Source organism: Sphingobacteriales bacterium, assembly GCA_016711285.1.
GTDB lineage: Bacteria > Bacteroidota > Bacteroidia > Chitinophagales > UBA2359 > JADJTG01.
Genome location: JADJTG010000002.1, coordinates 749,731 through 807,401, shown reverse-complemented (window position 1 = coordinate 807,401; position 57,671 = coordinate 749,731). Strand labels below are relative to the sequence as shown.

The 57,671-nt window shown below is 42.3% G+C and carries 39 protein-coding genes, 5 pseudogenes and 1 CRISPR repeat array (2 of these 45 only partly in view); of the genes and pseudogenes, 23 read left to right on the top strand and 21 right to left on the bottom strand.

All coding sequences use genetic code 11. The features are described from left to right. Nucleotides 1–29 carry the 3' end of an inositol monophosphatase gene (locus tag IPL35_03690; protein MBK8442557.1) on the top strand. Its footprint begins 787 nt before the window's first position, so 29 of the gene's 816 nt are visible here — the last part of the coding sequence; its start codon lies beyond the left edge, outside the window; its stop codon occupies nucleotides 27–29. A gap of 85 nt (nucleotides 30–114) precedes the next feature. After that, nucleotides 115–474: a hypothetical protein gene (locus IPL35_03685; GenBank protein MBK8442556.1), complete on the top strand. Its 360-nt coding sequence runs from the start codon at nucleotides 115–117 to the stop codon at nucleotides 472–474. 57 nt (nucleotides 475–531) lie between these two features. Here IPL35_03685 and IPL35_03680 read toward each other — a convergent pair. The 3 genes and pseudogenes from IPL35_03680 to IPL35_03670 all read right to left on the bottom strand — a co-directional run bounded on the left by IPL35_03680 (nucleotide 532) and on the right by IPL35_03670 (nucleotide 3,540). Continuing rightward, nucleotides 532–1,924: pseudogene (locus tag IPL35_03680) on the bottom strand (arginine decarboxylase). Between the two features lie 185 nt (nucleotides 1,925–2,109). Then, on the bottom strand, nucleotides 2,110–2,406 hold the full coding sequence (locus IPL35_03675; protein ID MBK8442555.1) for an isoamylase early set domain-containing protein: 297 nt from the start codon (nucleotides 2,404–2,406) through the stop codon (nucleotides 2,110–2,112). A 207-nt stretch (nucleotides 2,407–2,613) separates the two neighbouring features. Beyond that, on the bottom strand, nucleotides 2,614–3,540 hold the full coding sequence (locus tag IPL35_03670; protein ID MBK8442554.1) for a 1,4-dihydroxy-2-naphthoate polyprenyltransferase: 927 nt from the start codon (nucleotides 3,538–3,540) through the stop codon (nucleotides 2,614–2,616). A gap of 76 nt (nucleotides 3,541–3,616) precedes the next feature. Here IPL35_03670 and rodA point away from each other — a divergent pair, with 76 nt between their 5' ends. Continuing rightward, entirely contained in the window at nucleotides 3,617–5,050 is a 1,434-nt protein-coding gene (gene rodA, locus IPL35_03665; protein ID MBK8442553.1) for a rod shape-determining protein RodA, read from the top strand. Nucleotides 5,051–5,073: 23 nt separating this feature from the next. Here the strand turns inward: rodA and IPL35_03660 are convergent, their stop codons facing one another. The 3 genes from IPL35_03660 to IPL35_03650 form a co-directional block, all read right to left on the bottom strand. Further along, nucleotides 5,074–5,562, bottom strand: a complete 489-nt coding sequence (locus tag IPL35_03660; GenBank protein ID MBK8442552.1) for a TlpA family protein disulfide reductase — start codon at nucleotides 5,560–5,562, stop codon at nucleotides 5,074–5,076. A 247-nt stretch (nucleotides 5,563–5,809) separates the two neighbouring features. Next, nucleotides 5,810–7,120, bottom strand: a complete 1,311-nt coding sequence (locus IPL35_03655) for a hypothetical protein (protein MBK8442551.1) — start codon at nucleotides 7,118–7,120, stop codon at nucleotides 5,810–5,812. 16 nt (nucleotides 7,121–7,136) lie between these two features. Beyond that, complete coding sequence (locus IPL35_03650) at nucleotides 7,137–7,886, bottom strand: type III pantothenate kinase (protein ID MBK8442550.1); 750 nt, start codon at nucleotides 7,884–7,886, stop codon at nucleotides 7,137–7,139. Nucleotides 7,887–8,635: 749 nt separating this feature from the next. Here IPL35_03650 and IPL35_03645 point away from each other — a divergent pair. The 7 genes and pseudogenes from IPL35_03645 (at nucleotide 8,636) to IPL35_03615 (ending at nucleotide 20,196) form a co-directional block, all read left to right on the top strand. Beyond that, a complete protein-coding gene (locus IPL35_03645) occupies nucleotides 8,636–11,791 on the top strand; it encodes a hypothetical protein (GenBank protein ID MBK8442549.1) in 3,156 nt (1,051 codons plus the stop codon). 96 nt (nucleotides 11,792–11,887) lie between these two features. Continuing rightward, complete coding sequence (locus tag IPL35_03640) at nucleotides 11,888–13,966, top strand: hypothetical protein (protein MBK8442548.1); 2,079 nt, start codon at nucleotides 11,888–11,890, stop codon at nucleotides 13,964–13,966. Nucleotides 13,967–13,972: 6 nt separating this feature from the next. After that, entirely contained in the window at nucleotides 13,973–14,443 is a 471-nt protein-coding gene (locus IPL35_03635; protein ID MBK8442547.1) for a hypothetical protein, read from the top strand. A gap of 435 nt (nucleotides 14,444–14,878) precedes the next feature. Continuing rightward, nucleotides 14,879–16,102: a c-type cytochrome gene (locus IPL35_03630; protein MBK8442546.1), complete on the top strand. Its 1,224-nt coding sequence runs from the start codon at nucleotides 14,879–14,881 to the stop codon at nucleotides 16,100–16,102. 74 nt (nucleotides 16,103–16,176) lie between these two features. Then, nucleotides 16,177–19,386 (top strand): TAT-variant-translocated molybdopterin oxidoreductase, encoded by a 3,210-nt coding sequence (locus tag IPL35_03625; protein ID MBK8442545.1) that lies wholly within the window; start codon nucleotides 16,177–16,179, stop codon nucleotides 19,384–19,386. 215 nt (nucleotides 19,387–19,601) lie between these two features. After that, complete coding sequence (locus IPL35_03620; protein ID MBK8442544.1) at nucleotides 19,602–19,949, top strand: type II toxin-antitoxin system RelE/ParE family toxin; 348 nt, start codon at nucleotides 19,602–19,604, stop codon at nucleotides 19,947–19,949. Beyond that, a pseudogene (locus tag IPL35_03615) lies at nucleotides 19,933–20,196 on the top strand (helix-turn-helix transcriptional regulator). The gene IPL35_03620 and the pseudogene IPL35_03615 overlap by 17 nt, the downstream one beginning before the upstream one ends. 30 nt (nucleotides 20,197–20,226) lie before the next feature. Next, nucleotides 20,227–21,051: direct repeats of the CRISPR family, unit length 36 nt; unit sequence GTTGTAGTTTGATTTCAAAAAAGGTGTAACGATATG. 923 nt (nucleotides 21,052–21,974) lie between these two features. On the opposite strand, the gene IPL35_03610 reads toward IPL35_03615, so the two are convergent. Next, nucleotides 21,975–24,452, bottom strand: coding sequence for a bifunctional UDP-N-acetylmuramoyl-tripeptide:D-alanyl-D-alanine ligase/alanine racemase (locus tag IPL35_03610; GenBank protein ID MBK8442543.1), 2,478 nt, complete (start codon nucleotides 24,450–24,452; stop codon nucleotides 21,975–21,977). Nucleotides 24,453–24,578: 126 nt separating this feature from the next. On the opposite strand from IPL35_03610, the gene IPL35_03605 reads away from it, so the two are divergent. Further along, nucleotides 24,579–26,822, top strand: coding sequence for a hypothetical protein (locus tag IPL35_03605; protein ID MBK8442542.1), 2,244 nt, complete (start codon nucleotides 24,579–24,581; stop codon nucleotides 26,820–26,822). A 25-nt stretch (nucleotides 26,823–26,847) separates the two neighbouring features. On the opposite strand, the gene IPL35_03600 is transcribed toward IPL35_03605, so the two are convergent. The 3 genes and pseudogenes from IPL35_03600 to IPL35_03590 all read right to left on the bottom strand — a co-directional run bounded on the left by IPL35_03600 (nucleotide 26,848) and on the right by IPL35_03590 (nucleotide 30,025). Beyond that, nucleotides 26,848–27,165 carry a hypothetical protein gene (locus tag IPL35_03600; GenBank protein MBK8442541.1) on the bottom strand — a complete coding sequence of 106 codons (318 nt, stop codon included), beginning with the start codon at nucleotides 27,163–27,165 and terminating at the stop codon, nucleotides 26,848–26,850. Between the two features lie 168 nt (nucleotides 27,166–27,333). Continuing rightward, nucleotides 27,334–28,830, bottom strand: coding sequence for a histidine ammonia-lyase (gene hutH / locus IPL35_03595; GenBank protein ID MBK8442540.1), 1,497 nt, complete (start codon nucleotides 28,828–28,830; stop codon nucleotides 27,334–27,336). A 169-nt stretch (nucleotides 28,831–28,999) separates the two neighbouring features. Then, nucleotides 29,000–30,025 (bottom strand): annotated as a pseudogene (locus IPL35_03590) (rod shape-determining protein). Between the two features lie 335 nt (nucleotides 30,026–30,360). Here IPL35_03590 and IPL35_03585 point away from each other — a divergent pair. The 4 genes and pseudogenes from IPL35_03585 to ychF all read left to right on the top strand — a co-directional run bounded on the left by IPL35_03585 (nucleotide 30,361) and on the right by ychF (nucleotide 33,854). Then, a complete protein-coding gene (locus IPL35_03585; protein MBK8442539.1) occupies nucleotides 30,361–31,353 on the top strand; it encodes a GSCFA domain-containing protein in 993 nt (330 codons plus the stop codon). Between the two features lie 262 nt (nucleotides 31,354–31,615). Continuing rightward, nucleotides 31,616–32,128, top strand: coding sequence for a hypothetical protein (locus IPL35_03580; protein ID MBK8442538.1), 513 nt, complete (start codon nucleotides 31,616–31,618; stop codon nucleotides 32,126–32,128). A 110-nt stretch (nucleotides 32,129–32,238) separates the two neighbouring features. Then, nucleotides 32,239–32,571, top strand: a complete 333-nt coding sequence (locus tag IPL35_03575) for a DUF3276 family protein (protein ID MBK8442537.1) — start codon at nucleotides 32,239–32,241, stop codon at nucleotides 32,569–32,571. Nucleotides 32,572–32,757: 186 nt separating this feature from the next. Continuing rightward, nucleotides 32,758–33,854: pseudogene (ychF, locus tag IPL35_03570) on the top strand (redox-regulated ATPase YchF). Nucleotides 33,855–33,962: 108 nt separating this feature from the next. On the opposite strand, the gene IPL35_03565 reads toward ychF, so the two are convergent. From IPL35_03565 to IPL35_03545, 5 genes are all read right to left on the bottom strand, one after another. Next, complete coding sequence (locus tag IPL35_03565; GenBank protein ID MBK8442536.1) at nucleotides 33,963–35,378, bottom strand: restriction endonuclease subunit S; 1,416 nt, start codon at nucleotides 35,376–35,378, stop codon at nucleotides 33,963–33,965. A 150-nt stretch (nucleotides 35,379–35,528) separates the two neighbouring features. Continuing rightward, complete coding sequence (locus IPL35_03560) at nucleotides 35,529–36,668, bottom strand: Fic family protein (GenBank protein MBK8442535.1); 1,140 nt, start codon at nucleotides 36,666–36,668, stop codon at nucleotides 35,529–35,531. 6 nt (nucleotides 36,669–36,674) lie between these two features. Beyond that, nucleotides 36,675–38,828, bottom strand: coding sequence for a restriction endonuclease subunit M (locus IPL35_03555; GenBank protein ID MBK8442534.1), 2,154 nt, complete (start codon nucleotides 38,826–38,828; stop codon nucleotides 36,675–36,677). A 194-nt stretch (nucleotides 38,829–39,022) separates the two neighbouring features. Beyond that, nucleotides 39,023–40,201: a hypothetical protein gene (locus IPL35_03550; GenBank protein ID MBK8442533.1), complete on the bottom strand. Its 1,179-nt coding sequence runs from the start codon at nucleotides 40,199–40,201 to the stop codon at nucleotides 39,023–39,025. 336 nt (nucleotides 40,202–40,537) lie between these two features. Continuing rightward, nucleotides 40,538–41,881 carry an SWIM zinc finger family protein gene (locus IPL35_03545; GenBank protein MBK8442532.1) on the bottom strand — a complete coding sequence of 448 codons (1,344 nt, stop codon included), beginning with the start codon at nucleotides 41,879–41,881 and terminating at the stop codon, nucleotides 40,538–40,540. Between the two features lie 182 nt (nucleotides 41,882–42,063). On the opposite strand from IPL35_03545, the pseudogene IPL35_03540 reads away from it, so the two are divergent. Next, a pseudogene (locus IPL35_03540) lies at nucleotides 42,064–42,625 on the top strand (YqgE/AlgH family protein). 30 nt (nucleotides 42,626–42,655) lie between these two features. Here the strand turns inward: IPL35_03540 and IPL35_03535 are convergent. Beyond that, a complete protein-coding gene (locus tag IPL35_03535) occupies nucleotides 42,656–43,429 on the bottom strand; it encodes a class I SAM-dependent methyltransferase (protein MBK8442531.1) in 774 nt (257 codons plus the stop codon). A 63-nt stretch (nucleotides 43,430–43,492) separates the two neighbouring features. Then, a complete protein-coding gene (locus IPL35_03530) occupies nucleotides 43,493–44,206 on the bottom strand; it encodes a hypothetical protein (GenBank protein ID MBK8442530.1) in 714 nt (237 codons plus the stop codon). 134 nt (nucleotides 44,207–44,340) lie between these two features. Between IPL35_03530 and IPL35_03525 the strand changes: the two genes are divergently transcribed. Next, on the top strand, nucleotides 44,341–45,030 hold the full coding sequence (locus IPL35_03525) for an ATP-binding cassette domain-containing protein (protein ID MBK8442529.1): 690 nt from the start codon (nucleotides 44,341–44,343) through the stop codon (nucleotides 45,028–45,030). Between the two features lie 282 nt (nucleotides 45,031–45,312). Further along, on the top strand, nucleotides 45,313–48,252 hold the full coding sequence (locus tag IPL35_03520) for an insulinase family protein (protein ID MBK8442528.1): 2,940 nt from the start codon (nucleotides 45,313–45,315) through the stop codon (nucleotides 48,250–48,252). 244 nt (nucleotides 48,253–48,496) lie between these two features. Here IPL35_03520 and IPL35_03515 read toward each other — a convergent pair whose 3' ends face one another. Then, entirely contained in the window at nucleotides 48,497–49,111 is a 615-nt protein-coding gene (locus IPL35_03515; protein MBK8442527.1) for a hypothetical protein, read from the bottom strand. A gap of 133 nt (nucleotides 49,112–49,244) precedes the next feature. On the opposite strand from IPL35_03515, the gene IPL35_03510 reads away from it, so the two are divergent. Then, entirely contained in the window at nucleotides 49,245–50,072 is an 828-nt protein-coding gene (locus IPL35_03510) for an NTP transferase domain-containing protein (GenBank protein ID MBK8442526.1), read from the top strand. A 57-nt stretch (nucleotides 50,073–50,129) separates the two neighbouring features. Further along, nucleotides 50,130–50,897 carry a TerC family protein gene (locus IPL35_03505; protein ID MBK8442525.1) on the top strand — a complete coding sequence of 256 codons (768 nt, stop codon included), beginning with the start codon at nucleotides 50,130–50,132 and terminating at the stop codon, nucleotides 50,895–50,897. A gap of 105 nt (nucleotides 50,898–51,002) precedes the next feature. On the opposite strand, the gene IPL35_03500 is transcribed toward IPL35_03505, so the two are convergent. After that, nucleotides 51,003–51,332, bottom strand: a complete 330-nt coding sequence (locus IPL35_03500) for a YbjQ family protein (protein ID MBK8442524.1) — start codon at nucleotides 51,330–51,332, stop codon at nucleotides 51,003–51,005. A gap of 133 nt (nucleotides 51,333–51,465) precedes the next feature. Then, nucleotides 51,466–53,730, bottom strand: a complete 2,265-nt coding sequence (locus IPL35_03495) for an aconitate hydratase (protein MBK8442523.1) — start codon at nucleotides 53,728–53,730, stop codon at nucleotides 51,466–51,468. A gap of 457 nt (nucleotides 53,731–54,187) precedes the next feature. On the opposite strand from IPL35_03495, the gene arsS reads away from it, so the two are divergent. Then, a complete protein-coding gene (arsS, locus tag IPL35_03490; protein MBK8442522.1) occupies nucleotides 54,188–55,243 on the top strand; it encodes an arsenosugar biosynthesis radical SAM protein ArsS in 1,056 nt (351 codons plus the stop codon). Between the two features lie 49 nt (nucleotides 55,244–55,292). Continuing rightward, nucleotides 55,293–55,802, top strand: a complete 510-nt coding sequence (locus IPL35_03485; protein MBK8442521.1) for a YiiD C-terminal domain-containing protein — start codon at nucleotides 55,293–55,295, stop codon at nucleotides 55,800–55,802. A gap of 18 nt (nucleotides 55,803–55,820) precedes the next feature. On the opposite strand, the gene IPL35_03480 is transcribed toward IPL35_03485, so the two are convergent. After that, nucleotides 55,821–57,041: an HD domain-containing protein gene (locus IPL35_03480; GenBank protein ID MBK8442520.1), complete on the bottom strand. Its 1,221-nt coding sequence runs from the start codon at nucleotides 57,039–57,041 to the stop codon at nucleotides 55,821–55,823. Between the two features lie 143 nt (nucleotides 57,042–57,184). Here IPL35_03480 and IPL35_03475 point away from each other — a divergent pair, with 143 nt between their 5' ends. Next, nucleotides 57,185–57,671 carry the 5' portion of a hypothetical protein gene (locus IPL35_03475; protein MBK8442519.1) on the top strand. The gene runs 251 nt beyond the window's last position, so the window shows 487 of its 738 coding nt (coding positions 1–487); its start codon is at nucleotides 57,185–57,187; its stop codon lies beyond the right edge, outside the window.

The following is a 57,671-nucleotide window of genomic DNA, read 5'->3' as shown; positions in this document are numbered from 1 at the left end:
TTATTAAAAATGCTTTTAAAAAACAATGAAATATAGGTTATATTTGGAGTAAAGTTCATTGTATTTCTGGTAAATAATTCTTATTTCTAATTCCAAAACATACAAAAAAACGCTATGGTGCAAATAGAATTAGCACAACAAATTGCTAAAGAACTCCAAGATGATGCCTTAGCGCAGCATCCTGTTGATAATTTGGACGCTTTGCGCCTTCATGTAGCCGATGTTGTACAGCAACACATAGAAAACAACATGGAACGCCTCCTACAGATGCTCTACATTATGGACATCAGCGAAGAAAAAATTAAAAAAACGCTTGTAAGTCACAGCGAAGAAGCTACCCCTCTTTTACTCGCCGACCTTATTATTGAGCGAGAAATGCAAAAAATGCAAACCCGTCAAGCTTATCGCCTACAACATCAGCATCTGCAAGAAGAAATTCAAGATGACGAGGAATTGAAAGAAGAACTGTGGTAAAAAAAAGAAGCTGCTATTGTTTTTTATTAAAAATAATAACAGCCTCTTTGTCTTTTTTTAATATCCCAAAATACGCAACATATCTTCCGGCTTTTGCTCCTGCGCAAATACGCGGCTCGTAAAACCGCCGTTTTGTTCGTCATCGTCCACCAATATCAATTTCGGGGAAGGAATGAGGCAGTGCTTCGTGCCACCAAATCCCGACAAAGACTCCTGATAAGCCCCGTATGAAAAACCCCACATACAAAGGCTCTTTGGCATCATATACCGGCAGGTTAATTTGGTTTTGGCTCACTTCACTGTTGTAGTAGTCGCTGCCGTCGCAACTTAGCCCACCGATATTTACTCGCCGATATTCGCGATTCCACCGGTTGATGGGCAATACAATAAATTTTTGTGAAATGCCATAAATATCCGGCATAGTGGTCATCAGCGAATTATCCACCATATACCACAATTCTTTGTCGTTTTGTAGTTTTTCGCCCAACACTTTAAATACTATTACGCCGCTTTCTCCCACCGTAAAATTACCAAATTCAGTGTATAAATCAGGTACGGGTACGTTTTCATCTTGACATTTTTGTTGTATTTGGCGCACCACCTCCTCTATCATATATTCATAATCATAATTAAAATCCAAGGAATACTGAATAGGCAAGCCGCCGCCCAGATTGAGTTTGGTAAGATAGGGATTAATTTGGCGCAATCTGCAATATACCCGCAACACTTTTGCCAACTCGCTCCAATAATATACCGTATCCTGTATGCCTTTGTTGATGAAAAAATGCAACATTGAAAGCTCCAAATTCGGATTAGGCTTTATTTTTTCTAAATACAACTGTTCAATATCGCTGTAGCGGATACCCAAACGCGAAGTATAAAACTCAAAATTAGGTTCTTCGTCGGCGGCAATACGAATACCCAAACTGCACTCCACGCCGGCTTCTATATAAGCGTTGATTTCGTCTAAATTATCCAGCACCGGAATTACATTCTTGAAGCCGTCCCGTATCAAGGCGATAATATTGTCGGTATAGGCTTTGGGTTTGTAGCCATTGCAAATAATAATTTGCTCTTTATTCAGGCTGCCGCGCTCATAGAGTTTGCGCACCAAATCCACATCATACGCACTTGAAAGCTCCAAATGCACCTGATTTTTCAGCACTTCATCTAATACAAAAGAAAAATGAGAGCTTTTGGTACAAAAACAATAAAAATATTGTCCATTGTAGTGGAGTTTTTTGATAGAGTCGTTGAAAATGCGCTTTGCTTTTTGAATTTGTGAACTGATTTTCGGCAAAAAAGAAATGCGCAATGGCGAGCCGTATTCGCGAATCACAGACATTAAATCCAAACCATTGAAAAGCAAAGAGCTGTGGTCGTTTAATGCAAAACCTGTTTGAGGAAAATAATAGGTTTGATTAATGAGGTCGTAATAGGTGTTTTTCAACTTTCCGAGCGTGTATTTAAAAAGGGATAGAGAAAATAAATTAAACTTTTGTTGTTGTGATAATTTTTAGGCTACAAAAATAATCAACTTACAGTATTCTTAATGAAATACGCCAAAAATAAAAAAGGATTGTTTTGACTTGCAAAACAATCCTTTTTACATTGAATAATAATCTCTTGTACTTATCAGATAGTCACTACTGAATTTTCTGCGCCAAACGGAGAAACTACCCATTTATCGGCTTCTTCGTCATTTTCCCAGCGAGTTCCGTCAATCAAATAACGAAATTGATATTCGCTGCCTTTTTCGAGTTCTACTTCAGCTTTGTAGCTGCCGCGCGACAAGCTCATCGGAGTAGCCTTGCTGTCCCAGTTGTTAAAATCGCCCAACAATGCGATATTTTTAGCCTCAATAGTTTTGGGCAATGAAAAAGTCACTTTGCAAGTGCTTTGTTTTTTAGAATAAGATTTTTTAATACTCATTTTTTAAAAATTATGTGTTTGATAAAAAATGAAATACAAAGGAACAATAAAGCAACACAACAGATATGAAAGAAATATCAATAAAAATATTACCTTAAATAATTTGTAACGCTTAATTACTCCTAAATATTTAAATTTTGCCGCAAAGGTACATACTTTTTTTTAATATTAAAAATATTTTATTCTGTCTGAGTTGTTTTCTGTTGTTTATATATTTAAAGAAATACCAGCCAACAGCGAAAAGAAAAAAGTGCCGAGTGCCAGTTGTTTGAGCAGAGGATTGAGAACGGCGGGATCTTGTGTGTGCCATACGGTATTCAAATTGCTGAACAACAAAGGAATAATGAGCAAAAACAGCCAGTGCTGTATTTGGGCAGGTTCGTTGAAATGATACACATACACAGCCATACTCATTAAGGGCAGCAATAGTAAAAATGTGTGGTAAATTTTGGAACGATACGCACCCAAGCGCACCGCCATTGTTATTTTGCCGCTATGGGCATCTTCGGTGCGGTCGCGCATGTTGTTGAGATGCAGCACGCCCACGCTCAAAGCTCCTATCGCCGTAGCGGGTAGCAGCAGTGCCGCCTCCCAATGATGACAAAATAAATAGAAAGTGCCGCATACGCCCACTACGCCAAAAAATATAAATACCGATATATCGCCCAAGCCGATGTAGCCGTAGGGACGTTTGCCCACGGTATATTTGATGGCGGCGGCAATGGCGAGTAATCCCAAACCCAAAAACAGTAGCGACTTTAACAGAGGCAGCCCTGCCGCCGCTATCAGCGCAATACCCGACACCAAACACAACAAAGCGCACACCATGATGGCTCGCAGCATCGCCGCCGCTGCTATTGCCCCACTTTGTACGGCGCGTGCAGGTCCGACACTCCTCCGCGCATCTACACCCGAAACACTATCGCCATAGTCGTTGGCTAAATTGGACAAAATTTGCAGCAACAGCGTAGTCAGCAGTGCCAACAATAGAATTTTATTGCTGAAACACCCTTCTTTTTTTGCCAAAAAACTGCCCAAAAATATGCTTGACAAAGAAAGTGGCAGGGTGCGCAAACGAAAAGCGTGCAGCCAGGGACTAAAAGAAACGGCGGCGGCCGATAAAACAGGACTCATAAATCGGGCAAAAGGTGGTTAATCTTAAAATGCAAAGTATTTTTACTACTTTTGTCCGCAAAAGTAAGCATTCATAATGGCTTATTCAAACCGTCAGCAAGCATTAGAAGCCTCTACCGCCACCGACTGGCTTTTAGTGGGATTATATTTTTTATTGGTGTGTTTCGGCTTGGCAGCTATTCTTACTGCCAACTACGAGCCTATGTCTTGGGATACCTTCAATTTGTCGGAATTTCTGGACTTGCGTATAGGCAGGCAAACTACCTGGGCTTTGGGAAGTGTGATAGTGGCTTTTTTAATTCAACTGTTCGATAATCGTTTCTTTTCGTTGTCGGCTTACCTGATTTATGGCTTGGTGCTGTTGCTGCTCGTTGCTGTATTGTTTTTGGGTAAAGAAATAGCGGGTTCTCATTCGTGGTTTGATTTTGGATTTGGGCGTTTTCAGCCCTCAGAACTGGCAAAAACGGCAACCGCTTTGGCATTGGCTAAATATCTGAGCGGATTAAACGTAAATATCCGCTATTTAGAACCCAAAATTATCAGTGCCATTATCATTATTATCCCTGCGTTTTTAATTATTTTACAAGGCGATATGGGTACTGCCCTCGTATTTAGTGCCTTTCTATTGCCGCTTTATCGCGAAGGGCTGGCTTCTATTTTTTTGATATTGGGTATTATTTTTATCGCTTTATTCTTTGGTACCTTGTTTTTTTCACAAGCCTTAGTTAATCTGTTTGTAGTTGTCGTTATTAATGTATTTGCGGTGTCTGCTTTGTGGTACAAACGCCGCGAATGGATAACCATTGTTGTAGCAAGTGCTATTTTGTTGGTATTATCTTTTGTGGTAGGGCAAGAATGGGAAATTGCCTTATTGGTATTGATGGGTAGTGCTTTGGTAGTGTTTTTTTTGTTGTACCATCAGCTCAATCGTCCTTCTTTCGGTGTTATCAGTTTGTTGCTGGCGACAATGTTGTACGTTCATTCTATCAGTTATATTTATACTTCATTGCTCAAACCACACCAAAAAGGGCGTATAGATGTATTGCTCGGCAAAGTGGACGACATCAAAGGTTTGGGATATAACCTCCACCAATCAAAAATCGCTATCGGGGCGGGTGGCTTGTGGGGAAAAGGTTATTTACAAGGGCTGCAAACCCAAGGAAATTTTGTGCCCGAACTCAGCACTGATTTTATTTTTTGTACCATCGGCGAAGAAATGGGCTTTGCAGGCAGCAGTATTTTTATTCTGCTGTATTTGGCTTTTCTTATCAGAATTATTTTTGTTGCCGAACGACAGAAGTCCAAGTTCAGCCGAATTTACGGCTATGGCGTGGCTTCTATTTTCTTTTTTCATTTTTTGGTCAATATCGGAATGACTATCGGTATTTTACCCATCATTGGTATTCCTTTGCCTTTAATCAGCTACGGCGGTTCTTCGCTGCTCAGTTTTACGATTTTGCTCTTCTTGATGGTGCGCTTAGATGCCCGCCGCCGCGATATGGCGCATTAAAATTCCGTAAAAAATATTTTTCTTTACAAAAAAGCCTTCAAAGCCGCCAGCATTTCGGGGCTGTTCCATTGCTGCCCTCCGCCAAACTTTGCTACTACTTTTCCGTTTTTGATGATATATGTTTGAGGAATATACAAAACGCCGTACATTTTGATGCTTTTGGGCGACTGGCAATACAAAAATCCATAGTCATCGTGGCGTTGCCGATAGTGTTGGAGTGTTTCCGTTTTTTCGTCGGATAATACCACAAATTGATACCCCAAAGGCTCTAACTCGCGGCGTGCTGCCTCCAACAGCGGCTTCTCCTCATTACACGGCGGACACCACGTTGCCCAAAAATTCAATAAAATCGTTTTGTCTTTAAACCGTGCATCGCTCCATTGCACCGCATTGCCCTCCAAATCGCGCATTTCTATATGTTCGGGGTGTATTCTGAAGATGTTACAATGCCACGCACTCAGGCAAAATAACAGAAATAAACCATAAATTTTATACGAAAAATTCCATTTCATAAAATTCAAAGAAAAATATAAAGGATAATAAAAACGGGGAGTAATTGTTTCTTTTTTTCAGGTGATTGAATAATAAAACAACAGCGAGCAGAGCGAAGTAGTTTATTTTATTGTCAATTTTTCTTTTTCTATCTGCCCCTGATACACAAAAAGAGCAGATGTCAGCGTGTTTTTTCTGTCAATCTGCTCTTTTTTTAAAAAAAATAATATTGTGATTTTTTACAAAAATCAGCAATGGTAAGCCGCTTTAATCATATTTGCGTTTAAGAAACCAAATGTCGTTGAGCGTCAAACCTATCGCAAAACGGAAAAAGCTGTCTTGGTATAAATTTTTCTCTGTACTGCCTTTTTGCCCACCTTCAAAAGCCACATTCAACTGAGATACACCGCGCTTGCTGAGGGGCATACCTGCTCCAAATGTAATGCCGTATTCCGGCAAATCCACCCCGCTGATTTGCAAAGCACCCTGATCGTAGTAGCCGCCGAAGCGGTAGGATATGTTTTTGAAAAATGAACTGTTGTTTTTTTCCGGAAAAGTAGAGCCTCCAAAACTGATGCGCCAGTTGTCTTTCCAAACCGCCTCGCCCTGCGTACCAAAAACGTGGTTTAGGCGTTGCTGCGCCTCCAAATGCAAACGCCAGTTTTTTCCCAACAAACCCACACCGCCTTTGTAAGTGGCGGGCAACGATTGCGAAGTGTTGCCATAAGAGCGGTTGTACAATTCGGTATCCCAAGGAGAACCTGCCAAAAATCGCTGCCAATAAGTAGCGCGGCTGATGTGCAAAGAAGACCCCAACTCCGCTGATAAGCCTACTGTTAGATACAAAGGTTTGTCGCCTTCTTTGATTTGCGGTTGCCATTGCAGCCCCACGCCCGCCACCCAGCCTTTGTGCTGGCTGATATCGTTGAAGCGCGTATCAAAAATATATCCTGTGCTGTCAAAATTTTCGCGCAAGCCGATATAATTGGCAGTGATGGATTTGTCGGTAGTGCCAAACAAATACGATACATTTACGCCCGCCGAAAATGTTTTGTAGCGAAAGCCATTGCCCCAAAACACACGATACAAAGTGCCGTCGCCGATGTAGGTGTATTTTACTTCGCCGATGTCGGCTAAACTGTCGTTTTTGAAAATATCGTAAGAAGTGCGGCTGTATGGCATAATGCCGGCGGCACTGCCCCAAAATTTGGTAATCGGAAATGCCAACGCTAAATACCCTACCGACATATCGCCCGATTTATTGGATATGATGCCGTTTTCGGTACTGGTACGATGCCCGCCGATGCCCACTTCGTAAGTAGAAAAAGCAAGGGCTGTATAAGATGCCGGATTATCAAAATTGATATTGTAGGGTGTGCGCAACGAAGCACCTATATTGCCCATAGCGCGGCTGAAAGCAAACTTTGTGTTCGCCATATCTCCCAATCCGTAATAAGAATATACAGAAGTGGGGCGGTCTATGTTGGGGTCTATTTGCTGGGCAACAAGAGCTTGTCCTTTGAGTAAGCAGGCGAGTAAACAGCCAACAGCAAAAATAAAAGAAATGGGTTTCATCAAAAAAATAAAGCGTAAGCTAGGGTTTATCAATAGGTGTGTAATGATATTGTAAAATTTTATGTAAGCCGAACAATACAGCATTCGGCTGCAAAAATAGGGGAATTTTTAATAAAGAAGCCAATAATGGCGCACTGCCGCCTGTGAGCAATACCTGACACTCCCCAAAACGCCGTCGGTAGCGATGTACGGTTTGCTCTATTTCGGCGGTTGTTCCGTACAAAACACCGCTCTGAATAGCGTGTTGGGTGCTGTTGCCGATGAAGTCGGCGGGCGGCGGCGCATCTATAGCCACCAGCGGCAAACGCGCCGTAAAATGGTGCAAAGCCTTGTAGCGCATATTGACACCCGGTGCAATAGCTCCACCCCAAAAACAAGCGGCGGCATCTGTAAAATTGTAGGTGAGACAAGTGCCCCCGTCGATAGCCAGCACATTGCGCTGCGGAAACAAATAATGCGATGCCACCGCCAATGCCATACGGTCGCGCCCCAGTGTTTCGGGCGTGGCGTAGCGGTGCGTCAGTGGCAGGGGAGTGGTGGGCGTAAAAAAAATGAAATTCGGCTGCTGTGCCACCCACGCCGCCAAAGCGGGAGTCGGTTGCGCCACCGATGATACAATGCCGTATTGTACCGGAAACTGCTGCAAATATGCCTCTATTTCGGCAGGAGTGATGATACCGTTGATGATACTTCGGTGCTGCAACACATCGGTAGCGTCAAATACGGCAATTTTGGTGCGGCTATTGCCGATGTCAATACAAATATTCAAAAGCTATGGAACTATGGGTGATTTTTCGTTACAAAAATACAGGATTTCTATTTTCGGCAGACGGCAAAATCCTGTAAAATCCCTTTACCGTACTTAGCTAACGTGAAAAAGGTAGGTTGGCGTTGCGTGGCTGCTGTTATTTTTTGGTATATTTTTGCTAAAAAGCAGTGTATTATTTTTTATAACAGATTGATATACTGTATATTTTTATTGTTGCGTTTTGGGTAGATAGTTGGTTTGATAAAAAAAGTTTTCTTCATAAGATTAAGTTTTACAGAGTTTTTATTATTTTCTATTATTATTATAAATCAATCATTTATGATCATAATACAGCATTAAATACCTCAAAACAAGTTTAATTATTATTGATTTCTTGTACTATCGTACAAAGATTTTTATAAAAAAAACAATATTTTAAAAATAAAAAATAAATCATATCGTTTAATAAATCATTAAACGGAACATACTACTTTTTTGAAATTACCAAATTATTAAAATGATAAATAAAATGTTAAAATCTAAAAAAAACTTTGAAGTATCATAACGTTAGTTTATATTTGTTCGTATAAGCTATCACTGTAAAGAAACATTAACATACGAAAAACTACGCTAAGACTAATTCTTAAATATTAACAAAAAAACATAGAAAATTTACTATTTTCTTGCTAAGATGCCTCATAACATTTTAGACAGGGGAGGACTGTTTTAATTATATTTATTTTATTTATTAAACAAAAAATTGAAAAACTATGGCAACACTATTGAATGCCTCACAGACCAACGAGATTAAACAAACTGTTTTTAAGTTTGTAGTAATTCGCAACGCCAAAAAATTTAGCGTACCTACTGCGAATAAATCCTATAATATAGCAGCAAAAACTGCTTTTTTTGATGCACTCGCTAATTTAGTGGCAGATAAAGTTACGCCTTCTGCCGATTTGTTAGACAGGATTTGTAAACGTATTACAGAGGCATTTAAAAAAGGAGAAATCGTCAGCGAAAAAGAAACAATAAAACGGATTGTTTCACCGGAGTTAATCGCGTTTTCAGATTGGTTAAGTATAAACAGGAGTAGCTTGACACTGGAAAACACAATGGCAAATATGCCGTCAAAAGAAAAATTACTGAGTGTAGAAACAGAAGCTAAACTTTGGGATACATTATTTGCTTTTGTAATACAAGGACACGCCAACGAAATCACCTATTCTATTATTTCTTTATTAAAGGCTCAATATGTAGTAAATAATCTGCTGACAGCTAAAAAAGCAACTATAGAATCATTAAAGAATTGGGCAAAGGCAGAGGTTATATTACCGAAAGAAATATTTCCATTACCAAAAAGATTGTTTGAAATTGTTGCTACGGACAGCACCCCTGTAACATCTACAAAAACTATTGATATAGCAGCTTTGCTGAACCGTATTGATATGTTTACGCTTGCTATAGAGGAATTAGAGGAGGATTATGCTCGTCAGGTGGAGATAAACCGTTTTAATGATACACAGACAGAACCATCAAAAGATGGTGCTACGCGAACGAATCTGAGCCGAGATATAAAGTTATCGGACTTTAAAACTTATAGCGAAACCACGCAAAAGGCATTGGCTGAAGTAAAAGCCGAAATAATTTACAGCTTTGATTTTGTTATCAGTTTGTTGAAAAAACAGAAAAGAAAAGCGATGAATACTCTTTGGAGCCAAGTATCTTTGAAACAACAAATAGTACAAGTAGGAGGTGCTTTATGGGCAAGGGGTAATGAGCTCAATCCTGATATTGTAGATACCACTTTTTCGCACAACAGCGGCGGTAGTAGCACTCCTTGTTGTACTGATATTACTAAAGATAATTCCCAAGACTGTTGTAAACCCCCGCTTTACCGAGTAGGTGATTATATGCGCGTGGAGCAAACCCTGTGTTGCTACAAACCCGGGGAGGTAGCCCATATTGAAAATATATTGCAGGGCGAATACAAAGAGCGCGTAACTCGCCGTTTGTTGCGCAACGAAAGCACCACCACCACCACTAATGAGCGCAGCCGCGAAAGCGAAAAGGATAGCACCAGCACCGACCGAAACGAGTTGCAAAAAGAAACTTCTTTAGCTTTACAACAAAATAAACAGTTTAATGTACATGGAGGACTTGATATTAGCTGGAGCAAGATTCATGTATCTGCAAGTGCCGACTATGCAAGCAGTACAGCTTCGGAGCAAGCTATGCAGCAGGCTACTACATTGGCAAAGGAGGTGACTGAAAGAGCAGTGGAACGCATTACAGAGCGCGTAAGTGAGGAACGGATTTCAAAAATGATAGAGGAATATGAAGAAACCAATAAACACGGCTTGGACAACCGAGGTGAAGGAAGCAAGCATGTAGTAGGTACTTTCAGATGGGTAGATAAAATATATGATGTGCAGGTAATGAACTACGGCAGACGCATGATATTGGAGTTTATGATACCCGAGCCTGCCGCTTTTCATCTGGCTGCTACTTATCAAAATGCCGTACAAAATGGGGATAATCTCATAAAACCCATAGACCCACGTTCAGAAGATATAGAAAATATATTTAATGCTGTTGAAAATTTGAACGGTACTGTTACAGGTCCTTTTACCCATCATTCCTTAATAGATGAATTTAATTATGCTGTTTTAGCTGCACAATATGGAGCTGTAGTATCTCCTCCTCCAAAAGATACTACTATATCCTCTTGTATAGATGCCACTAAAAGGGAGGGACCCTTAGATTTACATGGCTCAGGATTAAGTATAATAAAATCTCACTCTGATATATTGACTATACCGGAAGGTTATGTAGGTGTAAAAGCAGAAATTAGAGTTGATTTTGACTGGTATTTATATAGTAGTACTGATATGTATTCGGCCGTGTCTGTTTTTATTGGTACAGAAAAATTATGGTTTGAAGGAGGAAATGAGGAAGAAGGTAAATACGGAGAAATAATCTTTGATGAAGATAGTAGTCTATACGATATTGTTCCTGTATCATATAGAGTCAGAAATTCTGAGTTTTTCAGGTTAAATATTACGGTACTCTGTAAACCATCAAAGCAAACTTATGAAAAATGGCAATTAGAAACATATAATAAAATTTTAGAATCTTATTATAATGCCTTAAATACCTATGAAACTGCTTTAATGGAGTTGGATAATAGTAATACCTCAACATTTAGTAATACAAATCCTTCATTAAATAGAATTATTGAACTACAAGAGTTAAAAAGAGGAGTAATACAACAACTTTTTACTCTGTATAGTCATAATTTTTATTTAGGCTCAACGGCTGTATCTTATGCACCAAGACCTGGAGCAAATAACCCTTTAATATATGACTGGACGACATTTTCTGTAAGTCGTTGTAGTGCGCCAACAACAAAATATGATTGTATTAACATTTTAGAAAACAACATCGCTCGCTTTTTTGAAACGGCTATTGATTGGAATTTGATGAGCTATGAGTTTTTGCCCTATTATTGGGCTTATAAATGTCGTTGGAAAAAAATATACCAACTCAATAATGACGACCTTCTTTTTCAGAGTTTTTTACAGGCAGGGCAAGCCCACTTGATGGTACCGGTAAAACCGGGTTTTGAACGTGCTTTGATTTTCTTTATCCAAAATGGCTACCTCTACGATGGCACTGCTCAGGAAATTCCTTTGGTGGAAGACGAAACCATCATTGATTTGCTGAAGGATTTGGAAGAAATAAAAGAAAATGAACCAATACCGGGCGAATCGTGGTCTTTGCGTTTGCCCTCCACGCTCACTGTGTTGCAGTGCGAATCGGGTTGTGTGGACGAAAAAGGACTGCCTTGTAATTGTTCGCCGCAAGATGCCGTAGGCACTGTGGGACACCCCCTCACCGGTGCCAGCAACGAGATAAAAGCGTAATGTAGTTCTCTCTTTCGTACCTCGCTACTCGTTTTTTAGTAGTAGCGAGGGCGAAAGAGAATTTTTTAACATTTTAATCACATATCCAACTGTGTTATGACTTTATCCGAACTTTTATATCAACAGCAATTCCCTCAATTTCCCCACATACCCAGCCCTGTAAGTTGGGGGCAGTATAATTTGCACGAATTGGCTGTCAATAAATTTAATAATTTCAGACAGGCTACACTTGGAGCTTTTACCATTTATGTGGGTGGCAACAATACTCAAAGCCCCGAGGAGTTGCAGAACTACATTTATGAATATTGCAACTTAGCGATTGGGAAATTTAACGATGAAGGGGTTTTTGATACCAATTTATATCTTAATTTACGGATATTTATCTCTTATGATGGAGCCTACCTGCTCGAAACCTATCAACTGCTTGAAAAAGACATAGGTAGCAATGATTTGGCGGTATTTATAGAAATCCCCCAAAAAGATATTTTTTCTGATGCAGTACTCTTAATTCGGGCAGGGAGTGATATAAAAAAAGAAGCAGCTGCGGCTATTTTCTCCAACAAATTTTGGGTACAACAACAAAATTTTCCGATTCAGATCACGCAAGAGCAAGTCAATGCTTTACTGAGCTATTTTGGTTCAAACGACGGATTTATTGACACACTTTTTGCCACTGCCTATCATTGGTATGCTCAAGGTACTGATTTTATTTATCAAAATACCCTCGTTTTTCTTACCAAAAAAAGTATTAATATATTATATGATATCGCCGATTTTTATGCAAAAACGCTACACATTGAAGAAAAATACTGGAATAACACCCATCGTGATTATGCACTTGCAGATGTAGCTCAGGCTATTGAATATATAAAAGAGAAATCAAAAACAATAGATGCCTATCTGGCAAAAGATACGTTGCCTGCTTGGCTACAAGAGGGACTTCGTATCTTTCAATCTATAATAGATAGTTTTTTATTTGTATTCGAAAAACTTAATCAGGCTTTTACCGATGTTTGGGCGCTTGTATGTGGTTTTTGGAATGGTTTGATGGATTTCATTAGTGATATATTTTCATTACTTGCCTTATTAGTAGAAACAGTAGAGGTTTTGGATAATCAAGAATATTATAAGGTATTGGTATTAGAACATCTTGATAATATCTTGCAAGCCATTCTCAGAATAGATGTAGAAAACTTTTTCAATAAATTTGAAGAAATATGGGATTTATTGCAAAAAAGATACAATAAATTATGGAATATTAATAGAACTGAAGTGCATTATTATCTGGGATATGCGATATTTGCTATCCTCGATGTTGAAATTGCGGGATTATTGATATTGAGCAACGCCAGAATATCGGAAAAAATAGTAGCAGAAATAGTAGAAGAAATTAACGGATTTGCAAAAAAAAGACCCATACTTCCGAATCCAAATGCCCCAAAAAGCAAAAAAAAATCTGTAAAAAGCATAATTAAACAAGTTCAAAAAACACGACAAGAGTTAGAAGCCGCAGAAAAAAATATAAAAGAAATAGAAAATGCTGTAAAGGATTGGTTGAAATATAAAGATAAAATAATAGCAGATTACAAAAAACTACGTGAAAAATTTAAGTCAAAAAATATTGGTACCCTTTGGAAACGAAAAATAAAAGAAATACATTTAGAATCAGATGAGCTAAAAGCATTATACGGAAAATATATTGTAGATTACCCCGGATTAGCCGAATATTTTAATCAGGCAATTTTTAAAATCACTATTTTTAAATCCGGTAAAAAATTGGACCCAATAACAGAGTATTTTATTTCAGGAAGTTTAAAAAAAATGAAAGAGTATTTTGGCAACCCGCCAAAATTACCTAAGGAGGCAAGTGATATATTGGATGATTTGGATAGTTTTAATAAATTTGTAGAGGGTGCAATAGATAAGGATGGAAGGCGAAGAGGATTTGATACGGAAATTAAATTTATTTTTAATTTTTTAAAAAAACATGCCCATAAGGGCAATCGTTTTGAGATAGAAATAACATCACTCATAAAAGTATGTACTTCTTGCGACCGCGAATTATTAATATTACAAGAATATATGCGCCGACAAGGAAAAACACTTATTTTTATCATAAAACACAATAAAGAATTAAAAAATTTTGAAGCGGTACAAAAAGAATTAAATATATAAAATAAAATGGAAATAAAAATATTAAAACAGATTCCTGCAAACCCTACTTTAGATAATTGGCACAATATAGGAATATCAATGGAGCGCATCAATGCTTTAGAAGCCACCTACAACGGCGGCAAAGCATTTCCTCTTGCGGTGCGTGAGTTCTTATTTTTATGTGGAGAAAAAAATAATCTCGGTTTTGGCACCCACAACAGCATCGAACGGCTTCAGGAACTTACCCGAAAAGAATTAGCTGATTATAATGAAGAAATAACACGCCCCTTCTTCGCTTTTGACCATATAGATAATTGCTCTGAATTTACATTTGTATTTTTAGATGAAGACCAAGAAGATCCCGATGTATATCTGTCTTCGCCCTATACGATGGAGGATTTTGGAGATCCTTTAGTGCGCCGCTACAAAAACTACACGTTTTCGTCTTTGGTCAATGATCATATTTATCGCATAAAAAAAGGCTATTCTTTGGATTAGCGGAAGGTTTTTTTTGTTGTGTAGCGATTTTTAAATGCCCAAGCGTACATCACACACCTGTTGCAGTCGTTCATATTGGCGGCTGCAATGGGTGTTTTTTTTATACAAGAATAGGTATGTCTTTAAATGATATGTACGCTTACATCACCTGTTTTTACAGAAAAAATATCCATAAATACCAAAATATTCTTTATATGTATTATAAGAAAATGTATTGCATCAAGCGGCTTATTCAGGCAGAGCACCCAACTTTATGAATAGTTTGGCAAGAAATATGTAAAATGTTAAAAAAATGTAAAAAGATATTTTTGCCAAACATTCTCTTTTTACATCTTAAATTCCTAAATTTGCGCTTTGAAATAAAAAGCAACTCAATATTATATGAGCTCAACACTTTACAGAAACCATATCAGGGTACTTCTTTTTGTTCTTTTGATGGGATTTTTTTCCGTGTCGGGGCGTGCGCAGGATCGCGCTGCCGCTATTGCTGCTACCAACGGAGCCCACGAAAAGGGACAAACACTCTTCAAATCAAATTGCGCCAGTTGCCATAAAATAAATGAAAAATTGGTGGGTCCGCCTTTGGCAGGAGTAGAGAAGAAATACGAAAAAGAATGGATTTATAAATGGGTGCGCAATTCGCAGGAAATGGTAAAAAGCGGCGATGCCAAAGCTGTTGCCATTTTTAACGAATACAATAAATCGGTGATGACGGCATTCCCTACTTTGAAAAACGAAGATGTAGATGCCATTTTGAGCTATGTGAGCGTTGAGGCGCAATTCCCTGCAACGGCAACCCCTGCCGCCGGAGCAGCAGGCACCGGAGCCGCCGCCACCGAAACCGCCGCGCCTTACGGTATATTTATGGTGTTGCTGGCAATTTTGCTGGCGATTATCGCTTGGCTCTTGGGGCGTGTGGTGCGCACTGCCGCCAATTTGGGGCGTGTAAAAAGAGGTGAGCCGGAATTAGCAGCCACTACCTTCGAAAGTTTCTTCAACCAACGCTGGGTGCGCGTGGTAGCGGGTTTGTTGGTATTTGCGCTGTTCAGCTACACCACCTACGACAATGCTCGCGGCTTGGGTCGTCAAAAAAACTATCAACCCGAACAACCCATTAAATTCTCGCACGCCCTGCATGCCGGAAAATGGAAAGTAGAGTGCCAATATTGCCACTCAGGAGCCGGCAAAGGCAAAAGTGCCGTTATCCCTTCGCCAAGCGTGTGTATGAACTGCCACAAAGCCATTGACAAAGGTCCCGTTTACGGGGAAACCGAAATCAATAAAATATATGCAGCCGTGGGCTGGGACAAAACCAAACACCAGTATATTGAAAATTACGAGCAAAAACCCATCGAATGGGTGCGTATCCACAATTTGCCCGACCACGTTTATTTCAACCACTCCCAACACGTAACCGCCGGTAAAATTGCCTGCCAAAAATGCCACGGTGAAATTCAAACGATGGAAGTTGTAAAACAAGAAAACACCCTCGGTATGGGCTGGTGTGTATCTTGTCACCGCGAAACAGAAGTGCAATTTACCGGAAATGCTTACTACAACGCTTATGAAAAATATCATAAAGCATTGAAAGAAGGCAAAATGGAAAAAGTAACAGTAGAAGACATTGGTGGTTTAGAGTGCCAAAAATGTCACTATTAATCTATTATCAAAACGTGTTTATCCGGTTTTTTAAGTTGAAATTTATCACATTCAAAAAAAATCACTCCTTATAAATGAAACAACCTAAATATTGGCGTAGTTTCGATGAATTAGAAGCATCGGAAGCATTTAATAAGAAAAAACAAGATGAGTTCTTGGAAGAGTTACCCTTGTTGAGCGAAATACAAGATTTAGCAAAAAACACGCGCGCCCCGCGCCGCGATTTCTTAAAAATGCTCGGCTTTAGCCTCACCGCTGCCGTTGCTGCTGCCGGTTGCGAAATACCGGTGCGCAAAGCGATTCCTTATGTTATCAAACCCGAAGAAATAACACCCGGTATTGCCAATTTTTATGCTTCCACCTTTTTTGACGGAAGCGATTATTGCAGCGTACTCGTAAAAACCCGCGAAGGTCGCCCCATTAAAATAGAAGGCAACCCACTTTCGTCTGTTACACAAGGCGGCACCAACGCACGCGCTCAAGCCTCCATTTTGAGCCTCTATGATATGGCGCGTTTGCGTGCCCCGAAAGTGAAAGGTGCTGATGTAGATTGGAAAACCATCGACACCAATATCAAAACAGCATTGGCAGGAGCCAACGGCGATATTGTCCTGCTCACTGCTACCATCGCCAGCCCTTCCACACAACAGGTTATCAACGATTTTAAAGCCAAATATCCGCGCACCCGCGTAGTTACTTACGAAGCTATTTCGCAGGCAGCCATTTTATATGCCAACGAAAAATCATTCGGCAAAAAAGCCATTCCCGCCTATCATTTTGATAAAGCCGAAGTGATTGTAGGCGTGGGTTGCGACTTTTTGGGCACTTGGCTTTCTCCGGTTCAGTTTGCCGCCGATTATATCAAAAACCGCAAAGTAGGCAAAGACAAAACCCAAATGTCGCGCCATTTCCAGTTTGAAGCCAATATGACTCCCACCGGAGCCAAAGCCGACTATCGCAGTTCGGTGAAACCTTCACAATTAGGATTGGTACTCGCCGCTTTGTACAGCGAAATCAGTGGCGGCGGTGCAGCAGGCAACCTGCCCGAACAAGCCCTTGCCAACATCAAAAAAGCTGCCGCCAATTTGAAAGCTGCCGCCGGAAAATCCTTGGTAGTATGCGGTGTAAATGATACCAACGCACAAATCCTTTGCAATGCCATTAATGCCGCTTTGGGCAACTACGGCACTACCATTAACTGGGGCAAAACCAACAACTTACACCAAGCAGACGACAAAGCTGTGGCGGAGTTGGTAGCTGCTATGAATGCAGGCAGCGTATCGGTATTGATGCTCAATGGCGTAAATCCCGCTTACGATTATTTTGATACCGCCGCTTTTACGGCAGCAATGAAAAAAGTACCTACGGTTATTTCTTTCAACGACCGCGAGGACGAAAGTGCCGAATTTGCAGCCTATCTCACACCTTCCAATCATTATTTGGAAAGCTGGAATGATGCCGAACCATTGTCGGGGCATTACAGCTTATCACAACCTTGTATTGCTCCTTTGTTTTCTACCCGCCAAATGCAGGAAAGCCTGATGGCGTGGGCGGATATTCCGGGCAGCTATTACGATTATCTGAGCAACCGTTGGAAAAGCATTTTGGGCGGCGAAGAAGCGTGGCAAAAATTTGTACACGACGGCGTACACGAAACCGCAGGCGGCGAGGCACAGGGTGCTTCTTTTGGCGGCGATGCAGGTGCTGCCATTGCTGCACTTACAGCCAAAGCCGGAAAAAGCTCAGGAATGGAAATTGTGCTGTACGAAAAAGTAGCGATGGGGAATGGTAAATATGCCAATAACCCGTTTTTGCAGGAAATGCCCGACCCTATTTCGCGTGTAACCTGGGATAATTATGCTTTTGTACCGAAGAAAACTGCCGCCGACAACAGTTGGGTAGAAACTTGGAACAAAAACGGTACAGATGTAGTAAAATTTGAAACAGGCGGCAAAGCCATAGAATTGCCCGTAACCATTCAGCCCGGACAATTGGACGGTGTGGTGTCTGTTGCTTTGGGCTACGGACGTACCAAACCCGGACACGAAAAATGCGCAGTAGGTAAAAATGCTTATCCTTTGGTGAGCTTCAACGGCGAAACCTTTGATTATTATGTGAGCAATGTGGCTACTTCAAAAGTAGATGACGGCTACCAGTTGGCTCAAACCCAAACGCATCATACCATTGACGACAGCCGCGAAATCATCAACGAAACTACCTTTGCCGAATACAGCAAAGATAATTGGTCGGGGAATTTTAATACACAACAGAAAAAATTAGACCCGCATTTTGCCGAACATCATTATTTTTCATTGTACCCTGAGCGCGACTACTCGCAAGGTTCGCACTGGGCATTGGTGGCAGATTTGAATGCTTGTATTGGCTGCGGTGCTTGTATAGTAGCTTGTAATTTAGAGAACAACGTTCCGGTAGTAGGAAAAAGAGAAGTGTGGCGTGCCCACGAAATGCACTGGATGCGTATTGACCGCTACTACAAATTTGATAAAGAAAAAGACCCTTACGCCGAAAACCCCTCCGTGGCTTTTCAGCCGATGATGTGTCAGCACTGTACTTATGCCCCTTGCGAAAACGTGTGTCCGGTAAATGCTACCAACCACAGCACAGAGGGCTTGAACCAAATGGCATACAACCGTTGTATCGGTACGCGCTATTGTGCCAACAACTGCCCTTATAAAGTACGCCGTTTCAACTGGTTTGATTTTCAGGGAGCAGACAGTTTCTACAAAGACAGCATCTTATCCAATGACGAAAATATGGTAATGGTAGATGATTTGAGCCGTTTGGTATTAAATCCCGATGTTACGGTACGCTCGCGTGGGGTGATGGAAAAATGTTCTTTCTGTGTTCAGAATTTGCAGGCGGCGAAATTGGAGGCTAAAAAAGAAGGACGTACTTTGAGAGACGGCGATGCAAAAACTGCCTGCCAAACTTCTTGTCCTACCCAAGCCATTACATTTGGTGACGAAAACATCAAAGACAGCCAAATCCGCAAAACACGCGATGATGAGCGTTCTTATACTTTGCTAGATGCTGTGCAGTTGTTGCCGCAAGTATCTTACCAAACAATGGTGCGCAACCAAGATGAACCGATGTATCCGGGGCGCAAACCATATACACCGCCCAAGCACCACGAGCCTGCGCACGGCGGCGATGGTCACGGCGGGCACGATGCGCACGGCGGCGGACATCCAGAAGCCACACATACCGCACCGGCAGCAGAGCACGGCACAGCAGCAGATACTACGTCACATTCAGGGCATTAAGTTGTTGTTGTTGTTGTGTCATTTCGGCAAGCTCAATGACCTGCAGCAGTTGTGTAGTTTGATTTCAAAAAAGGTGTAACGATATGAGGAAGTTCTACCAGAAGTGAGTATAATTGTTGTTGTATGCGATTTTAGAAGACCGCAACGACAGACAACTAAGGGAACTAAAATGACTTTTATGTTTCACTTTAGGAAAACTTTTTTAACTTTGCATCTTGGACAAAAATCAGAAATATAGAAAGATTACGTTTTACAAGAACTACTTTCAAGACTTCTTTTCCAAACAAAACAAGAAAGTAAAAGCAAAAATTGTTTGGACTTTTGACTTGCTTGAAGACTTACAAAGAGTTCCTGAAACGTATTTGAAACGTATAGAGAACACGGACGGACTGTATGAAATTCGAGTTCAATTAGGAAGCGACATCTTTAGAATTTTCTGTTTTTTTGACCAAGGACAGTTGGTCGTTTTAGTAAATGGCTTTCAAAAGAAGGCTCAAAAGACACCAAAGAAAGAAATTGAAATGGCACTTAAAATAAAAGCAGAATATGAAAACGAAGAATAAGAACTTAATGACACTCGAAGAGTTCAAAAAATTGAATTACGGCAAACGTGGGACAAAGGAACGTGACGAGCTTGAAGCAGGCTATGAAGCATTTAGAATAGGTGCTTTGATACACGACACTCGTGTTGAAATGGGAATGACACAGGAACAACTTGCAGAAAAAGTAGGGACAACTAAATCCTACATTTCTAAAATTGAAAACAATTTAAAAGAAGCTCGTATTTCAACACTTCAAAAAATTATAGAACTTGGTTTTGGCGGACGACTTGAACTTAATATTGTAGTTTGATTTCAAAAAAGGTGTAATGATATGTTAATTGTGATTAATAAATTTGATACTGGTTGTAGTTTGATTTCAAAAAAGGTGTAACGATATGGGCGGCGGCGCAATTTTGGCACTACTACCCGTTGTAGTTTGATTTCAAAAAAGGTGTAACGATATGTCAAATAGGTTACATTCATAAACGATTGAGGTTGTAGTTTGATTTCAAAAAAGGTGTAACGATATGTTTGCAGCGCGGACTTGTAAATCTCAATGCGTTGTAGTTTGATTTCAAAAAAGGTGTAACGATATGCATCAAGCTGTGTGACTAAGCTGCGGAGCTGTTGTAGTTTGATTTCAAAAAAGGTGTAACGATATGTTCAACCCCTCCTCAATATATGTCTGCACAGTTGTAGTTTGATTTCAAAAAAGGTGTAACGATATGCAAAAATTCTCCGGAGGTGTCGGCTCCTGCGTTGTAGTTTGATTTCAAAAAAGGTGTAACGATATGCTTATGAGGTATTTGTCGTATTCGCGCCAGTTGTAGTTTGATTTCAAAAAAGGTGTAACGATATGAAAATGATAGGTTGTTGTTTATCCTTTTGAGTTGTAGTTTGATTTCAAAAAAGGTGTAACGATATGATCTGCATTCGCCACTCCTAAATCAATGCTGTTGTAGTTTGATTTCAAAAAAGGTGTTACGATATGTACTCTCGCCGTTAGTAGCTTTACCATTGTGTTGTAGTTTGATTTCAAAAAAGGTGTTACGATATGACGTACAGGCGGTAAGAGATAAGCTTTTGCGTTGTAGTTTGATTTCAAAAAAGGTGTAACGATATGAGTAACCTTATATCGTGTTGGAAATCAGGGCGTTAGCTTCGTTTTTTGCTAAAAAAAATGAGCTTTCTGCCCTGATTTTTTTAAAAAAAACTCAGTTTTTGCCATCCTAATTTGCGCTTTTTCTGCTTTTTGTATGCTTATTCCTGTTTTTTTATCATAAAAAAAAGTCCGGTAGCGTTTTGCGTTATCGGACTTTTTAATGATATGGCAGCAATTTTATACAAAGATGTGTGCAAGACCAATATTTAATAAGAATCCAAAAAATATTATTGCGTCAAGCCCTTATTTGGCGTTCAAAGGTGCATCGTTTACGTCTGCCACCGTAAACGTTTACGCCTTGAACGTGAAATTTGGCGTAAAGAACGTGAAAATATACGCCTGCCACCGTGAAATTTTACGCCCGATACCGTGAAATTTCACGTCAGGAACGTGAAATTTGGCGTAAAGAACGTAAACCATGCACCTCCGAACGTAAACGTTTACGTCTGCCACCGTAAACGTTTACGCCTTGAACGTGAAATTTGGCGTAAAGAACGTGAAAATATACGCCTGCCACCGTGAAATTTTACGCCCGATACCGTGAAATTTCACGTCAGGAACGTGAAATTTGGCGTAAAGAACGTAAACCATGCACCTCCGAACGTAAACGTTTACGTCTGCCACCGTAAACGTTCACGTCAGGAACGTGAAAATTTACGTCTGCCACCGTGAACGTTCACGTCAGGAACGTGAAAATATACGTCTGCCACCGTAAACATTTACGTCAGGAACGTGAAAATATACGTCTGCTACCGTGAACGTTTACGTCAGGAACGTGAAAATATACGTCTGCTACTGTAAATATTTTACACTATTCCAAAAAGTAAAAAAAAACCTTTCGTCTAAAACATGGGTATATTTCATCTGCTTATTATATCCGTTTTTTACTCCTGAAAATACACCCTTCGCACACGCGGCGAAATATGTGTGAGTATTTCGTAGGGAATAGTGCCGCAGGCTGCCGCCAACTGTTGTACGGGTAGCTGCTCGCCAAAAATCAGCACCTCATCATCTTCGCGCACATCTGCCACATCGCTCACATCAAGCATGGTCATATCCATACACACACGCCCAATGGTAGGCACTAATTGTCCGCGCACCATCATTTTTGCTGCACCGTTGCCCGCATTTCTAAACAAACCGTCTGCATAACCGATATTTATGGTGGCAATGAGCGAATCGCGCTGTACTATATCGCTGGCATTATAGCCCACCGACTGACCTTTGCGCAGGTGGTGTAATTGTGTGAGGCGCACTTTGAGGCTACTCACCGCTTGCAGTTGCGCCTGAATGTGGTCGCTGCCATCGATACCGTGCAACCCCAAGCCCAAACGCACCATTTCCATTTGGGCGGCGGCGTGGCGCACCATACCCGCACTGTTGAGAATATGCCGCAAAACTTTGTAAGGCAGCACCGCTTGAATAGTCGCCGCCATAAGTTTGAAACGCGCTATCTGCTGTGTAGTAAAATCATCTAAATCGGCACTTTCGCTCGCTGCCAAGTGCGAAAACACCGACACCACTTGCAAATGGGGAAATTCCTGAAGCAATTTGCACAATTCTGCTATTTCATCGGCTGCAAAACCCAAACGGCTCATACCGCTGTCCAACTCCAAATGCACTTTCCAAGTATCAATGCCTCTTTGAGATAAAAAAGCGGCAAACTCACGCAATATTTTCAAGGAATACAATTCCGGCTCTAATTGATGTTGGATTAATGTATGAAAACTCGCAGAGTCGGGATTCATCACCATCACGGGTAGCCGTATGCCCGCCTGCCGCAGTTGCTCGCCCTCATCGGCATAAGCAACCGCCAAATAATCGGCGTGTTGATATTGCAGTGCCGCCGCCACCTCTGCGCCACCCGCACCATACGAAAAAGCCTTCACCATTGCCATAATTTTAGTGGAGGGCTTCAACAAACGGCGATACACATGATAATTATGCGCCAATGCCTGTAAATTCACTTCCAAGCGTGCGCTGTGGGATTGCGCCGAAAGCAGCGCATCTACCCGTTCAAAAGCAAAGGAGCGCGCGCCTTTGAGCAAAATACATTCTTCATAAAAAGGGAGTTGCGGTATAGCTTGCAGCAATTGTTCGGTGTCGGAAAAAAAATGGCAATGCGGCACAAAATCAAACAAAGGGGCGTGCTTACACAACTGCTCGCCTACACCTACAAAACGATGTAGCGGATAAGCGCGGATTTGTGTGGCTAAATGTTGATAAATTTCGGGGCGTGTTTCGGAAAAATCGGATAAAATAAGGGTATGCTGCTGTGGAAGTTGGCGTTTTAAAAAATCTAAAGCAATTCCCAGCGAAAAGCTGTCTGCCGAATAACTGTCGTTGATGAGGCGGCAGGAGCGAATAGCGTTTTTGAGTTCGAGGCGCATAGCGAGGGAGCGCAGACGCGGCAATCGCTGGCGAATGGTGTCGGCGGCATATCCCTGATGCAGCAGCAGCACCATACAATGCAAAACATTTTGCAACGAAGCGGCATCACTGAATTGTACAGAAAATGACCACTGCTGCCGTCCATAACTGATGTGTATTTCGCTGGTATCGTGGAGCGTATGAGTATGTATGCTTGTTTGATATTGCGCCCTTGCATTGCTGCCCCATGATACAGCCGACACCGCAGGCAATTGTGTGCCGATATAATTTTCTGCCATGGCATCATCATTATTATATATCACCCATTTGCAGCCCTCAAATAAGCGCAATTTTTCTTTCAGTTTCTGAACAGCACCCTCAAAACCCTCTTCGTGGGCAGTGCCAATATTGGTGAGTAAGCCGATAGTGGGCTGAATGATGCGCCGGAGCTGCTCCATTTCGCCGTTCTGCGAAATACCCGCTTCAAAAATCGCCATTTGATGATACGCATCTAAGAGCCACACCGACAGCGGCACACCGATTTGTGAATTGTAGCTGCGCGGACTGCGCAAAATAGCCATATCATCTTGCAATAATTGATGCAACCATTCTTTTACGATGGTTTTTCCGTTGCTGCCCGTAATACCCAACACCGGAATATCAAAACGGCGGCGATGATAAGCTGCCATTTGTTGCAAAGCGGTTAAGGTATTCTCTGTTTTAAAAAAATAAGCATTGCTCATTTGCTCAAAAAAAGGCAATATTTTATCCACCACAAAAAGACGAACTCCTTTTTCGTAAGCAAGCGGCACAAAAGCATGCCCGTCTCGGTGTGCGCCTTCAAGGGCAAAGAATAAAGTTTGAGCCGGAAAAGGAAGATAGCGGCTGTCTATACCCAAATGCTCAATATCGGGCAAAGGAAAAGCAGCCGGAGGCGAAAAGGAAAGATGCAGAATTTGCGCAATCTGTGGCGCGGAATAAGCAATAGGCATAGAACGATATGATTGAGTGCAATGAAAAGTAATATAAAATCACAAAGATATTGCGGCTTATTTTGATAACATTTTCAAAAGTATGAACTTTATGGCGTTTTTTGAGTTGTATCTTCCTTCTTTACAATGGCAAATATTCATCTGCTCGGTATTCGGCATCATGGTCCCGGCTCGTCCAAACAAGTGCTGGCAGCCCTTGCCGCGCTACAACCCGAAGTAATATTGATTGAAGGTCCCCCTGAAACTGCCGTGATGATGCAGTGGATTAACAATCCCGATATGCAACCGCCTGTAGCTTTATTGGCGTATGTACCCGACCAACCCCAACAAGCGGTATTTTATCCTTTTGCTGCCTATTCGCCCGAATGGAATGCAGTGCTGTATGCACTGCAACACCAAGTACCTTATTATTTTATAGATTTGCCACTTACACACGCTTTGGCATATCAGGCACCTGCTGCTGTTGCGCCTTCGGGCGATGAGCAAAATCAGGCAAATTCCGACACCATAGCAACTTCTATTACACAGCACCCCTTAGCCTATATTGCCGAAATAGCCGGTTTTGAAGATACAGAAGAATGGTGGGAGCATCATTTTGAGTTGTACCCGTCAGATGCAGTAGTCTCTTTTGAAGCCATCGCTTATTTAATGGAAAACCTCCGCGAAACCTTTGCGGTAAAAGAACACAAAGAACTGCTGCGCGAAGCTTTTATGCGCAAATACATACGCGCCGTTCAAAAAGACGGCTATCAAAATATTGCAGTAATTTGCGGGGCGTGGCACGTTCCTGCTCTAAAAAACGCAGATACCTATAAAAAATCTGATGAAGAATTGCTTAAAAATCTGCCAAAAATAAAAGTAGAAAGCACTTGGATTCCTTGGACAAATGAACGAATGATGCTCGAAAGCGGCTATGGAGCAGGAATTGTATCTCCGGGTTGGTATGAGCATTTGTGGCAATATCCCACCGACGACGGCACCCGCTGGCTGAGTCGCAGCGCAGCCGTATTTCGTAGTCAGAATATAGATATTTCGGCGGCACATGTGATAGAGGCGGCGCGGTTGGCGCAATCCTTGGCGGCTTTGCGCGGCTTGTCGAGAGCAGGTTTAAAAGAACTCAACGAAGCCATTTTGACGGTGATGTGTATGGGCGACCCCATTTTGCTACAACTGATTTATAAAGAATTGCAAATAGGAAACACACTCGGACAAATTCCTGAAGATGCACCACAAACACCTTTACAAAGAGATTTTGACCGACAAAGTAAAACGCTGCACCTGAAACCCACACAAGACGAGAAAAAAATTGCTTTAGACCTTCGTGAGCCATTTGACAACAGCAAAAGTATTTTTTTACACCGTTTATTAGTGCTGAATGTCACTTGGGGAAAATTACAACAAAGCCGCAGCAAAGGTACATTTAAAGAAGAATGGTTGTTGAACTGGCAGCCCGAATACAGTATTCATTTATTAGAAAAAACCGCTTGGGGTAATACGATTGAGGCTGCCGCCAATAAATATGTAGAACATCTCTCTCAGCAAAATAACTCGCTTGCAGATTTGGCTCAACTGGCACAAAATGCCCTGCCCGCCGAACTGCACGAAGGCATCAGAGCACTGCTGAAACGTTTGGACGAACTGGCGGCTTCTACTTCCGACCTGTTGGCATTGCTGAATACTTTTGTTCCTTTGGCTCAATTGTCGCGCTATGGCAATGTGCGCAAAGTGGATATGGATATTTTGTGGCTCATTGTAGAGTCGGTGTTTTACAGAATGACGGCGGCATTGCCTTACAGCGTGCAGCAACTCACCGAAGAGCCGGCAAATGAATTATCAGAGAAGATCCGCAAGGCGCATCACAGTGTTTTGTTGTTGGATAATGATGAACTGAAAGAAAACTGGTGGAATACTTTGGAGCGCATACTGACCTCACAACAAACCGCCCCTTTAATCCATGGCACTTGCTGCAAATTGCTCTACGACCAAAAAGTGCTGTCGCCCGAAGCCACTGCGCTGCAACTCAGTCGTGCGTTCTCTGTAGTTGCCGCCCCCGAATATGCTGCTTTTTGGTTAGAAGGTTTTTTGCACGAAGGCGCAACGCTTCTGCTCTACGACGAAACCCTCTGGCACTTGCTCTACGAATGGTTACAGCAACTTTCCGATGCCGATTTTTTGGCACTTCTTCCTCTATTGCGCCGCACTTTTGCTTTATTTTCGGCAGCCGAAAAAAGAAAAATAGCACAAAAAGTAGCACGCGGCAATGTGCCCTTACCAGAAACCTATCTCGCAGGCGGCGGCGATATAGATGATGAACGGGCGCAGCGCGTGTTGCCCATATTGGAAAAATTACTGCTTTTGGATAAACAGTAGCGTTTTTTATTATAAATAAAAAAAATTAAAAACTCAAAGAATCTCGTTTGCAATGCCATCGAGGGGCATTGGGTGTAACCACACAACCCGCTAACCACACTTCACCTTTTTGCGCACGCGCTGCTAATTCCCGTGAGGGTTTTCCGTACATCACCGGCACAACGCTGTCGTTGCGATGACAAGTAGGGCAGGGTGGGGCAGGTGCTTCGGCGGCGGCTTCTTCGGTGCTGTTTTGTTCGGCTTCGGTGCTGCTTTCATTGGCGGCGGCGGGCGGCGGAGTTGGCGGTTTTGGAGCTTTCGAACATTGCAAATAGCACAAAAACATTGAGGATACTAAAAGCATTTTCATATAAAAACAATACTTGAAATAGTGAAGAAAATGTATTCAATGAAAAACAAACAGCGATATTATATATCGCTGTTTGTTTTGTTTTTTTAATGTAATAAATAATTGATAACCAATACTTTGAATAAAAAAAAGTTATTCGGAAAGAAAAATGAAGTTTGTTTTTTATTCTCCTTTTATTAAAAAAGCAGGTAAATCGTGACGTATAAAATGAATAGTATTTTTTATATCCTGATGCAAAAAGCGGTCGCTGCTCATAAAAGGCACGCGGCTGCGAAATAGCTCCAAAGCCGCCTGTAAACGGGGCGGAACAAGCGTATTATTGCGAAATCCCAAAGCCTGCGCCGCCGTGAGCCACTCCATCGCCAGCACTTTCTCCACATTTTGAACCACTTTCAAGCATTTTGTGGCGGCATTGGCTCCCATACTCACATGATCTTCCTGTCCGTTGGAAGAAGTAATACTGTCCACCGAAGCCGGCGTACAATACTGTTTGTTTTGGCTCACAATGGCTGCCGCGCTGTATTGCACAATCATCAACCCCGAATTTAAGCCGCCTTCGGCGGCGAGGAAAGGCGGCAAAGCGCGCTTGCCCGACAGCATCAAAAAGATGCGCCGCTCCGAAATATTAGCCAATTCGGCAGCAGCCATCGCCAAATAATCCAACGCCAAAGCCAAAGGTTGCCCGTGAAAATTGCCGCCCGAAACAATAGCATCTTCATCAGGAAATATATTCGGATTATCGCTTACGCCATTGATTTCCATTTCCAATACTTCGCCCACATGCCGCAGGGCTGCCCGCGAAGCCCCATGCACTTGCGGCGCACAACGGAAAGAGTAAGGATCTTGCACTTCTGAATTTTCCAAAACAGTACCTTCCAAATATTGAGCAATGCGTGCCGCCGATTGTATTTGTCCGGCTTGGTTGCGAATACGGTGCAGTTCGGGGTGCAGCGGCTCGTGTTTGCATTGCCACGCTACCATAGAAAGGGCAGCGATACATTCGGCACTTTCCAACAAACGCCGTGCTGCCAAAAACGACCACACGCCGTAGCTGCTCATAAACTGAGTGCCATTGATAAGAGCCAGACCTTCTTTGGGTTGCAGCGTAAGCGGGGCAAGTCCGAGGGTGCGTAAAATTTCGGATACTGCTTTTGTTGCTCCGTTGAGGCGCATTTCGCCCTCGCCGATGAGCGGCAAGCACAAATGCGCCAAAGGAGCTAAATCGCCGGAAGCTCCCAAAGAGCCTTGTTCATATACGATAGGGAGGGCGCGGCGGTTATACAATTCCAGCAACATTTTTACGGTAGCTATGCTCACGCCGGAGTTGCCGTAAGCCAGAGATTGTGCTTTCAGCAACAACATCAGTCGCACAATATCGGCGGGTACTTCATCGCCGATGCCGCAGGCGTGCGAGCGCAGGAGGTTATTTTGTAAAGCGGTGAGCTGGTCGGCAGGAATAATCTTATCTTTTAAATCCCCAAAACCGGTATTGATACCATAAAAAACACCCGTTTTTATTTTATTTTGTAAAAATTCGTAGCCTCGCTGAATTTTAGTAGCTGCCGAATCGCCCAAAATGAGGTCTTTTTGTTGGGTAAAAATTTGTTCAATATCATCAAGCGAAAGAAAATCGGCTGAGATGCGGTGTGTAGTTGCCATAATAGAATATTAGAATAAAAAAGATTTAAAAAAGGTGTTGAAATAAAAAAAATACCGTTGCTTCTTTTCAAAAAAAAGCAACGGTACAAAAGTATAAACTTGTTGTTATTATAGGTGTGGCTGTGCCGAAATATTTTATATCTACTATAAAAATATTTTTAAAATGCCTTTAATTAGAAATCAAAAACGGATATTTATTCGGATTTTCTAATACCAAACCCGTTCCTTTTACTACGGCACGCAAAGGGTCGTCGGCAACTTTTACTTTGAGTTTGGTTTTGTCTGCCAAACGCTTATCCAAGCCGCGCAGCAAAGCACCGCCACCGGTGAGATAAATGCCGGTGCGATAAATATCGGCTGCTAACTCCGGCGGCGTGGATTCCAAAGCACGGAGTACCGCCTCTTCAATTTTGGAGATAGACTTATCCATACATTGGGCTATTTCGGAGTAATTGATGCTGATTTGGCGCGGAATACCCGACATCAAATCGCGCCCGTTTACTTCCATATCAGCAGGTGGAAACTCAAGGTCGGTGAGGGCAGCTCCAATTTGAATTTTGATGGTTTCGGCGGTGCGTTCACCTATCAAAATATTATGTTGGCGGCGCATATAATCTACAATATCCGAAGTAAATTCATCGCCGGCCACCCGAATAGATTCATCGCCTACGATACCCATCAATGCGATAACGGCAATTTCTGTAGTACCACCGCCAATGTCAATAATCATATTGCCTATCGGCTAGCTCACATCAATACCGATACCAAGTGCGGCAGCCATCGGTTCGTGAATAAGATACGTTTGTTTAGAGCCGGCACGCTCGGCGGAGTTGAATACGGCGCGTTTTTCTACTTCGGTAATACCGGAAGGAATACACACCACCATGCGATAACTCGGACTAAACCAACGTTTGGACGTATAAAGCATTTTGGTCAGTTCGGCTATCATCGCTTCGGCACTTTCAAAGTCAGCGATTACGCCGTCTTTCAAAGGACGAATGGTTTCTATATTTTTGTGCGTTTTTTCGTGCATTTGCATCGCCCGTTTTCCTACGGCGATAACTTTTCCGGTACTGCGGTCGCGTGCCACGATAGAAGGTTCATCTACCACCACTTCGCCTTTGTACATAATGAGTGTATTGGCTGTTCCTAAATCTATGGCAATGTCGTGTGTTAAAAAACTAAATAAGCCCATGCTTTGCAATATATATTGTGCTGTTGAAAAGAAGTGCTTTCTTGCAGCAAAAATGCGTCATTTTTAATCAAAAATAATCAAGAAAGTTGTACTATTTTCAGCCTATCGTTGAAAAGCCAAGAAAGACCGAGAATAGTTTTACAAAGGTAGGTTTATTTTGAAAAAAAACTTTTTGTTTTCTTTTTTTTCTGTCAGTTTCATCATTTTATTTTAAAAAAAATAGAATTAAACAGCAATTTCAGACTTTTGATGTCTGATATAGTGATTATCTTATCGCTTTTGTTGCTGTTTTGTAATTTTTATTGAATTTTTTTTAAAAAACATAGCTTTTCTTTATGTCTTCTTTCCGTACCGAAATTCAGCCTCCCGCCACAGGTTTTCCGATTCAGCACCGTCATCAAGTAGGTTTGATAGGTTCTTGTTTTAGCGAGCATATCGGTGATTTGCTGGAGTTGTATAAATATCAGGTGCTGCGCAATCCTTTTGGTATTCTCTACAATCCGCACAGCATTGCCGAAAGTATGGAATATTGGGCAAATGATGCGCTGTTCAGTGCCGAAGATTTGGTGTGGCATCAGGAGCAATGGCATAGTTTTAAGCATCACAGCGATTTTTCAAATGCTTCGCAAACGGCTTGTTTGGAACATATTCATCAAACATTGCTACAACAACGCGCACAAGTGCCGCAACTGCATACTTTATTGCTCACGCTGGGCAGTGCTTATGTGTATGAGCGGCGCGATACAGGCGAAATTGTCGGCAATTGCCATCGTTTTGCGCAAGATTTTTTTGTCAAACGCCGACTTTCTGTTGCCGAAATTGCTGCGGTATTGCAAAAAGGATTGAGGGCTTTGTGGCAAAAAAATCCGACTTTGCGGGTGGTTTTTACGGTGAGTCCGGTGCGGCATTGGCGCGATGGCGCACACGAAAACCAGTTGAGTAAGTCGGCATTGCTATTGGCGATAGATGTATTGCAACAAACTTTTCCGGCGCAGGTACAATATTTTCCGGCGTATGAGTTGCTGATGGACGATTTGCGCGATTATCGTTTTTATGGTGCCGATTTGTTGCACCCTTCGCCGGAGGCAGTGCAATATATTTGGCAAAAGTTCAGGCAAGCATTTTTATCTGCCGATGATTTTTCGTTGCTGGAGCAGTTAGAAAAACTTCAAAAAGCCGCTCGCCACCGCCCCCGTGTGCGCGGCACGCAACAACACCTCCATTTTATACATCAACAACTATTACAACTTCAGCAACTTACTTTGCAATATCCTTATTTAGATGTAACAGCAGAACGGGCGCATTTTTTGCAACAATTAGAGCAGTAGTTTTATTTATAGTGTTTAGTTTTGAATGATTAGTTATTAGTTAAACACTTCATTTTCAATAGCTTATTTCGTTGATTATAATCCAATATTTTTTTTACAAATAAAATATAAAGCCCGTTTTTCGGGCAGTAGAATTTAGTATGTTCATTTTTTTTCTGGTTTTTATTGAATTATTCGACAAAAAATGAAGATACTTATCTGATAATATCACAAAAACGGCTTATCTTTAACCCCGCAATACAACCATCATTAATACCATATAATGACCTCATCTGATATGTTGCGCCAGCATTGTGCCGCGCTGCTCCAAATGCCCCTTGACGAAGATACTTTTCAAGCCGCAATATTGGCAATTCCTGCCTTACTTGCTATTGCCGCAAATCCCGCTTTTGACGAAGGCGACTACTACATACTCGCTGAATTTGCTGCCTGGTGCGGATTTTATGACGACAGCTACGATGTCAATGAAGACGAAGAACCCGATGAAGCACTGATTGAAAGAATGGAAGTGGTGTTTAAAGGATTAGCAAATCATCTGGCATCGCCTTATGGCGACAGCACGCTTGAAGTTGCGCTTTCGGCAGATGCACACGAGCGCATCCACAGCGACGACACCGACCTGGAGTATGCGCAGTTGGCGTTGAAATCGGCTTGGGGGGACTGTGAAAGGTACAATTCCGTTGCCGAAAAAGATTTGAAAAATCTCTACAATCGCTTCGGGTTAGATGCCGAATTTATCAAACGCTCGCCCGAAGATGACGAATTTGAAGATTAAGTACCGTGATTTTTTAAAATACTGTAAAATAATCTTCAAAACACTTTAAAAGCTCTTTTTTGTGATGTAGCTTTGCGCCAGATTTTTAATTTTTCAACATATTATTTATTGTGGAGCAAGGATATAACAACCAAGAACAGGTTTTTACCAAAAAGTTAAAAGCCGGTAAAAAAAGAACGTACTTCTTTGATGTACGCGCAACACGCGGTAATGATTATTTTATTACCATTACCGAGAGCAAACGCCGTTTTGATGAAGGCGGATATGAGCGTCACAAATTACATTTGTACAAAGAAGATTTTAACAAATTTATTTCTGCACTTACCGAAACGGTAGATCATGTAAAAACAGAATTGTTGCCCGAGTACGATTTTGATGAGTTCAACCGTCCTTACGAAGAAGACCACCAACAAGAGGGCGGCGATACCGAAGAGGATTGGTAAAAAAGACACACAACAATCAATAAAAACAGGAAAAGTGCAACCGAACTATCAATATTCGGTAAAAAAAAAGAATTGGAGGGGGCAGCAAAGCCCCCTTTTTTTTGATGAATTAAAATCCTTTTCCTGCATTAATATTATACCCGATATACCAAAAACAACAACACGAATTTTTTTTACAACTGAAATATGGCTTTACAATGTGGAATAGTGGGTTTGCCCAATGTGGGTAAATCTACCATTTTTAATGCGCTGTCCAGCGCAGAGGCGCAAGCCGCCAACTATCCTTTTTGCACCATAGAACCCAACGTAGCGGTGGTCACCGTTCCCGATGTGCGCTTGGATAAATTAGCCGAACTCGTAAAACCGCAGCGCGTATTGCCCACAACAGTGGACATCGTGGACATTGCGGGTTTGGTGAAAGGTGCGAGTCAGGGCGAAGGATTGGGGAATCAATTTTTGGGAAATATCCGCAATACCAATGCCATTGTGCATGTATTGCGCTGCTTTGACGATGCCAATGTGGTGCATGTGGACGGCTCTGTAAATCCGGTGCGCGACAAAGAAATTATAGATATGGAATTGCAACTGGCGGATTTGGCATCGGTGGAAAAAAGCAACAACGCTATCAAAAAGCACTCAAAGGCACGGATAAAGAAGCCAAAATCGGCTATGAGGTGCTCACCAAAGTAAAAGAACATTTAGAAAAAGGTCTTTCGATACGCACTTTGGAATTGCCCGAAGAAGAAAAAGAATACATTGCCGACCTGCATTTGCTTACCCTAAAACCCGTTATTTATGTATGCAATGTAGAAGAAGCCTCCGCCGCCACCGGTAATCAATATGTAGAGTTGGTGAAAAACTTGGTAAAAGACGAAAACGCCGCCGTATTGGTGATTTCGGGAGCTATCGAAGCCGAGATTTCCCGCCTCGAAACCCCCGAAGAGCAAGCGGTATTTTTGGAAGAAATGGGACTCACCGAATCCGGCACAGCCCAACTCATACGCGCCTGCTACAGCATTTTGGATTTAATCACTTATTTTACTGCCGGCGAAAAAGAAGTGCGGGCGTGGACGATAAAAAGAGGCACCAAAGCACCGCAGGCTGCCGGTGTTATCCACTCCGATTTTGAGCGCGGCTTTATCCGTGCCGAAGTAATCCACTACGCCGACTATGTGCAATACGGCAGCGAACACGCCGTAAAAGAAGTCGGAAAAATGGGTGTAGAAGGCAAAGAATACATTGTACAAGACGGCGATGTGATGCACTTCCGTTTTAATGTGTAAGGGGCGGGGAGGTGTGTTTTTATGAAGAAAAGAAAAGAGCAATTGTAGCTTACAATATAAGCTACAATTGCTCAAAATAAATTTTCTGTTGATTGTGGTTTTTTATTATTAATGCAATAATATATCTTCAATTTCTTCACTCGCTTTTTTCAAGAGTTCTTTTGTCTTGTCTTTGAGTTGTTGGGCTTGTTGTCTGATGCGGGTAATGTGTTCTGCTATTTCTTTTTGTTTGGCAAGTGGTGGAATTGGAATAGGTAAATGTGAAATATCTTCTGGTGCTAAATGTCCATTTGTTGCTCCTGTAATGTTTCTCTTAATTTCTGTTTGCATTAAGCTGCATCTTAGAAAATGATAAACAAAAGCGTTATCTGATAAAAAGTTTGTTTGAAACTTTACAATGTCGCCACCTAAAAAATAATCTCCTTCATAATTCCAAAATGCAATCTTACCAATTGTTGCACCTGTTATTACTACTAAAACATCTCCAATTTTCAGTTTCTGCTGCTTACTAAAAATATTTTTAGCTGTCAGCAAGTCGTCAAGTGCAATTGTTCCGTCTGCATTAATGGAATTAATCTGAACAACTGAACATTCTCCGTCCTTTTCATCTTGTTTTGGCAAACTTCCTTTTATCAAATTCCCTAGGATTATTTCACGAAGTTGTTTAACAGGATATTTCCCATCAGAGATTGCGGTTAAATTATTTATGAATTTGTCTTGATGAAAAAATGGGTCAATTCTTTTGTTTAAAATATCTGATAATGTCCTTGTAAACATTCTATTCTTCAAAGTATTTTCAGGCGGTTCAGGTAGTTTTATGCCTAACTCATTTAGCAAATAAGCATCAATGCTTGAAAGAAGTTTTTCGGCTTCTGCTTCGTTGTTTTGTTTTTGAGCAATATAATTGTCAAATACGCTAATAATTCTGTTTTGATTTTCAATTGATGGAATTACTACTGGCGTTGGTGCTAACTGTTCAAGTGTTAGGTTTTTTTGTGCTGCTGATGGAGCAAGGTTTTCTAAATATTTTTTTAGGAACTTGAAATATACATTTAGATATTTTAGACTTACGTTATTGTCTTTTGTTGATATTGCGACAATACTATCAGGAAAGCAAGCTGGATAATCCAAAATTGCAGTATCTCCAATGTTTGCAGCAATTGTGATTAGTAAAACTTCTTCATCAAACAATTTACTTACTGATAAACCAAGTTCATTAAGTGTTTGAGAATATTCAATTTTGCCTAAGTCATTTGATGCTTTTACTATCTCACCTGTTTGAATAAACGGATATTTACCACCAAAAAATCTTTCGTCATTTCTTGGACGGTGTGAAAATTTACCACGTTTCAACTCTGCAACTTCTGAAAGTTTCTTTTTAGGAAGTTTGGTATTTTCAAGTATTGCTAATTTATTAAGAGGACTATAAAAGAAAGGGTCAAAGCGTTTTTCCAATTCGCTTTTCTGCAAAATAAAAACCTTGCTTGGGTTTAGTTTAGGGTTTTGTATGGTGTAGCGGTTCATTTTTTTAGTGTTTAGTGATACCAAAGGAAAAATATTATTTTTCTTATTTTCCTTTTATGGTTTCAAAGTAACTTAAAAAAAACATTAAGTTACTTTAATGACATAAAAGTAACTTTAACAACACAAAAGTAGCTTAAAAATATTTTTAGGTTACTTTCTGTCAAACAGATTTAGGTACGGTTCATAAATAAAAATTCTATTTCTAAACTGACCCGTAAATTCAACTAATAGCTTTTTTTGCTCAAAAAGATTTACTAACTCACTGGCACTTTTTCTTGTAAGATTACAAATATCTTTTACTTGGTTTATAGTTACTACCGGCTGTTTCAAAAGATGTTGATGTAATATAGCTCCTGTTTTTATCCTTTTACCAAACTCGTTTTGAATGAGTTGTTCAGTATTGGTTTTCAAATCGAGTACTTTACTAAGGGTTTCTACGGCTTGTTCGGCAGTTTGGGCTATTCCTACCAAGAAATATTTAATCCATTGCAGTATATCATTGTGGGTTCTCACTCTGGTAAGGTTGTTGTAGTAGAGAGATTTATCTTTTTCAAAATAGCTTGAAAGATACAAAAGTGGTTTTGTCAGCACTTGTTTTTCAATCAAGAAAAGGGTGATTAACAAACGACCAATTCTGCCATTGCCATCTAAAAACGGGTGTATAGTTTCAAACTGATAATGAATGATGGCTGCTTTAATAAGCATCGGAATTTCTAAGTTTTCATTATGGATAAAATTTTCCAAGTCGCCTATCAATTCGTTGAGATGGTCGTGATGAGGTGGAATGAACACGGCATCGGTTAGGCTATTTCCTCCTATCCAGTTTTGGCTACGTCTGTATTCACCGGGCGTTTTCTTTTCTCCTCTTACGCCTTGCATCAAAATTTGGTGTGTTCTCAAAATCAGTCTTGAAGAAATGGGTAATTTTTCTAATGCTGCAATGGATTCATTGAGGGCTTGGGTATAATTTTGTACTTCTTGCCAATCGTTTTTTCTTTCGGGACTAACATTTTCTTTTTGTAAAAATGCTTCGTCAAAATGCGTTTGAGTTCCTTCAATTCTACTGGATATTACAGCCTCTTTGGTAATGTGTAGGTGTATGAATAGGTCTATATTCGGCACTAACTTGGCATAGGAGTTGAGCTGTCCTAACTGAAAGGAGGCATTTTCTATAAGCTGATTGATTTTAGAATCATTCCAAGTCCATTCTTTGTTTACAAGTGCAGGCATAAAATATTTATAGCTTTTCCCTTGTCTTATTTCGCCTGCTTTAAATTTTTCAATTTGTATCATACCTTATACTTCTGTCTTGTTAATGTGAGCAATAAACTTGGATAGTTCTTTTCCTATTTCAATCAACTCATTGTTGTTGGTGCTTCTGCCTGTGGCATCATAGCCAATATCTTCGGCTATTGCCATAAAAATAGGGTAGTCGTCTAAGGCGGTTTGTTTAGCCAAAAAGTATTTTTCGGTCAATTCTTCTTTCAGCAAATTCACTTTGTCGGTAAATGCAGATTGAGCAGCCGATTTTTCGGCTTGTATCATTTCTGTGATTTCTTTTTTGTTGGCTTTCGGGTTTTTAGCTTTTGCATCTGCTTCTAATTTCTTAATTGCTTCTACTTTTTCCTTTTCCCATTTCTCAACTGTTGCCAAATAGTTGTTGTCGGTTTTAACTTGCTCTTTCAGTTTGGCTTTTTGATTGCTGATTTTTTCGGTTTGCTTGTCTTTGTGTTTACGCAAAAACAAAACAGAACTTTTAACGCCAGCACCTGTGGCACTAAAAGCGGTTTGTGGCATTGAAACAACCGCAACAATGCGATACATTTCTTCAATGTTATCTCTCACATATTGCAAACTGCTGTTAGTTAAAATACCGTCTGGAATTACAACTGCTAAATAACCCTGTTCTACTAAAAATTTGTGGCACTGCTCCAAAAACAAAACTTCGGTGCTTTGGCTGTCACGCAAAGCGGCTTTGCCGTTTGCGGTAGTATTCAGCCAATCCACTTCTTTAATTGCTAAATTGTATTGGTGCATATATGCCTTTTCAGTTTGCTTGATGCTACTTCCGAAAGGTGGATTGGTTATAATAAAGTCAAACGAATCGTATTTAAACGCTGCGTTGCCCGATTTGGCTTGCATTTCGGTATCACTCAAAAGCCCGTCCGATGCAATTACGTTGGTGTGTCCGTCATCGTGAATAATCATATTCATTTTGGCGGTTCGGGCAATCTGGTCGTTTATCTCAATGCCAAATAGGTTTTTCTCTGCGAAGTCGTGCCAATATTTGTAATGGTCTTTTTCATCTTTGATTGGGTCGTAAAATTCGTTGGCTTGTTCTCTCACTTTGTCCAAAGCGTAAAGCAAAAAGCCACCACTGCCACAAGAAGTATCTAAAACTCTTGATTTGTGATTGATTGGCAAACTATCCACAATGAATTTTACAATGGGACGTGGTGTAAAGTATTGTCCGAAATCGCCCCTGAAATAACTGCCCATAAAAGTTTCAAAGGCTTTGCCTTTGCTGTCAAGGTCAGTTTTATTGAGGTTGATACGCTGAAAGTATTTTACAATGGTTAGCGTTTCTTGTGCCGTAAGTGTAATACCGTCTTTGAAAACTTCGGGTGCTTCTTTTTCGCCAACTGCATAAATTTTCTTGATGCGTTTTAGCAAATCTTCCGGGTTTTCGTCTCGGAAAATTTGAAAGTCATAAGGTTCGCCTGTTTTTCTTGGGTGTTTCTCGTCCCAAATTTTGCAGAAGATAAGTTTATCTAATTCGTCAAACGCAACACTTGGATTTCGTTGTCCACCACCCCAAAGTGCTTGATGCGATTGAATGAAAATCTTTGTCAGTTCGCTTTCGCTTACAACTTGAAGTTCAAAAAATTTCTGCTTTACGTTTGGGTCGGGTTCGGCAGCAATGGTAATATCGTCTGTGTCAGTTTGTGAAATACCACCTTTCACATATTTGTAAGGTGCAAGTTTGTTAATACCGAATTGCGGAATGTCGGGAATTTCAATTCTGCTTTTCGGTTTCTTGTCGGGAACTTCGTAATACTGATTTTTAATTCGTGAAGTTGTCCAAACGTATTTTGCACCTTCGGCAACAGCGTAGCTGTATGCTTGGTCAACAGCAATGTTAAACTGCTGGTCGGTTAAATCTTCTTTTTTGCACTCAACTAAAATGTAGGTTTCTTCACATTCATCGTCTGAATAAACTGCAATGTCGGCTTCCTTGGTCTCAGAACCCATTTGAACAGGAATGAACTGTTTAATTCTGTTCTCAGGATAGCCATAAATCAGAACCAAAGTCAAGAAAGTTTCGGCTTGTACTTTCTCTTCGGGGTTGTTGTAGTTCCGCTTTTTGTTTTGGTGAATGTATGTTATGAAGTTTCGGTCTTCATCCAACCGAATAAGTCCTTTTTCTATGCCTGTGTCTATTAAATTCATTCGTCTTTTCTCTTATTTTTTTAGGTCGCTAAGTTAATATTTTTATAACTGTTGTCTTGTCTATTATCAATGAAAAAATCTCCTACTTTTGGGGCTTTGAATTTTTTATCATTTTTCCTGAAAATATTCAATGTTCGTAAAGTATTTGCTTAGAATGATGGTACAACACACTTGTTTATCGTCCCAATTCAAAGTTATGAATAAGCGGCAACACTATTCACTCTATTGCGCAAATCAATAATGGCGAGTATAGCAGCACATTTTTGAATAAACTGTTGATGTACTCCGCCGTTTTGTTCGGTATGTACAAAATCTTGCAGCAAGGGTACTACGCTGTTCGGCAAATACAGAGACAAGGAGCGATATTGTACTTCGGAAAGCAGATAAGGCTGGTGCATCAATTGTCGTAAAATAGCTTTTGCGGTGGATTCTTCCAATTGCTCATATTGCGCATTGCATACAAAATTGACCAATTCGTTCAATTGATTTTTTGCAAAAAAACGATAATACTGTTTTTGTTGCGCTTTATCAAATACAGGCAGCAACTCAATAGACGGATTGCTTTGGTTTTCAATTAAATACGCTGCCCACGCCCGATTGGAAAAGCGCACCGCTGACTGCCCTAAATAGGTCGCTAATCTGCTGATTTGTTCGTGTTCCAACAAAAGTTGTAAAAGCGTATCTTCGCTGATGCCCAAGTGTTGTGCTACGGCTTGCGGGTCGCAGAAAGAAAGTACCTGCACCAACCAATATATATTGTCGTCAATGTTTTTTTCGCTGCTGGTTTTTTCTACGCCGCCGGCTTCCAAATCGGGAGGCAGTTGAGGCGGTATATTCCATTGCAGCTTAATTTTATCGCTGCGCAAAAAACGTTTTTCTTGTTGGATAGTGAGCCATTGTGCAGCGACATTAAAATAATGTTTATTAAGTGCCGAGCCTTTGATGTGTTTGAGTAAATCAATAGCGGCGGCGGCAACTTTTGTGCTTTTATCCTGTGCGGCGTGCTGCAAAAACCCTTCATCAGCCAAAGAGAGGTTATTTTTCAACAAGTCTAACCATTCGCGGCGTACCTGTGCATTTTCCTGTGCAAATACACCCTGTAATAATTGCAAAGCAGCGGCGGGCTGTTCGGTACGCAACCGCACAAAATATTCTTTGCGCTGAAGCAAAGTTCCCGTTTGCCATATATCATCATCGGCAGCAGCAACCACAACACTACCCACCTTTTGCCAAGCCGGCTGTAAAGAACTCAGCCAATGTCCGGTGCTGCCGAGCAGGGGAAATATCTGAGCCGTTTTTCGTTTGTTGTCGGCGGCTTTATCCAACAAAGCGGGCAACAATACGGCGGAGGGTTGCCATTTATTTTGGCACATAAAAAAATAAGATAATCCAACCACACTTCATCTTTATAATTCAGGGCAAAAGCCATTTGCTGTGATAATAAAGCAGGGGCAGGACGGAGCAGTTCGTCATCGGTGCAGGGCGGAAAATCGGGTAAAGAGTCGGCGGCGGTGAAAGCAATTTCTTCTTGCAAAAAGGCGGCGGCGGCAACTTTAAAAAAAACATCTTCGGTATCGCTGCTGCTATTTTTTATTTTTTGTATAAAATCGCCGAGCTGCGTCGCTGCGGGCAGTTTTTTTTTGGGCGTGCCCAATACGGCAATTTGTGTGAGTTCGTCTGTAAATCCGAGCATAATTAAAAATCAAAAACTATAAAGGTAAAAACTGACCCTGAGCGGCGAGTGCCATTATGCGCACTTGTTCGTTTTCGTACAATACAAAACACCAGAAATCTTTTCCTTTAGAAAAAGCAGTTATTTTCCAACATTCAGTTTCGGTATTGGCGAGCAATATGTTTTTTTGAAATATATCTTTCAGATGCCATTTGTTTTGATGCTGTACTATATGCACATCTTGCAGCAAGCAGGGGATAGTTTCAATAAAAGGCGTATAAGCATATAATACCGAAATATATTCTTTGAGTGCCGAAATACCGGAAATACCTTTGGGCAAATCGGCGGTGGCGGCGGCTTGTGTGCTTATTTTTTGTTTTATCAGCACCCGCAGCGGGTACAAATAAGGATAAAAAACGAGATCGGCACACAGGGTGCTGCCGAGCAGGAGGCTTTCTTCCTGAGCAAGGGCAGGCATTTGATTTTTTACCGCAAAATCCAGCAACAACGCAAAACGCCCCGAATACATACCATAAAGCCAAGTGCGCACTGTAATTAAATTGTCTTCAGTTTCGGAGGTTTTGGCAAGTACCCACCAAGTATCGTTTTGGGTATTCCCTTCATTCAATACCTCTTCTTTGCTTTTATTTTTGCCAATTAACAAATCCAAATCTTCTTGCGTAGCTGCATCAAAATGAGCTTTGTTTTTGTAGGCTTCGGTGAACAAATATATTTTGGAGAGGCGTTTGGTGAGTTGTTTTTGCCAGCCGTCTTCGTGAAAAGCTATCTGGTTGATTTTTTTGAGTTGCACCGCCAATCCGGTAGCTTGGGCATCATTCATACGCGCAATGATGTGTTGTGTAAAATATTGCGGTTGTTGAGCCACTGTCACAATGCCGGTACGGATGGTGTCTTTGAGCCACGTCTGCAACTCTTCAATACCGACGGCAATTTTTTTTTCGCGGGCTTGCCATCTTTTTTGTTTGGCAGCTTCATCATTGACGGGCGTAGCGGTCGTTTTATCGGCGGCGGCGGGTTTGGCTGCGTTTTTAGTGCTGCGTTTTTGCAGCCACTCCGCTATATCTTCGGGTAGTTCTGTTGCTGCCATCAGTTGGTCGCTTTGCTTGGCATAGAGCAGCAGCAGCCCCAAACTGTGTTTGCAGGGAAATTTTTTACTCGGACACGAGCATTTAAAAGCCAGGTTGCTCAAATCTACGGCGGTGCGGTAGGGTTCTTTGGCACTGCCCTGACATTCGCCCCATATAGCTAAAGGGTGCGCATATTTTTTGAGCCATTTGGCGGCGGTAGCCAATTGCATACCAGCTTTGGCGGCGGCGGCATCGGTAGCCAAAGCCAAAATTTGCTCCATAGAATATTGCATATACAAATGAATTGAGCCGTTGAAAACAAAAGCAAAAATATGGAAAATTTCATTTTTATCTATTTTAACAAAAAGTTGAAGTGCGTGTTGTTGTTTTTGCTATGATTTCGCTTGTACCTTGCATAAAGATTGTTATTTTTGCTTTTTTTAAAATAAAAAATAACTGCGCTATATTTTTTATAATGCCTGAATCTCAACAAACGCCTTATATGGGTTGCTTGCTGCTTGCAGAGCCTTTCTCCGATGATTACAATTTCAGGCGGTCGGTGGTGCTCTTGTGCGAACACGACAAAGAGGGTACTTTCGGCTTGATTTTGAACAAAGTGTTGCAATTATCACTGAGCGATGCTTTGCCCGAATTGGAGGCAGCAGATATTCCTTTGTACTATGGGGGTCCGGTACAAACCGATACTTTGCATTATCTTCATACTTTCGGCGATGTGCTGGAAGGGTCTGTGGAAGTAAATGCGGGTTTATTTTGGGGTGGTGATTTTGAGAAAATGAAATTTCTCATCAATACCAAACAAGCCAACAGCGGTAATGTGCGCTTCTTTTTGGGATATTCGGGCTGGACATTCGGGCAGTTGGAAGAAGAAATTCGTCAGAATTCGTGGATACTCACTTAATGACAAAGAATTTGTATTTGACGAAGACAGCGACCGCCTTTGGCGCACGGTATTGCATCGTATGGGCGGCGATTACCGTTTGATGTCCAATTTTCCTGACGACCCGCAACTGAATTGAAAAAAAATATTGCTGCCGGTAATTTTACTTTTAATAATACAACACAAAATGTTCTTTGGCTTGGGTGCTGCGAAAAAACACAATACCCAAACGCCACAAATCAATGGTGATGCGGGTGCGCGGGTGCGCTTTGATATATTGCCACGCTTCTGACATTTCGGGCGACCAATGTACATCATCAAATACAAAAATGCTATTTTCGTGGGCTTTGGCGAGGCAAGTTTCAAAATAGCGGAGCGTGGGAGCGAGGCGGTGGTTGCCATCAAAAAACACCCAATCCAACTGAGGAAATGTTTGCAATACATTCGGCAAAATATCATCAAAATTTCCTACTTGTACCTCTACCCGCCCGCAGCCCGATTGTTGTAAATGCTGCCGTGCCGCCGCCGCCGTATTCGGGCAGCCCTCCATACTCACAAAATGCGCCTCCCGCTTGGGCAATGCCTGATACAAAGTGCTGATACCCAGAGCCGTTCCGAACTCCAGCAGGTGCTGCGGCTGATAATAATTGACCATACGAAACAACAACTTACCATAATGTGCCGGAATAGACATGGTTTTGAGCATATCTGCCAAGCGGCGCACGCGGCTGTTGCCTGCACCGCAATCGGTGGTCTGGATAAGGGTATCGCTGCGCACCAAGGTGGCTTTCAGCGTTTCTATATCCTGAAAAGCGTAAAAGTTGCGCTTGTCATTCAATATTTTTTCGGCAAAATCATATACAAAAGGCGAATGTAAATAATAGCGAGTTTTTCCGCCGATGGCGTAGCGGGCAAGGCTGTTGATGCGGTGCAGGAGGCTCACAGGCGAAAGAAGATGAATTTATTTTTTTTCTTTTTAAAAAAATGGCAGTTTTTAAAAAAATCTTTAACGTTTAAACTCCACCAACTCCACGCGCGATTCTAATTTTCCTTTTTTATCGTAGCTTTCGGTTTTTACCATGCCCATATCTTTGGCATACCACATTTTGCTGCTGCTGTTGATGGTCATGAGTTTTAAGTTGCCCATATAGGTTTCCGATTTGCTGTTTTCGCTAAACACCAAACAGGTAAAGGTGCCGGCGGCGGTAGTGAGGTTTTCTTCGCGCTCCACAGTGCGGTCGGTGATGTATATTTTCATTGTCATCATCGTATTTCCATTGGTTTGCATTTCCATAGTAGTAGAAAAATCGTTCAAATGGTCGCCGACTTTGGGGTTGGAAGGAAAATCGAGGTATTGATTATCAAAAACCATTTTGGCATCGGGAAATTGTTCCGACATATTGGCGGGCATCATACGGCTCATGTCAATATACATTTTTTCGTCTTTGCACATCAAACCATAAGTACCCTGCATCATTTCCTTGTTTTTTTCGTCATTCATTTTAATACCCATTGTTGCCTCAAAGCCATTTCCTACCACTTTGTAGGTTTCTACCTGATATTGATATGAGCCGTCAGATTTGCCTTTATCATCATAAATGGCATATTTATAAGCCGAATGTTCTAAAATAGGATAATAGAGTTCGCAGGCATTTTGGGCGTTTACATGGCTCGCCATTAAAAGTAAAGCGGCGCAACAGGTAATAAAATAATGTTTCATGGTTTTGTTGGAGAGTTAAGTGATGAAAGGGAAAAAAACTGATTTGTTCTCAAAAATACATTAAAATCAGGGAGTTTTGTAAAAAAACAGCCATATCCGCATAAAAAAAAATAATTTTGCAAAAAAGCCTTGATATGACAACAACTGATGATACGTTAGTGGTGGATTTGGCGGGAGTGGATATTTTTCAAAAAGACCGTTTGATTTTGGAAAATGTAAATTTACAAATTAAAAAAGGGGAATTTGTGTATTTGGTGGGAAAAACAGGCACTGGCAAAAGCAGTCTCCTCAAAACCCTCTACGGCGACCTGTCCCTGCGCTCCGGTTTCGGAACGGTGGTGGGCTTCGATTTGAAACAGCTCAACTGGAAAACTGTTCCTTTTTTGCGCCGCAAATTGGGTATTATTTTTCAGGATTTTCATTTGTTGCTCGACCGCAATATTGAAGACAATCTGAAATTTGCGCTGCAAGTGACGGGCTGGCGCGATGCCTACGAAATCAACCGCCGCATAGATATTGTGCTGGAAAATGTAAAAATGCTGCACCACCGCAAAGCAATGCCCTACGAAATGTCGGGCGGCGAACAACAGCGCATTGCCATTGCCCGTGCGCTGCTCAACGACCCGCTGCTGATTTTAGCCGACGAACCCACCGGCAACTTAGATGCCGAAACTTCCGAAGAAATCATCACGCTGCTCAAACTCATCTGCACCGAAACCGAAACCTCTGCCCTTATCGGCTCGCACGATATTTATACTATCAGCAAATTTCCTTCGCGCATTTTGCGCTGCGCCAACCATCGCATCAGCGATGTAAAACTTTGAATCTGATAAAAACATAAAACAACAACATCTTATTTTACATACATAAAAAAATGCCGCTTCCTGATAAGTGGCATTTTTACTTTTTTAAAAAACAAAACTATTTTTCTGAAACCGGAAGCGGCAAATGGTCGGATAAATGGTAGCAATGATTTATACACAAAAGTCAAATTATCTTAATTTTTAGGTGCAGTAAACATTTTTACTAATTATACCTTTATATTTGAACCCTATTTATATTGGCAATTACAAAATTTTATTGTTCACGATTAAACGGGTTGATTTGTGAAAAAAATATCTTTTATCTTATTATCTTTTCTTTTCTTTATGTTGATGGAAGACATTGCCGTTGCGCAGGAGCGCAGCCTTTTAAAAAATACTTCCGGCAAGTACCCTTATGAATATGCCGAAAACGACCCTTTGCAAACACGTATTTATACGTTGCAAAATGGTTTGAAAGTGTATATAAGCCCCAATGCCGACGAGCCGCGCATACAAACGATGGTTGCCGTGAAAGCAGGCTCTAAAAACGACCCCGCCGAAACCACCGGTTTGGCGCATTATCTGGAACACATGCTCTTTAAGGGCACTTCCAAATTTGGTACGAGCAACTGGGAAGCGGAAAAAAAACTTTTGCAGGGCATTTCCGACCTCTACGAGCAGCACCGCAATACCAACGATGCTACCGAAAAAAAACGCATCTACCACCAAATTGACAGCCTCTCCACACAAGCGGCTCAACACGCCATTCCGAGCGAATACGATAAAATGGTAACAGCACTCGGTGCTACCGGCACCAATGCTTATACCTCCAACGAACAAACGGTGTATATCAACAATATCCCCTCCACCGCTTTGGAAAAATGGGTAAAAATTGAAAGCGAGCGTTTTCAGGAATTGGTGCTGCGCCTGTTTCATACCGAACTGGAAACGGTGTATGAAGAATTTAATATGGGGCAGGACAACGACTTTCGCAAATCGTACAAATCCTTGTTCAAAGGGTTGTTTCCTACCCACCCATACGGCACACAAACCACCATCGGCGAGGGCGAGCACCTCAAAAACCCTTCTATGGTGAATATCCACCGTTATTTCAGCACCTACTATGTACCCAACAACATGGCGGTGATATTGGCAGGCGATGTAAATCCCGATGCCGCCATTGCTTTGTGCGACGAGTATTTTGGCAAGTGGCAGCCCAAACCCATACCGCCTTTTCAATACAAACCCGAACAGCCCATCGCCGCACCGCAGGTATCCGAAAACTACGGCTCGCAAGCCGAACACCTCTATCTGGGCTTTCGTTTCGAAGGGGCAAACTCCCGCGATGCACTGCTGCTGCGCCTGATGAGCCGTATGCTCGAAAACGGACAAGCCGGTTTGTTTGATATTGATTTAATGCAAAAACAAAAAGTATTAGATGTCGGCTCTTACGAAATGATTTTGCACGATTATTCCGCACATATATTATATGGCGTGCCGCGCGAAGGGCAAACCCTGCAAGAAGTGAAAGATTTGATGTTGCAGGAAATTGAAAAAATAAAAAAAGGCGATTTTGAACCTTGGCTCTTGGAAGCGGTATTAAAAAACTATCGTTTGGAAACCATCAAAGGCTACGAAGACAACCGCAACCGCGCCTCTGCCTTGGTGAGTGCTTTTGTATTAGATGTCAATTATGCCGATTATGTGGCATTGCTCGACGAACTCGACCAAATTACGCGCGAAGACATCATCGCTTTTGCACAAAAAAACTACGGCAATAATTATGTCGTAACCTATAAATACAACGGCGAAGACAAAAACGTGCATAAAGTAGAAAAACCCGAAATAACGCCCCTCAATATCAACCGCAGCGAACAGTCGCCTTTTGTGCAGGGTATAGAGGCAATGTCGGAGTCGGTTTTGGAGCCTGTGTTTTTGGATTATCAGAAAGATATAGAAACCACGCCCCTCAACACGCAAATTCCTTTTAACTATATCCGCAACAAAAACAACGAATTGTTTAAGTTGTATTATTTGTTGGATATGGGTACTGACCATGTAAAAGAACTCGACCTCGCCATTCGTTATTTGCCCTATTTGGGCACCGACCGTTACAGTGCCGAAGAGTTGAAAAAAGAGTTTTTTAAATTAGGGTTAAAATTTGATGTATTCAGCGCACGCGACAAAGTATATGTGCAATTGTCGGGATTGGGGAGCAGTTTGGAAGAAGGCGTAAAACTCTTTGAGCATATTTTGGCACATGTAAAAGCCGACCCGAACATCTACAACGAACTCGTAGAGACCATACTCAAAGAGCGCGCCGATGCCAAATTATCCAAACAAGAAATTTTGCAGCGTGCCCTTACGAGCTATGCCAAATACGGTGCTGCTTCGCCTTATACTTATATTATGAGCGAAGAGGAGCTGCGCAATGCCGATATTGAGCGTTTGGTGCAATACATCAAAACACTCACACAATACAAACACCGCATTTTTTATTACGGTCCCGATGCCGCCGACAACGTAAAAGAAATCATCAAAAAATACCACCGCACACCCGCGCTGCTGTCGGATTATCCCAAAGCCACTGTTTTCCGCGAACTCGACCAAACTCAAAATCACATCTACTTTGCCGACTACAAGCAAAAACAAATAGATTTGATGCTACTCTCGCGCGATGAAACGTATAATCCGAAAAACGCCGCCGCCGCTTATATTTTCAACGAATATTTCGGAGCGGGCTTGTCGTCTATCGTATTTCAGGAAATCCGCGAAGCCAAAGCTTTGGCATATACCGCCTACTCATCATACACCACGCCGGTGCGCCAAAACGAAAGCCACTATTTGGTGGCATATATTGGTACGCAAGCCGACAAACTCACCGATGCCTTAGATGCGATGATGGCATTGCTCAACGATATGCCCGAAGCCGCCCGACAATTTGAAGGTGCAAAAGAAGCTGCCCTCAAAAAAATAGAGAGCCAACGCTTTTTGGGCGACCGCATCTTTTGGGACGCAGAAGCTGCCCGCAGCCGTGGTTTGTCGTATGATTTGCGCCGCGATATTTATGCCGAAATAAAAACAATGACGCTGCCGCAGTTGAAAGCATTTTTCCAACAGCACGTCAAAAACAAATCTTTTGCTTATTTGCTCTTGGGCGACAAAAGCAAATTAGATTTGGAGGCAGTACAAAAAATTGCACCCGTGCAGGAATTGTCGCTGGAGCAATTATTCGGATATTGATTTCACCTGTATCCATCGCTCCTTTCAGAAGGACAGAGAGGTTGGGGTTCTATCACTTTGATAAGTTCAAAACTTTATCAAAGTGATAGAACAAAGTTGAACAAGGTTACTTGTAGTTTGATTTTCAAAAAAGGTGTTACGATATGCGAAAGAATCAGTGACATTTGGGATAGACCTGAGCACAGGTAATCCGGTATCTGCCGAACCTCGCCAACGCTACCACCGCATTACAGGAGCAGAGATTTTAGAATAAGCGGACTCCTACCGCAATACCCACCGCCGAAGCCCTGCCGCTCCCACTGCGAGATACGATTTTACGCGGGGAATAGTTGTCGCTACTTCGGCTGATAGTGGCGAAGCCGGTGGAGGCGTGCGCTTTGATAGTGAAACGCTTACCGATGATTAAATTAGCGACTGCGCGAAGCTGCCCGCTGTGAGACACGTTTTTTTTATAGAGCGATTCTTTATCGTATTTGTAGAACGCAAAAGTATAAGCCGGTCCTAAACCGATTTGAAAATCGGGCTGCGACAAAAAATAATAAGTAAAGCCTGCAGTGCCTCCTAATTCGCCGACACTGCCGCTACTAATGCTGAAGCAAGCATCGGTAGCGGTTTTTTTTGCTTTGCCCAAAAATACCTCTGCCCCCGCAGAAAGAGAAATAAAAACTTCTGATGTTTTGGTGCTATCCTGCATTCCCCAATAATCGGGAAGGTGAATGTAGGGATAAGTAGCATACCCTGCTCCTAAAAATGGCATAACACGCCCTGCCGGAGCGGGCGGCGGTTGTTGGGCTTGAGCAGTGGCACAAAAAGAAGCGCAAAGAAAGGTAGCCAAAAGCGCGAAAAAATAGTGTTTCATTTTTGAAAAAAAATATAACCGCAAAAATAATAGCTTTTTTATCCCCTCCCTTCAAAAAAAACAATTTTCTTGTTCTGTTCTGTTTTGTGCTGCCGTCGCTTAACTTTGCGTTTTTCAATTTTTGTATCTCAGTATGGCACTCACCAAAGCAATGATTTTTGCCGCCGGTATTGGTTCGCGGCTGCGTCCTTTTACGCTCACGCACCCCAAAGCCTTGGTTCCTTTTTTGGGCAAGCCTTTGCTGTGGCATTGTTTGGAGTATGTGCAAAGTCAGGGCATCGGCGAGGTGCTTATCAATGTACTCCATTTCGGCGAGCAGATAATAGCATTTGCGGAGCAATACCGCCGCCAACACCCGCATTTCGGCATTTATATTTCTGACGAGCGCGACCACCTGCTCGATACGGGCGGCGGCTTGAAAAAAGCGGCTTCTTTTTTTGAAAACGACCGCGCCGCCTTCGCCCTCATCAATGCCGATGTGGTCAGCACCATCGATTTGCGGGCGATGTATGCCTATCACCGCCGCCGCGCCGCGCTGGTTACTTTGGCGGTGCAGCAGCGCGGAGCTTCGCGCACTTTGCTTTTTGATGCCGCCCAGTGCCTCGTGGGGCGCGAAAACCGCAGCAGCGGCACGCGCGAGTGGGCAGTGCCACCGCCCGAAAATGCCGCCGCTACCGCTTTCAGTGCGTGGGATTTTAGTGGCATACACATCGTAGAGCCGGCATTGCTGCATACCGCCACGCCGCCGCAGGAGGTGTTTTCTATCATTGATTGGTACTTGGCGGCGGCGAGGGCAGGCGAAAAAATAAAGGCTTTTCCGTGTCCTTCGGCTTTTTGGGCAGATGTGGGCAGCCCCGAAAAATTGGCGCAAGCCGAGCAGCAATATACCCTGTATTTACAAAAAAAACTGATTTTTTTGCGGCGCAAAGCAGCTTGGCACAATAGACCGCCAAAAAAATAAATTTTGCCGTACCTTTGCAGTTTCATTACAATTTTGTAAAAATTTTTATCTGTAATTATGGAATTTACCACCGCGGCATTCATTTCTCTGCTTACGCTCAGTATTCTGGAGGTTGTTTTGGGTATTGACAATATTGTATTTATATCTATTTTGTCGGGAAAACTGCGCGCCGAAGAGCAAAAAAAAGCACGCCGCTACGGTTTGATAATCGGTATGGTGGTGCGCCTGTTGCTGTTGAGCGTGATAGCGTGGATTATGAGACTCGAAGAGCCACTCATTAATATCGGTACGCTGGATTTGTCGGGCAAAGATTTGATTTTGCTGTTTGGGGGCTTGTTTTTGTTGTATCAAAGCACCAAAGAAATACACCACAAGCTCGAAGGCGAGCACGGCGAAAACAATGCACAGGTTTCCACTTCTTTTGCGGCTGTAATGGGGCAAATGCTGATTATTAATGTGGTGTTTTCGTTGGATTCGGTGATTACTGCCATTGGTATGGCAGACCAACTTTGGGTGATGATGACGGCAGTGGTGATTTCGGTGTTCGTGATGATGCTTGCCGCCGACCCTATCAGCGATTTTGTGCAAAAGCACCCTTCCATTAAAATACTCGCACTCAGCTTTTTGTTGCTCATCGGTTTTTCGCTCATCGTAGAAGCCCTCCATTATCACGTTCCCAAAGGTTATATTTATTTTGCAATGGCTTTTTCTTTTTTGGTGGACATCATTCAACTGCGCTACGACAAAAAGCACCGCCCTGTGCAGTTGCACGAGTATTATACTGAAGAAAACGAAGACAAGAAATCAAAAGAAAAAAAATCTTAAAGGAATAAACTATTCGTTCTTTTTTTTAAAATGACGAAAGCGACAACATTCAATGCTGAAAAAGAATGTTGTCGCTTTTTTTATGTGCGTGTGGGTGAAATAATATCACAAACTCATACTTTTCTTATGCACATGCACTGCCGTGCCACTTACGCACACAATGAGCATATTGTTGATGGTTTCGTAATCTACATCAACACCCACAATGGCGTTAGCTCCCTGTGTTTCGGCGCGTTGCAACATCTCCCGAATAGCATTTTCGCGGGCTTCGGCAAGCACTTCTTCATACGAGCCTGACCGACCGCCTACAATATCGCGTATGCCTGCAAAAAGGTCTTTGAAAATATTTGCCCCCACAATGACTTCGCCCGTCACCAATCCCAAATAATTTTCAATATCGTAGCCCTGCAAGGTGGGTGTGGTGCTGATGATGATTTTGCTCATAATTGTTTTGTTTTGAAAAAATAAAAAAAGTGTTGCAGCCTAACAATAAGAAAGACTGCAACACTCAAAATTACATCATTTTGACGAGGTTTTTCGCAACAAAATGAAAGTTATCTTCTCTTAACTACACCAAATTGCGGCGAATTACATTGAGCGCGCCACCTGCCTGAAACCACTCAATTTGTTGTTGGTTGTAGGTGTGGGCGGCTTGTATGGTATCGGTGCTGCCATCGCTGTGGTGGAGGCGCACGGTGAGGTTTTTGTTCGGAGCAAATTCCGTGAGTCCTATAATATCAACGGTATCATCTTCGCGGATTTTGTCGTAATCGTTTTTGTCTGCAAAGGTAAGTGCCAACATTCCCTGTTTTTTGAGGTTGGTTTCGTGAATACGGGCAAAAGATTTTACCATCACGGCACGCACCCCCAAGTGGCGCGGCTCCATAGCGGCGTGTTCGCGGCTGCTGCCTTCGCCGTAATTTTCTTCACCGAATACCATAGAGCCTAAACCGGCGGCTTTATAGGCGCGTGCCGTAGCGGGCACTGCTCCGTATTCGCCATTTAAGGGGTTGAGTACGGTATTGGTTTTGTCGTTGAAAGCATTGACCGCGCCGATGAGCAAATTGTTGGAAATATTGTCCAAATGCCCGCGATAGCGCAACCAAGGACCCGCCATAGAAATATGGTCGGTGGTGCATTTTCCTTTGGCTTTTATGAGCAAGCGCAAGCCGCGCAGGTCAGTTCCTTCCCAAGCGGCGAAGGGGGCTAATAGTTGCAGACGCTCGGAGTCGGGGGCTACACGCACGGTGATATGGCTGCCGTTTTCGGCGGGTTTCTGATAGCCCGCATCATCTACGGCAAAGCCGCGCGTGGGCAGTTCGTCGCCGTGAGGAGGGTCTAATTTTACGGCTTCTCCCTTGTTGTTGATGAGCGTATCGGTGAGCGGGTTAAAACCTAAATCTCCGGCAATGGCGAGAGCAGTAACGAGTTCGGGCGAACCCACGAAAGCATAGGTATTGGGGTTGCCGTCGGCACGTTTGGCAAAGTTGCGGTTGAACGAATGTACGATGGTGTTTTTTTCTTCTTTTTCTGCACCCATTCTGTCCCACATACCAATACAAGGACCACAAGCATTGGCAAATACTTTCGCGCCTATTTTTTCAAAAATATCTATCAGCCCGTCGCGCTCAATGGTGTATCGCACCTGCTCGCTGCCCGGTGTAATGGTAAATTCGGCTTTGGGGCTGAGGTTTTTGGCGGCGGCTTGTGCTGCCAGCGATGCTGCCCGCGAAATATCTTCGTAAGAGGAGTTGGTACAAGAACCTATTAAACCCACTTCTATACGCGTTGGCCAGCCGTTGGCTTGGGCTTCTTCGCGCATTTTGGAAATGGGGGTGGCGCGGTCGGGTGTGAAGGGACCATTGAGGTGCGGCTCCAATTCGGATAAGTTAATTTCAATAACTTGGTCGAAGTATTGGGCAGGATTGGCATATACTTCGGGGTCGGCGGTGAGGTGTGCGGCGACACCATCAGCGAGGTCGGCGATGTGGGCGCGTCCGGTGGCACGCAGGTAGCGGCTCATAGCGGCATCGTAGCCAAAAGTGGAGGTGGTAGCACCCACTTCAGCACCCATATTGCAAATAGTGCCTTTTCCGGTGCAAGAAAGACTATTAGCCCCTTCGCCAAAATATTCAATGATATAGCCTGTACCTCCTTTTACGGTCAGGATACCGGCTACTTTGAGGATAACATCTTTGGCAGAAGCCCAGCCGTTGAGTTTTCCGGTGAGTTTGATACCGATGAGTTTGGGCATTTTCAGTTCCCAAGGCAAGCCCGCCATCACATCGCAAGCGTCTGCACCACCTACGCCAATGGCTATCATTCCCAAGCCGCCTGCATTTACGGTGTGGCTGTCTGTGCCTATCATCATACCGCCGGGGAAGGCGTAATTTTCCAGCACCACCTGATGAATAATACCCGCACCGGGTTTCCAAAATCCGATGCCGTATTTGTCGGATACCGAAGCCAAGAAATTATACACTTCGTCATTTTCCTGATTGGCACGTTCCAAATCTTCTTCTGAGCCATTTTTGGCAACGATGAGGTGGTCGCAATGCACCGTACTCGGCACGGCTACTTTGTTTCTGCCGCACGACATAAACTGCAACAGAGCCATTTGGGCGGTGGCATCTTGCATGGCTACGCGGTCGGGTGCGAAAAACACATAATCTTTGCCGCGTTGATAATCTTGCAGCGGGGAGTCGCCGTGAAGGTGGGCATAGAGGATTTTTTCGGTGAGCGTAAGCGGACGCGAAATGAGACTACGCAATTGTTTTATTTTTTCGGGAAGCGATGCGTAATGCGCTTCTATCATGTTTACATCAAAAATCATGTTTATTTTCTTTTATTATATATATATTAAGGAGTTTTCGGTGTATTTGGTTTTAATATTTTATAAAAAAACCGGATATTGGTATAATAAAAAAGGTCAGTTTCAAACTTAGTCGGTTAATTTGTTCGGGATTTGTATAATTTTTTTTGGTACGGTGATGATATGAGTAAAAAACAAATGTTCCATTATAGCTGCCCTTTTCTGTTGCGCGGTATATCATCTGTAAAAAGTATGAGGGTTCACCGGAATGTGCAAATTCAAAGTTGTCAGTATAATATTGTAATAACTTTTTGAAATCAAAGCTATTGTGCTTTGGCGGCATAAAATTACAATGTTTTTGAAAATCTATTGTACCTTTATCATTGAGCCAGAAGCGTTTGTTTGAAATTATTATACAATTTTTTCGGCGAATGGGTTTCAAGCTGTTTTTGATAAAATTTTTATTTATATTTCTTGTATGCTTTCTTCTCTGCGAAAACGCGCCTCTACGCTTGCTGCTGCTCCTCAACAATTAGCCGTATTGCAGGGTGCGCCTTTTGCTTCGGGCGAGTTGCCTTTTTTTGATGAAAAAATGAAGGCGGTGGGCTGTGCGGTGTTGCGCCCTGTTCCTTTGGAAGTGTTGCAAGTGAATGTGGGCTATCGTTGCAATCAGGTGTGCGCGCACTGCCACGTAGATGCCGCCCCCGACCGCAAAGAGGTGATGCAGCGCGGTACTTTTGAGCATATTTTGGAGGTGTTGCGCCGTCATCGCAGCATCAATACCCTCGATATTACCGGCGGCGCACCCGAAATGAACCCGCATTTCAGGTGCTTGGTGGAGGAAGCCTCTGCTATTGGCGTGGCGGATATTATTGTGCGCTCCAACCTCACTATTTTGGTGTCTAATGCTGCTTATCGCGAATTGCCGGAGTTTTTTGCAAAGTATCGTGTGCATGTGGTGTCGTCTTTGCCTTTTTATAAAGCCGAAAGAACCGACCGACAACGTGGCGAAGGTGTTTTTGAGCAGTCTTTGGAGGCTTTGCGCCTCCTCAATGATTGTGGCTATGGCAAAGAAAATTCGGGCTTACTACTAGATTTGGTTTATAATCCGGCGGGGGCTTTTTTGCCGGCGGCGCAACAAATTTTGGAGCGCGACTTTAAGCGGGAACTCGCCACACAATACGGTATTGCCTTCAACCGCCTCTTTGCCCTCACCAATTTGCCCATTAGCCGATTTTTGGATTATCTGTTGCAAAGCGGAAATTATGAAGATTATATGCACACCTTAGTCCACGCTTTTAATGCGGCGGCTTTGAACAATGTGATGTGCCGCAATACTGTATCGGTGGCGTGGGACGGCACGCTCTACGATTGTGATTTTAACCAGATGCTGCAACTTCCGGTGGCGGCGGCTGTGCGCCATATCGCCGATTTTGATGCCGAGCGGCTGCAACAACGCGCTATTGTGGTGTCGCAACATTGCTACGGTTGCACGGCAGGGGCGGGTAGTAGTTGTCAGGGGAGTTTGGTGTAGCACAGTCCACATATTTTATTATTTTAAAAAAAACATCTCTTTTACTCCTATGCCCGACAGCAGAAGCGTTTTTCCCACTCCAAAAAAAGAAAATTTTTCTTCTATGCGTGCCCGTTGGTTGTTCAATCTGTTTCCGGTGTATCGGCGCACGGGCGGCAGGGTATGTTTTATTTCGGAAGATTGGAAAGAAGTGCATGTACGCCTCTCGCTTAATTTTTTTACCCGCAATTATGTAGGTACTGTTTTCGGCGGCAGTATCTATGCTTGTTTAGACCCCATCTTTATGTTGCAGTTGATACAGATTTTAGGAAAAGACTATGTAGTGTGGGATAAAGCTGCTCATATTAAATTTATGAAGCCCATTACCGGCACTGTGTATGCGCGTTGCAGCATCAGCGACGAAACCATTGAGCATATCAAAACACAGGTTGCCGCACATCAAAAATATGTGATAGAAATGCACACTGCTTTTCATGATGCGGCGCATACTGTATATGCCGAAACTACCAAAACTTTGTACATTGCAGATAAAAATTATTATCGGCAACGGCAACGGTAGGGTATCGTTTTTTTTAAGCTAAGATGTTATTAAATATTTGGGATAGCAACAATAATGCTTCACTACCGGAGCGGCTAAGGCTTGGATATTGAGCAAGTCGGAGGCTTCGGCGATGTCGAGGGTTTTTCCGTCTTTGAACAAAATCTTGATATTTTCGGCGGTGGTGGAGTAGGCGCGGTTGCTGGTAGTACCGCCAAACACTAAATGTGCGGCTTCGTGGCGGCGGTAGCCTTTGTGCTGCATCAGTTTTTGGGTAAAATGTTCCAAATAATCAGCTGCAAAAGGTTCGCGCTGCAACTCTATTTTCAACAAATGGCGTTGCACAAAAGCCGTACATAGTTCTGCCAACAGCGCATCGCTGTGCGATTGCCACACTTTAATGGCGCACCACAAATCGTGGTCGTCTAAGTGGGTATAATGACGAATAAAATCTTCGTTGATGATGCGGTCATTTTCGTACAAAAAATACTGCAAAGCCGGCGATGCAAATAAGGCAGTATCCTGTGCGGCGAGTTCTTTGGCGTATGTTAAAATATGCACCAGCATCATTTCGGCACAAAGCACCGTTTTGTGCAAATACACCTGCCAATACATCAAACGCCGCGAAATCAGAAATTTTTCAATAGAATAAATGCCTTTTTCTTCCACCAGCAGTTCGTCTTGATGCACATTGAGCATTTTTATAATGCGGTCGTAGCCGATAACGCCTTCCTGTACGCCACTAAAAAAACTATCGCGCGTGAGATAATCCAACCTGTCCATATCCAATTGGCTGGATACTAACTGATGCAGGAATTTTTTGGGGTAGCGGTTTTCAAAAATTTCAATCGCCATATTCAATTGCCCATTGAAATGCGTATTGAGGCGTTGCATGAGCAGCAAAGAAATATCTTCGTGAGATACTTGGGGTACGAGGGCGTGTTCGAGGGCGTGCGAAAAGGGACCATGACCTACATCGTGGAGCAAAATCGCCAAACAAACGGCTTGTGCTTCGGCAGAGCTGATACTTACTCCTTTGTGGCGCAGGGTGCGCACGGCGCGTTGCATCAGGTGTAGTGCGCCCAAAGCATGATGAAAACGGGTATGCACCGCCCCCGGATATACATAGCTGCCCAAACCCACCTGTTGTATGTGGCGCAAACGCTGGAAATAGGGGTGCTCCAGCAAATCCAATAGAAAATCGAACTCCAGCGTGATGAACCCATATACCGGATCGTTGATGATTTTTCTTTTATTCAAACTGCAAAAAGGATAAAATGGTATAATTGCAATTAACAAATGAAAAAGAATTTAGGTTTTTCGGGCAGAAGATTATTTGTATTGTATGATGAATAATTTGTTGGATATTTGGGCGAAAGTCTCTCTAACTCGGCTGCTCAACTTTGACAAAGTTCGAACTTTGTCAAAGTTTTAATAGAAACCTCCCCAATTCCGCCGTACCGAATCACGGAACAACCGTACCGAATCACGGAACAACCGTACCGAATCACGGAACAACCGTACCGAATCACGGAACAACCGTACCGAATCACGGAACAACCGTACCGAATCACGGAACAACCGTGCCGAATCACGGAACAACCGTGCCGAATCACGGAACAACCGTGCCGAATCACGGAACAACCGTGCCGAACAACGGAACAACCGTACCGAATCACGGAACAACCGTACCGAATCACGGAACAACCGTGCCGAATCACGGAACAACCGTGCCGAATCACGGAACAACCGTGCCGAATCACGGAACAACCGTGCCGAATCACGGAACAACCGTGCCGAATCACGGAACAACCGTGCCGAACAACGGAACAACCGTGCCGAATCACGGAACAACCGTGCCGAATCACGGAACAACCGTGCCGAATCACG

What these genes read in the sequence shown, in the direction of transcription:
- IPL35_03555 (MBK8442534.1), bottom strand. Translation starts at nt 38,828, where the DNA reads ATGAATTTAATAGACACAGGCATAGAAAAAGGACTTATTCGGTTGGAT.
- IPL35_03550 (MBK8442533.1), bottom strand. Translation starts at nt 40,201, where the DNA reads ATGTGCCAAAATAAATGGCAACCCTCCGCCGTATTGTTGCCCGCTTTG.
- IPL35_03585 (MBK8442539.1), top strand. Translation starts at nt 30,361, where the DNA reads ATGTCTTCTTTCCGTACCGAAATTCAGCCTCCCGCCACAGGTTTTCCG.
- IPL35_03640 (MBK8442548.1), top strand. Translation starts at nt 11,888, where the DNA reads ATGACTTTATCCGAACTTTTATATCAACAGCAATTCCCTCAATTTCCC.
- IPL35_03635 (MBK8442547.1), top strand. Translation starts at nt 13,973, where the DNA reads ATGGAAATAAAAATATTAAAACAGATTCCTGCAAACCCTACTTTAGAT.
- IPL35_03670 (MBK8442554.1), bottom strand. Translation starts at nt 3,540, where the DNA reads ATGAGTCCTGTTTTATCGGCCGCCGCCGTTTCTTTTAGTCCCTGGCTG.
- arsS (MBK8442522.1), top strand. Translation starts at nt 54,188, where the DNA reads ATGCTTTCTTCTCTGCGAAAACGCGCCTCTACGCTTGCTGCTGCTCCT.
- IPL35_03660 (MBK8442552.1), bottom strand. Translation starts at nt 5,562, where the DNA reads ATGAAATGGAATTTTTCGTATAAAATTTATGGTTTATTTCTGTTATTT.
- IPL35_03505 (MBK8442525.1), top strand. Translation starts at nt 50,130, where the DNA reads ATGGAATTTACCACCGCGGCATTCATTTCTCTGCTTACGCTCAGTATT.
- IPL35_03495 (MBK8442523.1), bottom strand. Translation starts at nt 53,730, where the DNA reads ATGATTTTTGATGTAAACATGATAGAAGCGCATTACGCATCGCTTCCC.
- IPL35_03485 (MBK8442521.1), top strand. Translation starts at nt 55,293, where the DNA reads ATGCCCGACAGCAGAAGCGTTTTTCCCACTCCAAAAAAAGAAAATTTT.
- IPL35_03605 (MBK8442542.1), top strand. Translation starts at nt 24,579, where the DNA reads ATGGCAAATATTCATCTGCTCGGTATTCGGCATCATGGTCCCGGCTCG.
- IPL35_03685 (MBK8442556.1), top strand. Translation starts at nt 115, where the DNA reads ATGGTGCAAATAGAATTAGCACAACAAATTGCTAAAGAACTCCAAGAT.
- IPL35_03530 (MBK8442530.1), bottom strand. Translation starts at nt 44,206, where the DNA reads ATGAAACATTATTTTATTACCTGTTGCGCCGCTTTACTTTTAATGGCG.
- IPL35_03675 (MBK8442555.1), bottom strand. Translation starts at nt 2,406, where the DNA reads ATGAGTATTAAAAAATCTTATTCTAAAAAACAAAGCACTTGCAAAGTG.
- IPL35_03515 (MBK8442527.1), bottom strand. Translation starts at nt 49,111, where the DNA reads ATGAAACACTATTTTTTCGCGCTTTTGGCTACCTTTCTTTGCGCTTCT.
- IPL35_03625 (MBK8442545.1), top strand. Translation starts at nt 16,177, where the DNA reads ATGAAACAACCTAAATATTGGCGTAGTTTCGATGAATTAGAAGCATCG.
- IPL35_03510 (MBK8442526.1), top strand. Translation starts at nt 49,245, where the DNA reads ATGGCACTCACCAAAGCAATGATTTTTGCCGCCGGTATTGGTTCGCGG.
- rodA (MBK8442553.1), top strand. Translation starts at nt 3,617, where the DNA reads ATGGCTTATTCAAACCGTCAGCAAGCATTAGAAGCCTCTACCGCCACC.
- hutH (MBK8442540.1), bottom strand. Translation starts at nt 28,830, where the DNA reads ATGGCAACTACACACCGCATCTCAGCCGATTTTCTTTCGCTTGATGAT.
- IPL35_03645 (MBK8442549.1), top strand. Translation starts at nt 8,636, where the DNA reads ATGGCAACACTATTGAATGCCTCACAGACCAACGAGATTAAACAAACT.
- IPL35_03630 (MBK8442546.1), top strand. Translation starts at nt 14,879, where the DNA reads ATGGGATTTTTTTCCGTGTCGGGGCGTGCGCAGGATCGCGCTGCCGCT.
- IPL35_03525 (MBK8442529.1), top strand. Translation starts at nt 44,341, where the DNA reads ATGACAACAACTGATGATACGTTAGTGGTGGATTTGGCGGGAGTGGAT.
- IPL35_03600 (MBK8442541.1), bottom strand. Translation starts at nt 27,165, where the DNA reads ATGCTTTTAGTATCCTCAATGTTTTTGTGCTATTTGCAATGTTCGAAA.
- IPL35_03580 (MBK8442538.1), top strand. Translation starts at nt 31,616, where the DNA reads ATGACCTCATCTGATATGTTGCGCCAGCATTGTGCCGCGCTGCTCCAA.
- IPL35_03610 (MBK8442543.1), bottom strand. Translation starts at nt 24,452, where the DNA reads ATGCCTATTGCTTATTCCGCGCCACAGATTGCGCAAATTCTGCATCTT.
- IPL35_03565 (MBK8442536.1), bottom strand. Translation starts at nt 35,378, where the DNA reads ATGAACCGCTACACCATACAAAACCCTAAACTAAACCCAAGCAAGGTT.
- IPL35_03545 (MBK8442532.1), bottom strand. Translation starts at nt 41,881, where the DNA reads ATGCAATATTCTATGGAGCAAATTTTGGCTTTGGCTACCGATGCCGCC.